This window comes from Pseudoramibacter alactolyticus ATCC 23263, assembly GCF_000185505.1.
GTDB lineage: Bacteria > Bacillota > Clostridia > Eubacteriales > Eubacteriaceae > Pseudoramibacter > Pseudoramibacter alactolyticus.
Window position 1 is genome coordinate 2,019,221 of sequence record NZ_GL622359.1, and the last position, 56,190, is coordinate 2,075,410.

A 56,190-nucleotide genomic window follows, 5' to 3' on the forward strand; every position below is an offset into this window, starting at 1 on the left:
CACCACTTCGCGCGGGAGCGGTGAGGGGTTAATTTTCGTTAAGGATCTGCTGGTAATAGCGCATCACCTTTTGGGCGTATCGGTGATCGCCGTAGTTGTTCCAGTTCAGGCGGGCTTTCATCCGCGCGCTGAAGGCTTCGGCGTTGCTTTGGGAATAGCCGCCGTCCCGGGTGAGGGCCCATCGGATATAGCCGTTGCCGAAATTGTACCCCTGAATGGCTAACATCAGGCGGTTGGTCTGGCCCGGGCGGCTGCAGCCGGCGATCCTGAGACACTCGGCAAAATATTTCGTCCCCACTTGAATCGAATAGTCCGGATCCTGGATGCTGTTGGGGGATTTTTGATAAATCACATTGTGGGGCGATTCGCTGGCCTGCATCGGGTCGCGGCCCAGTCCCTTGGATTCCTGCATCATCATGGCCTGAATCACCGGGGTGAAGGCGGGGATTTGATATTCGGCGGTGTAGCGGTCGATGGTTTCCCGGTAGTCGCGCACCTGCCTGGTCAGATGGCCGCGGTTGAACCAATCGTTGTTCAGAATATGGCTGAGCAGTCCGGTGCGGGCGGCGACGGCGCCGACGGTTACGAGGATGAGCGCGATGAGCATGAGGATCAGACAGCCGTTGCCCCGACGGCGATTTTTTTTTGTTCTTTTTTGGCGGTGCAAAAACGACGCTCCTTTATCAGATTTTTGATTCACAGCGTGGATGGTGAAGTCTTTATTGTAAAGCAGAAAACTTAAAGGCATGCCAAGACCGAAAAAAAACAGAGCGTCGGCTCTGTTTAAAGCATCTCGTACTTGAAGTGCATCAGCACGTCGTCGAGAAGACGTTCCAGGGTTTCGCTGTCGTGGATGGCGGCGTCGGGGAGCTTTTGGTTAATGGCCTTGATGATGGCGTCCAGGGTGTTGTAGTAAGTGTCGCTGTGGGCGTGATCGCGGTCAGGCATGGGTGCCTCCCTCGGATTCGCCGGCGAGCGCCTCGGGATGGCGTTCCAGCCAGGTTTGGGCATAGGAGCAGGTAGCGGCGACGCGGTTGCCGTTTTTGTGGATGGTATCGATGGCGGCCCGCACCAGCTCGCCGGCGATACCCTGGCCGCGCAGGCTGTCGTCGGTGAGGGTGTGCACGATGGTCTGCACGCCGGCATCAGTAATCGGGAAATCAATTTCGGCTAAAAGTGCGCCGGTGTCGGCATCGCGGTAGTCGATGCGGTCGGCAGTGAAATGTTTTTGAATGGTCATAAAAAATCCTCGTGGATGATGAATCCATTGAATGCGCGCGGCTCAGCGCGTTAAGGGACAGAAAGGGGCACCGACAAATTCGGCGAGGGTCCGGGGGTCGAGCCCGACCTGGGCACCGATGCGGCCGCCGGAGACATAAATGCGCGTTTGCGCTTCGGCCGCTTTGTCAATGAAGGTGGGATAGGCCTTTTTCATCCCGATGGGCGAGCAGCCGCCGTGGACATAGCCCGTGTTGGGCAAAAGCTCTTTTTGAGGAATCATGGCGACGGATTTTTCGCCTGCGGCGCGGGCCGCTTTTTTCAGGTCGAGCTCGGCGGCGACGGGAATCACAAAGACCTTGAAGCCGCCGGAGTGGCCGCGGCACACCAGGGTTTTAAAGACTTCGTTCGGATCTTCGCCGATTTTGTTCGCGACGGAAATCCCGTCAAGGGCACCGTCGTCCGCCTCGTAAAACTGGGATTCGTAATCCAGATGGGCCTGGTCCAGGATGCGCATGACGTTGGTTTTGTGGGCGTCGTTTTTTTGTTTTTATTTTTTTTCAACATGATTGCCTCGCAGAAGGGGCGGCCGATGGCCGCCGATGAATTTTGAGGGCATTATAACACAAAGACGCTCAAAATTCAGAAGGATTCATGCGTGCTGCGCGAATTTTAAATTTTTTGCTGCGGGGCAGGGGCGCGGGCTTTTGACGAATCGGCAATCCCATCGAAAATTTGCTTGTGATGCCCGCCGCCTTTTGATATGATAATAAATAAATTAAAACTTCTTTAAATAAAAAGCAAGAAGAAATCAAGAAATGAAAGGCGATGGTCGATGAAGGACGCGGCAAAAACTTTAATCAATATCATGAATCGACTGCCGAAGACCAGCATTTGGCACAATATGGAAACCGGGCAATATATGCGGGTGATTCTGCGCATGCTCGACATGAAACATTTGGAGAAAAGCTTGATGTGGGAGGGGCTGTCCCCCTTTGATTTTCACGATATCGGCAAAGTGCTCCTGCCGGTGGAGCTCAACGATTACCGGGCGCTTTATTCCGACGAGCAGCGCCTTCGGGCGATGGCCCATGTGGATTACGGGCAGCATGTGTTTTCTCGGATGCGCGAGCAGGCGCCTGAGGCGGCGGATTTTTGCTTTGCCGCGGAGCAGATCGCGCTTTATCATCACGAATGCTTTGACGGTTCCGGCTATCCGGACGGGCTGGCGGGAAAGGAGATTCCTTTTTTGGCCCGGGTCTGCGCGGTGGCCAATTCCTTTACCGGTCTGCGCAGCGGCCACGGGGTGTTCACCCGGAATTCCGTGGTCAAGAGTCTGGACGCGATCGCAAAACGCTCGGGCACTTTTTTTGATCCTGACATCGTCGACGTTTTTGTTAAACACACCCGGCTTGAACTCATCGATGAATTAAGATAAGGCATTGGCTTCATTAAAAGCAGAGCGCGGCTCTGCTTTTTTAATGCGGGGATTCTGTGTATTCTGTGCTATAATGAAGCCATTCAATCAACGGAGGCAGGTTTAATGGCAAAACAACAAGCGGGTAAACTCATCGTGATCGAAGGGGTCGACGGCTCCGGCAAGCAGACGCAGTCCCAGCGGCTTTACGGCCGGCTGGCGGCGCAGGGAAAGCGGGTGCTGCGGGTGGCTTATCCCCGCTATGACGAGGATTCTTCCGCGATGGTGCGCCACTATCTGGCCGGCGATTTCGGAGAGGATCCCGATGCCGTCAGTCCCTACGTCGCGGCGACGTTTTTCGCGGCCGACCGCTATGCCTCCTATCGGCAGGAGATCGGGCCGTTTTTGGCCGGTGGCGGCCTGGTGATCGCCGACCGCTACACCACGGCCAATATGCTGCATCAGGCCGGCAAGATCGCGGATGCGGCGGCGCGGCAGGCCTTTCTCGACTGGCTGGAGGATTATGAATTTCGCCTGCTGGGGCTGCCCCGGCCGGACGCGGTGATTTATCTGGACATGCCCCCGGAGGCCAGCGGAACGCTCATGGCCGGCCGCGCCAATAAAATGACGGGGAAGGCGGCTAAGGACATTCACGAAAGCCACCCGGCCTATCTTGAACGGGCCTATCGCGCCGGGCGGGCATTGGTTGCCCGTTACGGCTGGACGCGCATTGACTGCCTGAAGGACGGTGTTTTGCAAAGCGTGGATGCCATCGGTGGCGCCGTCGAGGCGGCGCTGCGGGATCAGGGGATATTGGCGTGAAGACGCCGCTGAACGGCGCCCTGCGCAGCTTTGCGGATCAGGACCGGGTGCGCCTGCACATGCCGGGGCATAAGGGCCGGGGCTTTGCCGGGGCGCGTCTCGACGTGACGGAGCTTTCGGGAACGGATAATCTGCATCACCCGACGGGGGCCATCGCCGAAAGTCAGCGGGAGCTGGCCCGGGTTTACGGCTCCAAGGCGGCGCATATTTTGGTGGGCGGCACCACAAGCGGACTCGTTGCGGCGATATTGGCCGGCGCCGGCGAAGGGGACGCGGTGATTGTTCCGAGCAATTCTCACCGATCGGTTTTGACCGCGCTGACTCTGGGGCGGATCCGCGGCGTGTTTATTGACCCGGTGCCGGACGCGACCCTGGGCTTTCCCAGGGCGGTGACATCGGAACAGGTGGCACAGGCGCTTTCGGCCCATCCGGATTGCCGGGGCATGGTGCTGACCACGCCGACGTATTACGGGACAGTGTCGGACACCCGGGCGATTGCCGAGCGGCTGCATCGGGCTGGGAAGTGGCTGATCGTCGACGAGGCCCACGGAGCGCATTTGGCGTTTGACAAGGAATACCCGACGGACGCGGTGGCGGCCGGAGCCGATGTGGTGGTGCAGAGCACCCACAAAATGCTGGGGGCCCTGACCCAGGGGTCGCTGCTGCATCGCTGCAGTGACCGCATCGATGGCGCACGGCTTTCGGTGTGGCTTGCGATGCTGCAGTCGTCGAGTCCGAATTACGGTTTGATGCGCTCGGTGGAACGCGCCGTCGCTGAGGCGGCCGATCGCGGCGCTGCCGTGTTCGGCGCCATTGCCCGGGCCCACCGGGCAGCGGCCCGGGCCTCGCGGGCGACCGATAATTTGTTTTTATATGCGCCGGCCGGAAGCTACGATGCGAGCAAGTGGCTCTACGGGGTTCGGGACGGCAGCGGCATGGCCGTCGGCCGCCGCCTGCGCGAACAGGGGATTTACTGTGAGCTGGAGACCCCCCGTTGGCTGTTGGCCTTGACCGGGATCGGCACCACCGCCGAGGATCTCGGGCAACTCATCCGGGCGGTGGCAGAAAGCAACCGCCGCGTCGGCCAGCCGGCGGAAAAAAGTGATGCAAAACCGGTACTGCCGGCGGGGCGCTTTAATCAGGCCTGGCCGCTGTGGCGGGCCTTTGGCGCGGCCAAGCGCCGTGTGCCGTTGGCCCGGGCCGGGGGGATGATCAGCGGGGAAATGCTCGTTCCCTATCCGCCGGGCGTGCCCGTCGTGCTGCCGGGAGACCGCCTGACAGCGCCGCTCATCGCCTATGTGCAGGCGCAATTGGCGGCAGGCATCACCGTGATGGGCGTCGATGCCCGGGACGGCGTGACGGTTGTCGACGCCGAAGCGCAATAACGCACGAGGGAAGCATAAAATCAGCATTAAACGGGAATGAATCGGAAAGGAGCCGCGCATGGACGTCATGTTTGAAGGGATCATCGGTCAGGAACGCATTAAAAATTTGCTGACGCGGGCCGTTCAGCAGGATCAAATCAGTCACGCGTATTTGCTGACGGGGCCGCAGGGCATCGGCAAGACCACGCTGGCCCGGGCTTTTGCCAAGGCGATTTTGTGCACGGCGCCGCCGGCGCAGCGGCCCTGCGGCGAATGCGCTTCCTGCCGGCACGTGACCGCGGAAACCCATCCGGATTTTTTGAAGGTGGCTCCGCAGGAAGGGGCGAAAAATATCAAGATCGCCCAGGTCCGGCAATTATTGACGGCCATTGCCGCCCGCACCTTTGACGGGGGCAATCGCGTCTGCCTGATCGCCCAAGGCGAAACGATGACGCCCGAGGCGCAAAATGCCCTGCTCAAATCGCTGGAAGAGCCGGAACCGGGCAACGTGTTTATCATTCTGGCGGAAAACGGCGAAAAGATTTTACCCACCATTCGTTCACGGTGCCAGCGATTGGCACTCGATCCGCTAAGCGACGGGCAGATGCGCGCCGTGCTTGAAGCCGCCGGCTGTGAAGCGGCGCAGATGGACGCGCTGGTGCAGGGTGCCCAGGGATGCCCCGGGCGGGCATTGGCCCGGTGGCAGGGCGAAGCGGCCGAAGTTTTAAACCATGCGGCGTTTGAGGTGATTTGTGATATACTGAAAGGGCAGCTACAGACGCTGTTTCCCTTTGCGGAAAAAATCGGCAAGGATGTCGGCGCTCAGGCGGTAATCGCCGCGTTGATCCGCGGGCTGAGCGAAGCGCAGGCGGCGGTCTTGACGGGCCGCGGGACATCGGCGCTTTCGGCAGACGCCGGACAATTGATGGCCTTGGCGGGCCCGACGCAAATCGACGGGATTCGGGAGATTTTGTTTGAACTCGGCCGTCGGCTGACGACCAACGCCAACCCGCGCATCCAGTGGGAAGCCGCGTTATTAAAAATATTAGAATTACAGGAGAATCAATCATGAAGATAAAAATCGTCGGCGTGCGATTCAAGCCGGGCGGGAAGGTGTATTATTTTGACACTACTGGCCTCGAGATCCATCGCGGCGATCCGCTGGTCGTTCAAACCGCCCAGGGGATCGAATACGGAGAGGCGGCGCTGGCGCCAAAAACCATCGACGAGGCCAGTCTGCAGACGCCGGCTAAGCCGGTGCTGCGGGTGGCGACGGAGGAGGATCGGCAGGATTATCAGGTCCTGAAAGAAAAAGAAAAGGAAGCCCGCAGAGTGTTTGACGAGCGGGCCAGGGCCAATGAGCTGGATATGAAGCTCATCAACGTATCCTTCACCTTTGACCGCAAGAAGGCCATCTTTTATTTCACGGCGGACGGACGGCTCGATTTCAGAAAGTTGGTTCGGGAATTGGCTTCGATCTTTCATCTGCGCATTGAACTGCGGCAGATCGGCGTTCGGGATGAGGTCAAGATGTTCCACACTCTGGGCATCTGCGGCCGGGAAACCTGCTGCTCGAAGTGGCTGGACAATTTCCGTCCGGTATCCATTAAAATGGCGAAGGAGCAGGGGTTGTCGCTCAATTCGTCTAAGATTTCCGGCGTGTGCGGCCGCTTGCTCTGCTGCCTGACCTATGAGGACGAATTTTATCACGATGTGACCAAGCGCATGCCAAAGATCGGCAACTGGGTCACCACGCCGGAGGGCGAAGGCCAGGTGTACCGCCTGAACGTGCTGGAAGAAAAAGTGCTCGTAAAAATGCAGACGGACAGCGACGAACTGGAAATCAAAACCTTCGGCATGGATGAAGTGGTGAAATCCGGGAACAAGCACGTCCAGGCGAATAACCGACGGCAGCAGCAAAAACGCCAGGAGGACCATGACGACAATGGCGACGGCGATGTCAAAAATGCCCATCGCGGGAAGGGGAAAAATCATCGGGATTATCGAGACGACGATCGCTATGAAGGCAAAGACGAACACCGCAGGCTCCGGCATCGGCATCATCCATCCGGTCGAAAAGAGGCGCGCTATGAGAATGGCAGTCCGCATCAGCGACAGACAGTTAGAGGCGCGAAACGTTCGCCGAAGCTAACGGAAAAAAACGCTGAAACCGGCAAAAAACCAAGGGATTAAACGAAATCATTTGAAAAAAGTGCTCGTTTCATCTTGATTTAATTCGGCCTTTGGGTATAATGATTAATATATTAAAGAGCTGAAAGGAGTATGATTATGGCCTATACAATTTCTGACGAATGTATCTCTTGCGGTGCTTGTGCGGATCAGTGCCCGACCGAAGCAATTTCTGAAGGTTCTCCGTACGTGATCGACGCGGATGCCTGCATCGACTGCGGTTCCTGCGCAGATCAGTGCCCGATGGGCGCGATTGCACCGGCCGAATAAGTTCGGACCTACAAATTTGATGATAAAAACCACCGAATGCCGCTTTGCACGAGCGGCACCGGTGGTTTTTTATTGCTTTTTAATGCCCTGCGCTTTGAAACGGCGGCAGGCGAAAAAGAAGCCAACAAAAAACCACCGGTCGTGCCAGCAACCGGTGGAAGGTGAGAAAGTATCGACAATTGGCAAGCGCCAATGGAGATCAGGTTTTGGTAATATCACAAATGGTGAACCCAAGGGTTCGCTTTAGGTAATTTAAAATTGCTTTAACCGCAGAAGAAACATCAGAAATACGGCCGGTGAAAATCAGTGTGCCGCTGAAACGGTCGATAAAGCCGATATCGATATGTGCGGTTTTGCAGGCCATGTCGCCGGCAATTACGGCGATCTCCGGTGGGGTCATGCTTAAGATGCCAATGGCGGCCTGGGAGTAGTCGATGGCGGGATTCAGCCCCAATTTCTGATAAACGATGGCTTCCGGGCCCGCGATGATGTGGGCGAGGGTCACCTGTTTGCCAGGAACAGTTTCCTGAATGATCCGCATTTTGCCCTCGTTGGATTTGAGAGCATCTCTTTCATTTAGAATTTGCTCCATCGGTAAATCTGCCATGTTACTTCCTCGATTCATTCGTCATCATTAGAATACATTTTTAATATAGCACGAGCGGCGACTGAAATAAAGGCAATAATTAGCGGAACAACCAAAAAAAATGGCGAGAACGCAGGGAAGCAAAGAAAAAAATGGATGTGGCGGAAATCGGGCCAATCTAAAAAATAAACGGGCCGCGGCATAGAATTGGGCATGGGCGGCAAACTATGCTAAAATCAAAGCAAAATCATAGCGCGACGCTATCATCAGGAAGGAAACAAGTGAATGAAAAAGGGGGACATTACCACCGTTAAAATCGAACGCACCCGCTATCCGGGCAAGGGCATCGGCCCGATTCAAGACGGCGGCACCGCCATCCCCTGCGCGGTGAAGGGCGCGGTTCCCGGGCAGATCCTTAAGGTGCGCATTTCGAAGAAGCGCAAGGGCAAGGCCGAAGGCAAGCTGCTTGAGGTGCTGGCGCCGGCGCCGGACGCCGTGACGCCGGTTTGCCCGATGTTCGGCCGCTGCGGCGGCTGCACCTATCAATCGACGGCTTATCCGCCACAGCTGGCGATGAAGGACGGTTGGGTGATGACGCTGCTGGCGGAGGCCGGCATCACGGGGTTTGAACACCTGCCGGCGCTGCCCAGCCCGGAAATCTACGGCTATCGCAACAAGATGGAGTTTTCCTTTGGGGACGATTGCCCCGGCGGGCCGCTGATGCTCGGCCTGCACGAAAAGGGCCATTTTTACAACATCGTTTCGGCTCAGGACTGCGCACTGGCGCATCCGGATTTTGGCGCGATTGTCACCGCGGTGCTGGACTATTTCAGATCCCGGGGGGCTCAGGCTTTTCACAAACGGGCGCACACCGGGTTTCTGCGCTATCTGGTGGTGCGCCGGGGGGCGGCCACCGGCGAAATCATGGTTAATCTGGTGACGACCAGCCAGGGCACATTGGACGATGCGGCCTTTGTGCAGGCGCTTGAGCATTTGCCCCTCGCCGGCAAGCTCGCCACGGTGATCCACTCGGTTTATGACGGGGTGGCGGACGTGGCCCGGGCCGACACGAGCCGGATGCTTTTGGGCGAGGGCATCATCCATGACACGATTTTGGGCATTGATTTTGCCGTGTCGCCCTTTTCTTTTTTGCAGACCAATACCCGCGGCGCCGAGACGCTTTACACCGCGGTGCGCCGGGCGGTGACCGCCGGCACCGAGCGCCGGGGCAGCGGCAAAAAGCCGGCCGTTTTTGATTTGTACTGCGGGGTGGGGACCATCGCTCAGGTGCTCGCCCCGATTGCGGAGCATGTGACGGGCATCGAGCTTGTTCCGGAGGCGGTGAATGCGGCCAGGGCCAACGCGGCGGCCAACGGTCTGACCAACTGTACCTTTATCGCCGGCGATGTGAAGGCGGAAGTGGGGAAGCTCGCCGAGGCGCCGGAGGTGATCGTGCTCGATCCCCCGCGGGAGGGCATTCATCCCAGGGCCCTGCCGGATATTTTGGCTTTTGCGCCGGCCTGCTTTGTTTATGTCTCCTGCAAGGCCAGCTCCCTTGCCCGGGATTTGCCGGCTTTTGTCGCTGCGGGCTACCGCGTCGAGACGGTGCAGTGCGTGGATATGTTTCCCCAGACGGTGCATGTGGAGTGCATAGCGTTGATACAAAGAGTGAAATCGTGAAAATCCTGCATTTTAAGCAGTTTTACAAGCATTTTGTATTAAATGAAGATGATGAAGGAGAAAAGAAAAACTCCTAAAAATTATATTGATGCTTATATTTGTATTAATACGGTGTGTGGAGATACAAAGAATTATTTAGGAGGGGAGAAATAAGGAATGACTAAATTCAAAGGGAAAAATTTTGAAATAGGTGGTAAGTTATATAAATTTATTGAACGCATAAGGGATGGGGGAAATTCAAGAGTCTGGTCTGCAGAAAGTGGTAATGAAAAATTTGCCATAAAAATTTTAAATGAGGGTAAGAAAAAAGAACGCTTTAAAAAAGAAATAGAGTTTTGCGAAAATAACAAACATGATAATCTGATTCCAATATATGATCATGGGGAAATTGACAATGCACTCTGCTACGTAATGCCGCTTTATGAAAATAATTTAGCAGATTTAGTAAAAAATGGAATTAGTATTGAAGATGGATTTGACTACATATTTCAGATTTGTAGTGCTCTTGAGTTTCTTCACTGTAAAGATGTGATTCATAGAGATTTAAAGCCTGAAAATATTTTAGCAAAGAAAGGTAGATTGGTTTTAGCAGACTTGGGTATTGCTCATTTTGAAAATTCGTCTTTAACGAATAAAAATGATTTGTTGGCAAATAGAGGATATGCAGCTCCAGAACAAAAGATAAAAGGCTTATCAAAAGAAATTACTAGTGCTGTTGATATATTTTCTTTAGGAATGATTATAAATGAAATTTTCACTGGAAAAAAACCCGGAGGATCTAATTTTACTTTAATATCTGATATATATCCATGGTTAATGGATATTGACAAGTTAGTAGAAAATTGCATGAAACAAAATCCTAATGAACGACCAACAATTAAGGAGATATCACTTGAAATAAAACTTCAATTCAATGGATTGAAAGAAGAAAAAAAGTCAATTGAAGAGAATTTAGAATATGATTTTAAAGAATTAGGGATAGCTAATATTTGTAATAATGAGATAAAAGACAAAATTATAGAACAAGCTATGAATGATATATTGACAGCAAAACATTTTTTTAAGAATAAAATTGCACAAGATTTAGAAAAATATAATCACAATTACCATTGTAATATACATTATAAACTTGATACAAGGCTGAGAAGTACGTATATGGAATATTTATTAAAGGAGCAATGCAAAAGAAAATTTTTGCACGAGAGCAATGTGTATGGGAAAGGTGATACGTATGAACCATTAAATTTAAATGATAATGCTGAAGATAAAGAACTCTATGAAAAACTTTCATCTTTTTTATATCAAAATTCTATTCATAATGGAGAAATACTAAAATTATTTAGTTCCTGTTGTAATTATCATTGTAATGAAATCATTAGAGATCTTGATAAGATTCAAAAAGAAGTTGCAGATTTAGATGATGCTCCAATATTGTATATTGTTAAGAAAATTATGAATATTAAAGATGATAATGATGATATACATTTGGAGAATGGAATTTCAGCAAACTGGGAGGAGAGCATATCCTGTTATGACAGTAAAAATACTTATATGGAGCTATATAGTGAAGATTATCAAAAAGATGAAGTAGAGACAATATTGAGAAAATTCAATGAGGAGTATAATCCGATTGTTACTAGGAAAGATAAAGTATTTGTGGTTAGATTTGCAGATGAAAAATCATATAATGTTTTTAAAAACTATGCATTGGAACTATCAAAACCATATTATATATTTGAAGGCGATGTACTTGATTTAATTAGAATAGAAAAAGAATACGAAGGGATTATTGAACTAAAGCCGTGGGGGCTATTTGATGTCAAAAATGTTTTGGCTAAAATTTTAGGATTTCGAAAGGACTACTAAATTTTTGGCATTTTGATATATTTTTATGGATGAGTCACGCCGAGACGGTTGTATGGAGGGCAAGAAGGTAGACTTGTCTGATGTCAAGAGTGCGCATATTGATCTAAAGAGAATGTTCGTTTCAGAAGGAATCGACATATTACGATTTTGGAAGAATGTTGGTTTTATGTCTCTTAAGTCGTTGAACTTTAAAAATGTTGGAAAGAAAGTTGATGATTTATTATGGATGGTTCTAACTTTGCAATCAAAAAACAAAACGATTTGCTTGGACGCGCATCATTTGCTAATGAAGGGAATATAATGAATTCTACAGAGAATGAGTGCAATGCAATACTTGGTCTGGATATCACAGAAGACCGATTCAGTTTTACCTCTTCGATTGAATCTGCCATAATAAAGGCAAAGGGGGAGCTGGCTGATTTGCAGGAGACAATTGCTTCTGTTCAGAAAATGAAGTCGGATTGTGATAAACGTGACTATGCTCTTGCGGCAAGCTCTGGAGCGTTATGCGGAATAATCAATATATTTTTGGTGGGCGAACCTGGGGAATCCCCATTTGGAGGTATTACTGACAAATGGTTCGCTAATCGTACAATAGATTTTGCAAAATTCTGTGGCTGGGACGGAAAAGACAATGGTGCGTTGTCTTCCGCAATAAACTTTCTCGAAAAGAAATTTAAAATTCCATATGACCAGCGAGGGGCAGGAGATGTGGGGAGCATCGTCTTCGACTTAAATTCGGTCAATCATCATTTTAAGTCTTTGGGACATAATTCAACTTTACTGGGGTTGTTTTTCTCAATACTTGATCAGTTTGCAACCCCGAATCAAGCACATTTTATTTCCGGCGGAGAACTGATAGCACTCCAGAATGCTGACGGAAGTTTTGAACTAAAGGGAGACAGCACTCCTGGCAAATTGTTCTGTGGTTTTGTAAATTGGTTCGGACATTTGATTTCTGACGTGTCTGGCTCTTCAGGCAGCAAAGGCCGAGGCATGGGGATTCCGTCTCCGTTTTGGGCATGGACAAATGACATTATTACGATCAAACGTACTTTGAAAATAGAACCATCTGAATTTGATAGGAACCTGAATGAACTTGCATTAAGCATATACAAGCAAGGTTATGATATTAGATTCCAAGCAGCACAAGCTATTCCTGTATTGATTAACGAAGTTTTGGTCCGGTTGATATATGCAGTAAGACGGATGATACAGTATTTCAAGATAACAGAGCGAAGCGAACGCTCAGAAACTATACTGTGGCAAAAATATGAACCGTTTTCGAATCTCTCCGTAAAAAGAATGTTGATGGTCGCGCATGGTGTCTTTTGTATGATGGATATCGGAGATGCAACAATACGCGAATTGGCCATGGGCGGTGGGACTTTTAATGTCACGGAATTTGCTCTTCGGTTTAATATTGCAGGTATAGGACGCTTTGCAATCTCGCTGTATGGTGAGGCCAAGCGGGTGGTTGGGATACGCAGGGCTGAAAGCAATGCGGCATTCGCGGAGAGAGAAAAATATATCGTTGAAAGTTATTTGGATGCGCTATTGCTATTATCTGAAAAATATGCAGATCAGGATCTTGTTAATTTTGTGGATGATTTTAAGAATAGCGATATGTATGTCAAGGCATTCGGGAAATCCGGGAAGCTTGCTGAACTTAGAGGTGTTCCTGAAGAAAAAATACTGAGAATTAAATCAGACATAGATATGTATTTTGGAGGTAGAAAACAATGAGCAAGCAAAAGTCAAAGTTTGAACTCGCACGGGAAGAGGCAGAGGCATCAATCAGCAAAACGAATGAGAAGATTGCAGACCTTGGCGAGCACACGAATAAGCTTTATGAGGAACTGACCGCCATTCAGAAGAAATTTGACGCCATCAGGAAGATTCCGAGTGGTAAGCATCTGGAATACGAAGAGCTGAAGAAAATCAGATTGAATTGGAAACAGAAGATCGAGAAGATTGAATCTGATTATCGGGATGCCAAGGTGAAACATGCAGGTGCCGGCGCTGCAGGTGTTGGAGCAGGAGCCGCTGTCGCAGCACTTGGCCCGACAGCGGCGATGGGAGTTGCGACCACATTCGGCGTTGCGTCTACAGGGACGGCAATATCGATTTTAAGCGGAGCTGCAGCTACTAACGCTGCACTTGCATGGATTGGAGGCGGCGCGCTTGCCGCTGGCGGCGGCATGGCTGCCGGGAATGCTTTGCTGGCGCTTGCCGGTCCTGTAGGATGGGCAATCGCAGGAGTAGCGTTTATCGGATCCGGTTTCCTTTTTTGGAAAAACAAGCGCGACAAGGATCGCCTTGAGGATATTTTTACGCAGATCGGCAAGTGAGATGTGAAATCACACGATTTGGCTATTAGGGAGTTAAACGAACGGATCAGAAGAATTGACGATGCGACGTTAAAACTTAATGAAGTGATTGAGAAAATCAGTACATTCGGGCTGGACTATGAAAAGATGACGGAAGCACAGCAATATGAGTTGGGTGCGTATGTCAATCTTATGAATGCATCCACGCAGTTGCTTGTCAACCCGATTATGGGACTGAGGCCGAAATATAACGAAGAAGATTTTAAAAAGTATAAGATAGCCAAGAACAAGTATGAACTTAGTGAAAAAGAGCGCGCATTGATTATTTATCTGGCCAATCTTTTATGTGAAATCGAAATAAAGGATACGGATAAAAAGCCGTTATGGAAGTATTTCAAAAATGATGAGAAGTTTCTGACAGCAATGAAACTGTCAAAAAAGGATTTTTTTGATATTATTGAAATGGCGGAGACTATAAAGACTGGTTAGAGATGGTGAGCGTATAAATGCCGCCAGATAAAATTAATTGGCATGATGTCTGAAGAATTTGATCTTAACAAAATGGAAGTGGAATTGTTTTGCAGATGAAAGATAGAGCAATAGCCGGTAAGCAGTAGATTACGTTTCGATCAATGATGAAGAGAGGTCTTCGGATAAATGGGCGGAATTCTTTGTTAAAAAGCTGATGCAAAGCATAGAGTCGGACAGGAATTCCGAGTTTTGGCCGTTAAAAGACAGTTGAGGGGATGGATATTTTTGAGAACGGATGACGAAAATGTGAGAGGGTTGGGTTGCCAAGTTAGATGCCGGGGGCGGGTGCGCAAGATAGATGTCAGGGGCTTATTGAGTGTTCGGGATAGATGTTAGAGCTGGAAAGGCGCAAAATAAAGCAGAAGGTCACGGGATGTTAATTCGCGTTGCTTGAGGCAACGGAGCAGAATGAGGTAAGGTATTTGCGAAAGGGGGTTTTGATCATGCTTAGTGAAAACATTAAAACGATCAGAAAATCAAAAGGACTTTCGCAGGACGAACTTGCAGTTAAGCTGAACGTAGTACGACAGACCGTATCCAAATGGGAAAGGGGATTATCAGTTCCCGATTCTGAGATGCTGATTTCCATATCGGAAGTGCTTGAAACGCCGGTAAGCACGCTGCTTGGAGAAAGTATTAATGAGTCGGAGGCAAGCGAACTAAAGGCGATTTCTGAAAAACTTGAAGTCATTAATCTTCAGCTGGCGCAGCGAAAAGAACGAAGCAGACGATTGCTGCATGGATTATTTATCATCTTGTGTGCCATCACGGTTCTTATCTTTGCGGTCATTGGCATAGCTGGCAGCCCTTATCTTGGGTGGGATTATAGCGATCCGGAAATTGCGGTTGCCGGTACGTTATTTCATGCGTTTGAGTTTGTCTTTGTAAGAATGGCACCGATTATTTTCATCGCCGGCATTATTGGAAGTGTTCTGACAAGAAGAAAAGTATAAAAATAGTTGCTGACAAAAAAGAGCAAGCTGCCCTATAGGTAAATCCCAAGGGCAGCTTGCTCTGTCTCTGTCTAAGTTTCAACTTGTCAAAAAATCAAAAATTTGGAGTCGCTCTTATATTTTGTAATGTCAATGTTGACGCCGGATTTGAATTCGACGGTAAATGTCTCTGCATAGACGGTAATCTTCTGGATGAGTTTCCGGACGTCTGCCTTATCAAATTTGCGGATGCCCGTTTTCTGCCCGGCGATGAAGTCCTGCAGCTCCTTGATTCGGTTTATGGCTTCTTCCCGGCTGTGGCTGTTGATGGTGGCTCTTTCCTTTTGCTTGCGGAGCCGGAAGGTCTCGTCTGCGATGGCATTGTAGTCCTGCTTCAAGCCTCGTAGCAATCTTGTCCATGCTGGAGCCCTCCAGGTACTCGCGATAGATTCGTTTTACGACCTTTCCCTGCTGGTATCGATATAAAGTCCAATTTTCACGTTCTGGCTGAGGATTGGCTCTTTCTGCTGGGCAAGGCTGGCCATGATCGTGATCAGCACCTCGCTTTTGGCATCCATTGTGTTGATGGACTCTTTTTCAAAATAGACCGAGATGTTCTTGTCCTTGAGTTGTCGGATGTACTGCAGACAGTCGAGGGTGTTGCAGGCAAAACGGGAAATCGATTTGGTGATGATCATGTTGATGTTCTCAGCCATGCACTCGTCGATCATGCGGTTGAATTCGTCTCGCTTTTTGGTGTTGGTGCCGGAGATGCCGTCATCCGAGAAAATGTCCGCCAGCTCCCACTGTGGATTTTGCTGAATGTATTCTGTGTAGTGACTGACCTGCACATCGTAGCTGGTTTCCTGCTTATCGGAATCGGTACTGACTCTGCAGTAGGCAGCAACACGGAGTTTAGGCGCATTGTCCTTGCTGACGCTGTTTCCGACCTTAGGTCTAGCCGGGATAAAGGTTACGTTTGCCATCTTATATCACCGACCTTTCAATCAGGCTGTAAAGGTACTCGGCCTGAAGTGCGGGATCGTCATAGCTCTTTTCAGGCTTTTCAAAATGGAAATGTACAGGTGCTGTCTGAGCAGGTTTATCTTTCTTTCTGTTAAGCCTTCCGAGTGCTTCTGCCCGACGCTGCTTTTCCGACTCAGCTTTATCGAAGGTTTCCTTGAAAATCCAAATACCGATTGTCCGGTTGGCGGGCATATTTACCTGATTCTGGATGATAAACTTGAGCGCGTGCAGAGTGCAATGGAAAAGAAAATGGCAGCGATAACCGTGGCGGATGTAATAGGGGATACTGAAAAGTACGCAGGTCAAAAAGAATTAGGTTAATATAGAAAATATGATCATAATTTCCGAGGCTTTCGGATAAAATTCGAAGGCCTCAAATTTTTTGATGTATCTATTGACATTACAACGAGATCGTGATATTCTTTGCCTGTAATCAAGAGAGTTATAACATAAAAGCTTTTAGGGAGGCAATCAACATGAGAATTGCAGTAGTAGCAGCAAATGGACGAGTAGCAAACAAGGTTATCGAGGAAGCAGTAAACAGAGGATTTGAGGTTACGGCTTTCGGACGCAAGGAGAACAATACCAAAGCACAGACCTACGTTCAGAAGGATTTGTTTGATCTGACAGTAGAGGATCTGAAGGGCTTTGATGCAGTCGTGGATGCATTCGGAGCATGGACGGAGGACACGCTTCCTCAGCACAGCACATCGCTCAATCATCTGTGTGATATTCTGTCCGGGACAGATACTCGCCTTCTGGTTGTCGGCGGTGCAGGTTCCCTCTATGTTAATCCGGAACATACTACATGTGTCTCTGACGGCACGGATTTCCCCGATGCCTTCAAGCCTCTCGCTGCGGCAATGGCCAAGGCACTCGGCGAGCTTCGTGAGCGCAAGGATGTGAAGTGGACGTATATCAGCCCGGCGGGCGATTTTCAGGCTGACGGCTCAAGGGACGGGGCATATATCCTCGGCGGTGAAGAGCTGGTTCTCAACGATAGAGGCGAGAGCATCATCAGCTATGCGGATTATGCCATTGCTATGGTTGATGAGATTGAAAGCGGCAACCACATTCAGCAGAGAATTAGTGTGGTTAGAAAGTAATTGCCGATGACTCAGTTACCAGTAATTTCTGCCCTGTGGAGTAATTTTTATCTGCAGGGCAGAATTGCAGGAGAAGTTAAATGGATACACGGGAATATTTGAGAATTCTTGTGGAGGAAATCCACTCTGCCATCGTCGCTACAATCGATAAGGACGGTCATCCGGTTACCAGAGCAATCGATATGATGCTGTGGGATGACAACGGTGTGTATTTTCTGCCGGCAAAAGGAAAAGAGTTTTATAGACAGCTGCAGGAGCAGCAATATATATCATTGTCTGCAGTCAGGGATAAGAAAGCGATTTCTCTTCGCGGTTGTGTTGAGAACATCGGCAGTGAGAAGCTGGATGTTATTTTCGAGAAGAATGAATATATGCAGAAAATCTATCCCGGTGATACCAGAAACGCACTTGAAGTTTTCCGTCTGTATGATGCGCAGGGCGAATTCTTTGATATAAGTGATCCGTCTCATGTGACGAGAGGAGCGATTAATATTGGTATAAAACCGGAACTGATATCCGGCTTTTTTGTAGGGGAAGGCTGCATAGGATGCAGAAACTGCTCGGTTGTTTGTCCGCAGAGTTGTATTGATAGCAGCAGTATTCCTGCCGTCATCGATCAGAACCGATGTCTCCATTGCGGGCGATGTGCGGAAGCGTGCCCGGTTGGCGTGATTGAAAGAAGGCGATGGTATGACGCAGGAAGAAAGAAGGACGTATCTGATAAGGCGGCTCCTGTCGGAGAATATTGAATATAAGGGATGTGAGGTTTCACAAGAAGAAGCTGGTCAGCGGCAGCTTTTAAGAGGACTCATGAATGTAAGAATGCCTGCTGATGCAGATGATGAATTTGTCCGTGTTCAGGATGAGTATCTCCAGAAAGAACAGAAAGCCAAGGGTGTTGTGGATGTGAATACCCTTAAAGAAGTTGAGCCGGGAATCTGTCTCTGGAAGGGCGACATTACCAGACTGAATGTGGAAGCCATCGTAAATGCCGCGAATAGCGGAATGACTGGCTGTTACAGGCCGAATCATAACTGCATTGATAATTGCATCCACACTTTTTCCGGGATTCAGCTGCGAAAAGAATGCTCAGATATCATGGTTGCACAGGGATTTGAAGAACCGACCGGTCAGGCAAAAATCACACCGGGTTATAACCTTCCGGCAAAATACGTGATCCATACTGTCGGGCCGATTGTATCCGGACGTTTGACGAAAACGCATGAAGCGCAGCTGGCGTCATGCTACAACTCCTGCCTTAAAACAGCGGCAGAAAATGATTTGTCGAGTATTGCATTCTGCTGTATTTCAACAGGAGTATTCATGTTTCCAAATTATAGAGCAGCGGAAATTGCCGTGCAGACGGTAAGAGAATTTCTGAAAAAATCTACATCAGTAAAGAAGGTGATCTTCAATGTTTTCAAAGAATACGATCTCGAAATCTACCGGGAACTGCTCGGATAAAATAAAAAAATTCAAAGCAGTGTTGGATGCCGCTGATGCTGTCGTTATCGGTGCAGGCTCAGGCTTGTCCACGGCTGCCGGATTTAACTATTTCGGAGAGCGGTTTCACAAATATTTTCAGGACTTCATAGATAAATATGGCATCCGTGATATGTATTCCGGAGGCTTCTATCCGTTTCCTTCTGCTGAAATTCAATGGGCATGGTGGAGCCGTCATATATGGCTGAATAGATACGTGAAAGCGCCGAAACCGGTTTATTCAGAATTGCTGGATCGGGTGAAGGATATGGATTACTTTGTGCTGACAACAAACGTTGACCACCAGTTCCAGCAGGCAGGTTTTAACAAGAAACGACTTTTTTATACACAGGGTGATTATGGTTTGTTCCAGTGCAGCAAGCCATGTCATAATGAGACTTATGATAATAAAGAGATTGTACGAGACATGATTGAAGCGCAGGGATTTGTTATAGAAGGTGATGACTCGCTTACCATTCCGGTGGGTGCAGAGATTGCAATGGAAGTGCCAGAGAAACTTGTCCCTCGTTGTCCTGTTTGCAAAGAGGAAATGACAGTGAATCTGCGGTGTGACGATTCATTTGTTGAGGATGAAGGCTGGCACAGGGCAGCAGATTGTTATTCAGAGTTTATCAGACGGCATAAAAACTCAAATATTGTCTACCTTGAACTTGGAGTGGGAATGAATACGCCGGTTATTATCAAGTATCCGTTTTGGCAGTATACAGCACAGAATCTTAAGGCATATTATGTATGCCTGAATTTGAATGAGGCTTATGTGCCAGACGAAATAGCTGACAGGTCAATTTCTATTGATGGAGATATTTTAGACGTTATAAAAAAATTATGAATTAAAGAGCAAGCTGCCCTATAGGTAAATCCCAAGGGCAGCTTGCTCTGTTTCTGTCTAAGTTTCAACTTGTCAAAAAATCAAAAATTTGGAGTCGCTCTTATATTCTGTAATGTCAATAATGAAATATTGTGGTATAAGCATTGACTTCATCTTTAAGAACGGCATGCTGAATTGCGTCCCGGCAGCCTGGACATTCAGACTTTCAAAGCTTTTGTCCCCATTGATTTCTATTCCTTTCATCTGCGCATGGCAACCTGGTTTGACCGGATACCATTCTTATGGGATGCAGCTTCTCAATTTTTATTTCTGCTGCGTTTGTTTTGCTCTTTCTTGTTTATCCAGCGCTTTTCCCTCTTTTTCTATATCTTTAAGGTTGCCCCCCGTACTGCTAAACCCCGTCCAGTATTTGCTTTGCGGATCCAATCGACTGGTGGAAGGAATATAATAAACGAACTCTCCCTTTCGCGCCTTTATCGATTCAATGTATTCTTTCGATTCTTTTTCTCGCTTTGTGTTCTCAACTTCCAGGATTTTACTTATCTTCTTATATCTTTTCTCTGCAAGTTTTTTCAGCTTTTGCGCCACGACGCCATTTTTTTGATATAGTCCTGCGTATTCACCACTATCGTTGGAAGATGTCCCGCCATACATAATTAAAGTATTTAATGCATTTTTTTCGACGATTGGGCCTCTTTCCGAGCGGATTCTATTGTGCGTCAGGCCGGCTTCCTGACGTCCTGAAACTCTCATGATCATGTTATCATCAAGGAGCTCCCATTTATAATTGGTGTAAGAAAGTTCATGGATTCTCTGCAGTTCTGAAGTTAACTTGTCCGCGTCTCTTGCAGAAGAATAATAACCGCCTCCGGCTTTTGCAATTTCTTTAAGTACACTATCTTGAGTTGCATCGACATTAAAGCCGACAATACCGAGAACAATGTCGGTTTTTCCATTTTTAAGTCTTTTTGCAACTGTTGCAGGATTTTCTCCGCAGGTTTCGATGCCGTCTGTTACAATATAAAGAATATTAAGGTTCTTTTTCCCCCTTAAATTTACTTAAATCTTTTGTCCCCTCTTCAATAGATTTTGAAATTGAAGTCCAGCCCGTAGGCTTCAAAGACGCAAGATCCGACTCAATTCCCTGAACGTCCAGCTTTTTAATGGGATGAATTAGTTCATTGGCATTGCAGGATTCTTCCTTTTTCGTATTTGAATTGTCTCCTTTATGGCCAAAGACACGGACCCCCACATTTGCGTTTGCCGGCATCTCTGACAAAACTTTACCGATCGATGATTTTGCAATATTCATCATCGACTCACCGTTAATCCGTTTGGCCATAGAACCTGAACAATCCAACACAATTTCCACGTTCACATTGGCATTTTCTCTTATTTTTCTGTGAGTAAACTGGTCTTTGCCATCATTTTTAAAAATCACATAACTGAAACGTTCGATAGGTTCAACTGGCTCATAATCATAAGCGCCAATGTATAATAACTGTTTGAAAAGGCGCGCGATCTCTTTATCAGAAGCATCTTCATCCAATTTATGGCTAATTTTTTTCAGTTCTTTTTGAGCGTTCTTCCACCATTGATTCATATTGTCCGAATAGTTGTCTTTATAAACGCTGGGTTGGGGACAAATACCTCCCGGGGCATCGGCAATCGCTTCATAGTTATATTTTATATCAGGGAGTTTTCCGTTTACCCCCTTACCACTCTGAAGCTCATTTTCGCTGGAAGCCTTTTTTTCTATTCCTTTTTTATTTCCGCATCCGGTCAGAGCCGTACTGCTTATCAGCATTATAGCAAGCATCATGCAAAGTATTTTTTTCATAATCTCTCCTTATTTCACCATATTATGTGTTTTTATTGTTTAGACGATCGTATCTCACGCATCTCATTGATGTTAGAAATATGGAAAAATATCGAAACAATAATCGTCACAAGAAACGCGATGGTAAAAAAACGTTCGCTCTTCATTAAGTTCAAACCGACACTACGAAATTTGAAATACCAATATGTATATATTCCGAGGTCTGTAAAAATATATAACCGGAGAATAAAATTCATTTTTGAATTTACAAAGTCTTTTCTCCAAAATAAAAATTGAAAAATTAGTGACGAGAACAACAAAACCAATGGTGCTGAATAAATCTTCCAGGTGATTCTCCAGAAAGAAGAAACACGCATTAATGTCATAATACCTTTATATGCATCATTTTTCTCCTTATTATTCGTGATTTCCCTTCCAAAAGAATCAATAATCTTGCCGTTTTCTACATAAATTAGCACGGGCACCCTGCTGATCTTATATTTATTACAGACCGGGAGAATCTCATATTCTGGCAATTTCTTTTTTGTCCTAAAATAGTCTGTATTGAAATACCATATTTGTTTATTCTCCCGCTGTGAAGCCAACTGCAATATCGGATAGAATATTTGGCAGGAAGGACAGGATGGTCGCCCGAAATAGATATATCCGCTTTTTATGTTCTCAACTTCTCCAAGACGCGTCATCTGTCTAATGTTTTCATGGCTATTTAGCTGGGCTGTCATCCCTATGCTGAAAATGAATGGAATAATGAAAAGAAATAATATTAACCCCTGTTTGCCGGATGTATTTTTCACTTATCTATCCTTAAAAATACGATCGATTCGAATACATTAAAATTTTTTGGCGATTTTTTATCGCCATCACACGGACACGGTCATCAATGGCACTGCCATGAAATAAGTTCAACAACCTGTTGCCTGCCTTTCTGGAATACTTTTTTCGAAAACAAAATACGCAATAATCCGTAAAATTAAGCCCGCCGATAGAAAAATTCCAAATTATTTTAAGGGATTGGCCAACGTCTTCAACGAAAACCGGCCGCTCATTAAGGTATTTTTGATTGTCAGCTGCCTTTTTTGTTTGCAACGCTTTTATTCATTTTAGAGATTAAATATGCAATTTTTATCTTATAATATCATTGTTATGGACTGTTTGTAAAATTTGTTTATCTATATTTGATGAACAGATGAATTCCGATTGATCTGCCCCATTTCTTTTTCCGCCGGCTTTTTCTGGCATGTTCAACCATACCGAACAGCTGTGGGATGGGGATCCGGGTGTGTTCTTTAGCGCAGAGGCGCAGGATACCGTTAAGGCATCGATTCATGTCCGTGGACGGGACTTTCATTTCCTTTCGTAAACGGAGGTTTTCCCGTTGACAGTCTCTGTGATAAGTGTTATCCACACAGATGTTACAATCTCTTCATTGCTGCGCCTTGTGATTGTTTAAATGGCAAGGGCCGTTAAAGATAAAAGGTGAGGCATTCGAGGCAGATTGGGAAGTCGGTGTTTTTTATGAAAAAACACGGCCGAAGCCGCGCTTAAAAAATATTAAAATAAAAGATAGAGTTTATCCGGCGATTAAGAAGAAGCCGAGAACAATGATTTCCAGCACGATGCGGTACCAACCGAAAGCTTTGAAGCCGTGCTGCTTGATGGATTGCATCAGGAAGCGGATGGCGAAAATCGAAACGGCAAAGGCCACGATCATGCCAACGGGCAGGATGCCCAGTTCGCCGCCGGCAAAGCGATGGAACTTGAGCAGTTTGATCAGCGAGCCGCCGAATATCGCCGGAATGGCCAGAAAGAATGTGAACTCTGCGGCGGCGCAGCGGCCAGCGCTTTTGCGCGATGCAGGAGGGTTTTTAGCATCGCTTGCCGCGATGGCTGACCCTTGGGTCTTTGGAAGAAAGCGTGAAAATCACAGATAATGCAGCAAGGATATCAGTGACGGCGGCTGCCAGGGTAAGCGGGGAATCAGAAAGGATCCCCTGCTTTTTTTATGTTCAAAAAATGTCCAAAGCGGAACTTATGTTTTCGCATAACAATCGCAGATATAAAAGTGCCGGCAGCAAAGGACAGAATCTGTTGAACTTTATTCTCCTGCTCCGGGCCGGTACGCCTCCCTTTTTCGGTATTCTGAAGCGAAGGGGAACTTTTTGGCATATTATGGCTGCCGCTTTTGTTACCCTGTTGATTCTCTGACCGCCAAAGAGGCGGAAAGAAGGAGTTGCTGCGGATCGACGGCATGGTCGGCATCGGCCTCGATGGCGCGGATTGTGATATCGGCGGCCTGACGGCCGATTTCAATGCCCGGCAGTTCCATGGAGGTTAGAGTGGTTTCCAACATGGGACCGACGCGGTAACCCGTCATGCTTAAAACCCGGATATCGTCCGGTGCTTTCAGGTCATTCTCTTTTAAGGCCCGCAAGGCGCCCATCCCCTGGGAATCGGTTGCCACCAAAACGGCATCCAATGCTTCTCCTCGGTCGATCAAAAGGTTGGTGCAGTCATAGCCATAATGCATCCCCCGCAGGACTGCCGTCTTTTCAACCGTGATGGGATTAAGGCCATATTGGTGGATGGCCTTTAAATAGCCTTTATAGCGATCCTGATAGGGAGGGATTTGCATGGAGCCGTTCACCAGGGCGATCTTTTGGCAGCCTTTCTCGACGAGATAGGAGACAGCCTTGTAGCCGATTTCCACATAATCCACAACGACGCTGCTCATTCTGGCGTCGTGCTGGCGGATAATCTGAGTGACGGGAAGACCGCTGACCCTGATATCCCGCAGCAGACGGGTGTTGGTGCCGGTGGCGGCGATGATGATGCCGTCGACGAAGCCGTTTCGCAGCCGGTTCAGGCATTGTTTTTCAGTGTTTGGATCGTCCAATGTGTTGCATAAGAGGGTATAGTAGCCCCGTCTTCGGGCCTCTTCCTCGATACCGAAGGTCACTTCGGCGAAGATGGAAAAAGTCAATTTCGGGACGACGACGCCGATGGTATTTCGTTTGCCATGGCGCAGCTCCCGCACCAATACATTGGGCTGGTAGGAGAGTTCTTTGACGGCGGCCAAAATCCGCGCTTTGGTGTCCGGGTGTACATAGGACGTATTGTTGAGCGCCCGGGAAACGGTGCTGACATCGACATGGGCAAGTTTGGCGACATCTTTTAAAGTGGTCATGATAGGATCCTCCGATTTTGCGTTTTTAAGAGGAGAAGCGTGTTGCAATTATATTTTTAATTCAAGTATAACGATTGGCAGCTTTATATGCAACGTTTGTATTTTTTCGAATGGGCGGCGATCGTCGGAATAAAAAAAAGAAGACCGCAAAAATGCACAAAAGCCAAACGCGTTTCTGCAAGGAGACAACAAAATATGCAAGAAATTGTAAACCGCATGCAAGAAATTGCAGGGGCCGGCAAATGGCTTATCAGCCTCTGCGGATCGTGCTATAAATGTAATCGAGAAGTGCAATCGATTGTACAAAGCAACAGGTTGTCGCGAAGCCTGGAGCAAATTGGTGATTTGAAATGATAAGGAGATTATGATGGCTAAAACAGTGACTTTTAAAACGATTTTCCCGGCAGTTTCCGTTCCTCTGAATGACGATTATTCCATTAATGAAGAAGAATTCAGGGTGTATCTTCGATGGATCAAAAGTTTCTACGATAAGGGCATTCAAGGGCTGGTTTGCAACGGCCATACGGGTGAGATCACGGGACTGACCAGAGCAGAAAGGAAGAGAGTGACCGAAATCTGCGCTGAGGAATGCGGCGACATCATGACGATCATCTCCGGTGTTAATTGTGAGAACACGGCCGAATCCATCGAGATGGCAAAAGAGGCCAAGGAAGCCGGCGCGGACGGCATCCTCCTGATGCCTCCGCATATGTGGCTTCGCTTCGGCATGAATCCGGATGCGCCCTTCGAATATGTGAAGGATGTGGCGGAAGGCGCGGACATCGATATCATCATTCATCTGTATCCGGCGACGACAAAAGCTACCTATCCGGTGGAAACGCTGATCAAGATGTGCAGGGAAATCGATCACGTGAAGTGCATTAAAATGGGCACCCGCGTGACCCCGATTTATGAGCACGATGTGCGGCTGCTCCGTCAGGAATGCCCGGATATTTCCCTCATCACCTGCCACGACGAAACCCTCTGCGTCAGCTGGTTCCCGGGGATGGACGGCGCACTGATCGGCTTTGCCGGCTGCGTTCCAGAATTGATCACGGCGGCATGGGATGTTTTTAGGCATCCGGATCAGCATACCTTAAAGGAAGCGCAGGAAGCCTCGAACCGCATCTATCCCATCAGTCAGGCCATTTACGGCGGCGGTCAGCCTTCCGGCGAAGCCCATGCCAGACTGAAGGAAGCCCTCCGGCAGAGGGGGGTCTTCCAATCCGCGCTGATGCGAAAGCCGGTGCTTCCCCTGGATCAGGGACAGAAGGATTGGGTGGCCAACGGCCTTAAGCTCAGTCGGCTTCCCCAGGTCGATATGAATCAATACAAATAAGCAGGGATGAGAACGCGGGTGTTTGCCTGATGAAATAAACCTGGTGAGCACCCGCCCTTTTTATAAACGAAATGAATCGCTGGGCCGCGCGGGGGACGCAGCGAGCGGTGTGCCGATTTGCTTCCGATGGGCGAATGCGCCGTTTGTACACATCCCGATGATTTTCGGATGGAGAAGGCGGCGCGCGTCTCGGCTTCATCGGGGCAGCTAAAGGAGGAAAAGCTCATGGCTTATGAAAATACAAAGGTAGGGGGAACGGTCGAGGAGCGTCTCGGATTTGATCCGACACAGGTAGAAAAACTTTCGGTTAAAGCGCTGCTGAAAAAGGTCGGGCCGGGCATCATCTTGACCGGTATTGTGATTGGCCCGGGCAACATTACGACATCGGCCATGATGGGATCCGATTATGGCTATTCGATGATGTGGATTTTGATTCCCATCATCATTATGGGCATTACCTTTACGATGACGTCCTATCGGATCGCGATTATGACCGGCATGCCCATTTTGCATGCCATCCGGCACTATTATGGCGGCGCGGCCTCCGCCTTTTGCGGGATTGCGCTTTTTTTGTCCTGCTTCTTTTTTACGCTGGGCAATATTTCAGGGACCGGGGCCGGCATGAATCTGATGTTTGGCATCAACTGGAAACTGGGAGCCCTGATCATGTTGGCTGTCCTGGCCTTTTGTTATCTGACAAAAGGGGTTTACAGTAAAGTGGAGAAAGGCATTCTGATCTGCATTATCGGCATGATCGTGGCCTTTTACGCGACCCTGGTGGCAACAGGCGGCCCCAATTGGGGACAGTTTGGCCGCGGCCTAACCCATTGGTCTTTTGCGAAAGGCTCCTTCACAACCGCCCTGGCCTATGTGAGCACCAATGCGGCCGTCACGGCGGGCATTTACGGCACCTATCTGGGGCTGGAGAAAAAATGGCGCAAGCAGGATCTGTTTAACGGCGCAATGCGGGCGGATGCCATCACCCATGTTATCTCTGTGGTTTTGATCTCCGGCGCTATCGTTTTGGTCGGCGCCATCGTGCTGCATCCCCATCACATTGCGATTAAAGCACCGGCTCAGCTGGGGGATCTGCTGCGCCCGTTCTTGGGCAATGCGGCCCCCATTGTCATGGGTATTGCCATTGTCGGCGCAGGGTTTTCCTCTTTGCTGGGCAATACACAAAGAGGGGTCGTTCTCTTTCAGGCGGGGATGGACAAGGATATCGGTCTGGAATCAAAGGCGGTTCGGATTGGCTGCCTTCTTTGCCTGGCGATTGCCACGGCGATCTGCTTTGCCTACGGCGGCTCTCCAACCCAGCTGATCTTTATTGCCAATGTCGCGACCTCCGTTGCGACGCCGGTCGCCGGCCTTTTCATGGTTTTAATCGTCTGGAAGGGAGAGCTTTATACCGGCTACAAGGTGCCGAGAGCGCTGCAGGTGTCTATGACCATTTGTTATATCTTTGCAGTCTACATGACCTTCATCGCTTTGCAGAAAAATTTCGCTGCTTTGATTCAGATTTTCTGAAAAGTTACCGGCGGCGGGAATCATAAGGACGGCATGTGCCCGAAGGCCGCACGATTCGAGACGGTTTCTGGCACCGCGTGCGGTAATGGCCGGCCTTGAAGCCTCAGAAGAAAACGTGGAAGCGACAGATAATGCGGCAAAGGTATAAGCGACGATCGATAGTGCGAGCAGGGAATCAGAAGGGGTTCCCTGTTTTTTTGTATTAAAATCCCCGACGCCGCCTCCTGTGATCGGGACCATGGATAAAGACAAGCCGACTTGGACGCTGGCGGCGCACGTCGGGATCATCGGGCACGATCGGCCGCTGCTTTCGGCGGTGCCGGCATGGGCGTCCGGCAGCCGCGAACAAGAAGATCAAACAAGGCCCGCGATGGAACAAACGGAATAAAACCGTAACGATCAGTGACAAATTGCGAGCGGCTGCGGGAAAATTTGAATGGATAACCGGGGGAACAAAAATGAATGACAGCATTGGAAACATGAAGATGAGAAGAAGCATTCGGCAATACAAGCCGGATAGGGTGTCTCCGGATGGGATCGCCCAAATTATTGGGGACAGACTGTTCGCCGCTAATGGCATGGGTAAGCAGTCGCCGACGATCGCGGTTTTTTAGCATTGTCAATTTGCGCCGTGATACCCGCGAGGTCAATGCCCCGGCATGCGCCGTCAGCCGGAGAAAACTGGCTTTGAATACTGCGGCATCATTCGCGTTGCCGATGACGGCCTCCGAGTGGCCTATCAAAAGCCCGTGTTTTGGTGGCATTCATCCGGGCCGGCATTGCAAAAGCGCGGAATAATAGCGGCGTTGGGATCGAAAACCGGCGCTTTTTTGTGTGCGGTTGTGAAGTGGTCGTGCCGCAATAGGAAAATTTCTGCGAAAAGAACACTTTGTGATATAATTATTTTATTACGTTTTAAATTTTTGAAGGACTTTCGGCGCGGACCTGTTGGGTCCGTTATAAAAATGAAAACAGAAGCCTGAAGGAGGAACCCAATGTTCAAATCTGCCGCCGGGACTGCCCCGATGCAGCCGTTCAAAGCCCGTAAGCCGCGTAAAAAATGGCCGCTGTCCATTAAGATTTTCATCGCACTGGTCTTCGGCATTCTTGTCGGTCTGTGTTTTATGAAAAATCCGGGTTTTGCCACTCGGTACATTCAGCCTTTTGGGACTATTTTTCTCAATTTGATTAAATTTGTGGTGGTGCCCATCGTCTTCTTCTCGATTATCAGCGGGGTGATCTCCCTCAGCGATATTCGGGAGGTGGCGGAAATCGGCGTGCGGACCATTATTTTTTACATCTGCACGACGGCTTTTGCAGTGACCATCGGCCTTTTGATCTCCAACGTGTTCAAGCGGTTTTATCCGGTGCTGTCGGTGTCCGGCCTGCATTACAAAGCGACGAAGGCGCCGAGCGTTATGGAAACCATCGTCAACATGTTTCCGTCGAATATCGTGGCGCCCTTTGCCAACGCGGCCATGCTCCAGGTGATTGTGGCGGCGCTGCTCTTTGGTTTCGGTATCATTTTGGCCGGAGAGAAGGGGAAAAACTTTGGGCAGTTTTGCAACAGCGCCAGCGAGGTCGGCCTTAAAATCATGGAAATGATTCTGGTTCTTTCGCCCGTCGGGGTTTTTTGCCTGATGGTGCCCGTGGTGGCGGAAAACGGCCCGGCCGTGTTGGGAAGCTTGGCCATGGTGTTGCTTTGCGCCTATATCGGCTATGTGATTCACGCGGTGCTGGTTTATTCAAGCAGTGTGCGCCTGATGGGAGGGCTGAGCCCGCTGACCTTTTTTAAAGGGGAAATGCCGGCCATTCTTTTTGCCTTTTCGAGCGCCTCTTCCGTCGGAACCCTGCCCCTTAATCTCGAGTGCACCGAGAAGCTGGGCGCCCGCCGGGAAGTGGCGAGCTTCACCTTGCCCCTCGGTGCGACGATTAATATGGACGGCACGGCGATTTATCAAGGGGTGTGCGCGATTTTTATCGCCAGCTGTTTTGGCATTCACCTGGGCCTGTCCCAGCAGATTATGATTATTTTAACGGCGACCCTGGCGTCCATCGGGACGGCCGGCGTGCCGGGCTCCGGAATGATCATGCTCGCCATGGTGCTTCAAAGCGTGGGGCTGCCCGTGGCGGGGATTGCGCTGGTGGCCGGAGTGGACCGGATCTTCGATATGGGGCGCACCACGGTGAACATCACCGGAGACGCGGCCTGCACCATTGTGGTCTCTAAGATGATCGATCGTCTGGAAGCCAAGCGGGCAAGACGGTCGCCGCGGGTGCCCGTCGGCGATGCGGCCGGCCAGGAAGATGATGGCCCCGAGGCATAAGCTTGCAAAGGCGCCAATTGAGGGAGGATGCGGCCTTCCATGAAAAAAGTACGCGATGTGCGTGCTTTTTTCATGCCCGGATGCGGGACATTATTGTTTGTTTTTGGTCAGCGCTATGCAGGATAGAACCGCCCATGAAAACGCACCTTCGGGCGCGTTCTTCGTGAGGGACTTGCGGGAAAAGAGAAGGGGATGATGCGCCGGATCAATCGGCGATTCGCGGGAAAGTCATTCATAAAAAATGGAAAGGGAATATTTTTTAGCGAAAATAAAAAACGCGGCCGAAGCTGCGCTTAAAAAATGTTAAAATAAAAGACAGAGCTTATCCGGCGATTAAGAAGAAGCCGAGGACAATGATTCCCAGCACGATGCGGTACCAGCCAAAAGCTTTGAAGTCGTGCTGCTTGATGTATTGCATCAGGAAGCGGATGGCGAAAATTGAAACGGCAAAGGCCACGATCATGCCAACGAGCAGGATGCCCAGTTCGCCGCTGGCAAAGTGATGGAACTTGAGCAGTTTGATCAGCGAGCCGCCGAACATCGCCGGAATGGCCAGAAAGAACGTGAACTCTGCGGCGGCGGTGCGGGAGATGCCGATGAGCAAGGCACCGACGATGGTCGCGCCGGAGCGGGACGTTCCGGGGAAGACGGCGGCGATGAGCTGGAAGAGCCCGATGATGATGGCGTCGCGATAGGTGAACTGGGCAATATCGGTTTTGGCTGGTCTTGCGCCGCGGTTGCGGTTTTCGATGAGGATGAACGCGATCCCGAAGAGGATCAGCATGGCGGCGACGGTCCAGTAATTATAAAAAAGGGATTCGAAGAAATCGTCGAAGGGCACGCCGATCACCGCGGCGGGAATGGTCGCGACGATGATCTTCAGCCACATGGCGATGGTTTCCCGATCGACGATCAGCTGGCCCTCCGGGTCTTTTGTGGTGCGCCGGCGGCGCAGCGGCCAGAGCTTTCGCCAGTAAAGGACGACCACGGCGAGAATGGCGCCCAGCTGAATCACCACCAGATACATGGCGAGGAAGGATTGGCGGACATTGAGCTTGCAGATGGCGTTGAGCAAAATCATGTGGCCGGTGCTGGAGATGGGCAGCCATTCCGTGACGCCCTCTACGATACCGAAGATAATGGATTTAACGATGTTGAGCATAAAAAGATCCTTTCAAAAAATGAATGCCTTTATTATAGCATAAAAGCGGTGCGGCCTCGGATGCATTCAGTTAAAAGTAAGAAAGCCGGATGATGGGAGAAGACAGACAATGAGCAAAGCAATACCGGAAGGACAATGGATTCGCCATTATTGGCAGACGGATGTGATGGCAGTGGCCGCTGTTGCCGGGATGGTGGCCGCGGCAGAGGCCCTTCGCCAGCCGGAGGTGATCTTTCCGGAGATCGCCGCGCTGACCATCGGCGGCTGGGTGGCGGCGAGCCAGCCCTGGATCGTCGGACGCAAAAAGCAATGCGCTCTAATGACGGCGGTGAGCATCCTGGGGATTCTTCTGGCGCGGTTTTCGCCGCTGCCGATGCTGGCGAACGTCGCTTTGGCCTTCGGGGTGATCGCCGGGCTGCTGCTCGTCCTGCACGTTACCTTTTATCCGGCGTTTTCGGCGGGGATCTTGCCGATATTGCTGGGCGTGCGCACCTGGGTGTATCCGATTGCAGTGACGGCGCTGGTCCTACTGGTGGCGCTGGGACAATGGGGTCTTGAAAAAGCGAAGATGCGCAGACCGCTGATGCAAAGACCGTGGCATTATGACGCGCGGCGCCAATGGCTGCGCTTCGGGGGAATTTTGACGGCCGTGATTATTCTGGGCATTATCGGCCGCCGGCTGCACGTGCCGATGCTCATCGCGCCACCGCTTATCGTGGGCGCGGTCGAAATCGCCGATCCAAAGAGCCCGGCAGGTGCGCGGATAGCCGTGTGTTGGGCGGTCGTGGTGATTTGCGCTGTGCTGGGCGCCGGCTGCCGGGCGGTCTTGATGGCTGCCAGCGGTCTGCCGGGATGGGCGGCTGCCGGAGCGGCACTGTTTTTAGTGCTTATGGTTGCCCGCCGGGCGCGGCTTTATTTTCCTCCGGCGGGGGCCGTGGCGTTGCTGCCGTTTTTGCTTCCCGTGTCTGTTCTGCCGCTTTATCCGCTTTCGGTGGCGGCGGGGTTTGCTCTTCTCGGCGGAGCGGCAATGGGGATTCGGCGGCTTCAGAGCGCCTCCTAAGCCGATGATTTAATGGGAAGCGCACAAAAAAGCCGGACATCATGTCCGGCTTTTTTATGCGGAGAAACGGAAGGCTATACCTTGGCGAAGACGACGCCGTCATCGCTGAAGTGATCGATTTTCGCCAGGGCATAAACGTCGTACCCGAGGGCGCGAAAACGGTCGCCGCCGCCCTGGAAAGCTTTTTCGATGGCAATGCCGATGCCGGCCACCGAGGCGCCGGCCTGAGCGCACAAATCCAGCATGCCGGAAAGGGCCTGGCCCACCGCGAGAAAATCGTCGATGATGAGCACGCGGTCATCGGCGTTTAAAAAACGGCGGTCAACGCGGATATCATAGGCTTTTTGCTTCGTGAAAGAAAAAATCCGGCTGATATAAGCATCGCCGGTCAAGGTGACGGAAGTTGTCTTCTTGGCAAAGACCATCGGAACGCCGAGGGCCTGGGCCGTAGAGAGCGCCGTCACGATGCCGGAGACTTCAAGGGTGAGCACCCGGGTAACGCCCCGATCCCGGAAGTGATCGGCAAAAGCCTGCCCGATGGCAGTGATCAGCCCGGGATCCACCTGGTGATTCAGGAAGCAGTCCACCTTCAGAATGTTTCCCGGCAGGACGCGGCCGTCTTTTCGGATGCGGTCTTCCAATAATTTCATAGGTGTGCTCCTCTCTGCGGTTAACGAAAACAATGTTCATAATGAAAGGGATCGAGCTCGGGGCGTGTCGGCGGGGGCAATGGCCGTGGGGGCTCGAAATCGGCGATGCCAAAGGCAGCCGATGGAACCGGTTTTTGTTTGGTTTGGGCGTCTGATAGATTTTTAGGCATTGACGCCGGCGCGCGTCTGCGTTTTTAAAGGCGAAAGCAACGAGACGCTACTGCAGGCTTTCCCAGCCGAACAGGGCCGCGCCCAGCGCACCGATGATTTCCGGTTCGTCGGCGATGAAAAGCGGCTCGCCGAGTTTTTCCTCCAGCACAGCCACCATGCCGGGGTTCTTGGCGACGCCGCCGGTCATCATGATGGTCGGCTCGACGCCGACTTTCTTCATCAGGCCCAGAGCCTTGCCGGCGATGGCCGCGTGCACCCCGTGGGCGATGTCGGCCTTCTCCTTGTTTTGGGCGATCAGCGAGATCACCTCCGATTCGGCAAAGACCGAGCACATGGATGCGATGCGGATATCTTCGCGCCAGTGCCGGGAGATGGCGCCGAGCTCTTCCAGGCTGACCTCCAGGGTGCGGGCCATCATTTCGAGAAAGCGCCCGGTGCCGGCGGCGCATTTGTCGTTCATCACGAAATCGGTCACCTCGCCGGCGGCGTTTAAGTGAATGGCCTTGCTGTCCTGGCCGCCGATGTCAAGGATGGTGCGAACGGCCGGATTCACATGGTGGGCGCCCTTGCCGTGGCAGCTGATCTCGGTGACGTTTTGATCGGCAAAGGGAATGCTGACCCGGCCGTAGCCGGTGGCGACGATCAGCGCAGGGTCTTCCCGGGTGAGTTTCGCCTTGGCGAGCACATTGTCGAGGGAACGTTCGGCGGAGGCGATGGATTTGGCGCCGGTGCGCACCACATCAAAGGCGATGCACTGTTTGTTTTGGTTGAGGACGACGGCGTTGGTGGAGGTGGAGCCGCTGTCGATGCCGACGATCATCATGGGGGTGTCCTTTCTGAGTGCGGGGCGTTGATGCGCTGCGCGCATCAGCCCCTTTTTGGCGGAAAGCTCTTCGATAAAAGCTTCGATGCGGGTTTTGATCTGGCCGAAGCTTTGACGGGTCAGATCCGTTTCGACCCGCAGCACCGGCAGATCGCCCCGGGCCTTGAGTTCGGCAAATTCGTAGGCATATTGGTCGCAGAACTGCACGGTGTGATAGACCAGGCCGTCGAGCCGGTCCGAGAAACCGTCGAGATAGTCAAAGCGATTGGTGGCGCTGACCATGCGCATGCAGGGAAACTGGCAAAGGATCTGCTCGAGATAGCCGCGCAGATCCGCCGGAACGAAATGGCGGTCGAGACCGTTGCAGGTCACGTTAAACAGCACCTCGACACCGCCCGCCTTGAGGAGTTCTGCGATGGCGTCATTGGCCCGGGCCCCGATGAGGCCGATGCGGATGCGATTCGGATCAGCATTGGGGGGAGGGGCGGCTGCCGGCGCCTCGGGCTGAGCCTCGAGATAGATGTGCAGGGCCGCCTCGGTTTCGGCCTTGTCGAAGGGGCGGCCGGCAAAGACGGCGTAGGCATGCATCAGGTCGAGCACGTGCTCTTCGTAAAGGCCGACGGCAAAATCGTTGACCTTGCGGGGCACATCGAGCAGATAAAAAAATTTGTCTGGGTATTGGGCGCGCAGGGTGTCGGCCAGACGCCGGACAGAGTCGCAGCAGGCGGTGAGCACCAGGCCTTCGAGTTCGGGGTTGACCATTACCGCGTCGGCAAAGGTTTCGAGCACGCCCTTCACATAGGAGCAGACATTGGGGTGCATCAGACTGTCGGCTCGGTTGAAGCGGTCCACCTGGGGATCGACGCGCTGCATGGACACGCCGAGGGCGGTGAAGAGTTCCACCGGGGTGTATTTGCAAAGATAACCTAACATGGTTGCCTCGATTCTGAATGGCGATCGCATTGCGATCGCGGTCTACAGCATTTCAAAAAAGGCTTCGAGCCGGGTCTTGATCTGACCGTCGTGGCTGTTGCGCCGATCGATGCCGTCGCCGTCGATCACCAGGGTGAGGATGCCTTCGGCTTTAAGCGCTTCCTTCATCAGCCCCGCGCCGCCGGCCATTTGCTTGCAGCCCCAGTGGCAGAATTCGATCACGCCGTCGGCGCCGGTTTTGGCGATGAGTGCCTTTTCCGCCGCGATGCGCCGCTCGATGGGCCCGACGAAAATATTGCCGAGCATTTTTTTTGCCAGAGATTCCAGAGGATGCGCCGGATCCAGCGGACGGTTATAATCCAGATTCATGTCGCAGGCCTGGATCTGGTAATCGCGGCTGAGGTTGAAATAGCCTTTGAGGGTTTCCTGATAAAAGGGGAGCAGGTGGATCCAGAAGATGGTTTTGCCGTTAAAGGCCGGCCGGTTGACCACATCCCGTTCAAGCGCCTCGTAAAAGTGCAGGATCTCGGGGGTGCCGATGGCCAGATGGCTCGCGAAGAGATTAAACATCTGGATCGTTAACGTCGAGGGATAATAGCGGCCGCGCTGGGCAGCGAGAAAGCGGTCATAGGCCGCGAAGGAGCGGTTTTCCCGGTCGAGGGCCGCCTGCAGCGCCGCTCTGTCAAAGGGGCGGTGGCAAAGATCTTCCAATTCGGCGATGAAATGCCGCAGCTGCTTGACCACATAGGCAATGGCCATCGGCGAGATCTCGTTGGGAATGTCGAGAATCGTCAGGGGGACGCGGCAGGCAGCCGCAGCCCGGCGAAAGGTTTGCACGTTGCCGTCGCAGACGGTAGAGGTGGTTACCGCTGCAGCGGCCGGCGGCATCAGGCCGCTGTCCACCGCGCCGACAAAGCATTTGTGATAGGAGCACAGCGTCGGCGCCATGCCGTCGGCTTCGCTTTGGTTGATGAACCAGTCCTCGATGCCGAAACCTCCGAGAAAAGAGGCCATCATTTCGATGGACAGGCAGTTGATGCCGAAATTCTGCAGGATTTCCACCGGGGTGAAAAGATTCACCCAGGCGGTGTTCTCCGGATGCTCCAGCGCGGCGAGCATGCTCTTCAGCGCGAGCACGTTGAGGTCGGCATAGGGGCGGGGAAGCGCTTTGTCGGCAAAATGCCTTTTCATAAAAGTTTCGTAGTGCAGGCCGATATCGATCAGGCGGCGGCCGGCGGCCGGGCTGTCGGCCATCTTTTTTTTGATGAGATCGCCGTAGCGTTTGATGATGTCCATGGAGTTCCTGGTTTCTAAAATTAAAATGCACTGACCATCATATAAAACAAAATTAAAACGGTGAATATTATACCCGACGCCCATTCAAACCGCAAGCAAGCTTAAAAAGATGCGCGAAAATTTGTGAAATGATTGACACGAAAAGATAAACCGTTGAAAAACGAATACGCTGGTTTCATTTGATAAAAAATGCGCAAAAGGGTGCCACTTAAAGAACCTTGATATTATCGGCTGATTGAGAGCGTATGTTTTTCAAAAAGAACAAGATATAGTATTAACAATCCGACACCTAACGATATCTTGACAAATTGCAAACTATGATTGCCAATCTTTTAAACGGCGGTATACAATATTGATGAGAAAGTTTTCCGACAAATGGGAGGAGAAAAAATGAACAAACCGACATTACAAGAAACGTATCGGCTTTATATTGGCGGGAAGTGGCAGGACGCCTCCGACGGGGCGACCTTCACGACCAGCTGTCCGGCGACCGGTGCGGCGCTTGCGACCTGCGCCCAGGCGACCAAGGAAGACGTGGACGAGGCGGTGAAAGCGGCGTGGCAGGCCTTTGGCACCTGGAAAAATACCACGGCGGCCGAACGTGCGGCGATCCTCAATCAGGTGGCGGATATCATCGACGAAAACAAAGCATTTCTGGCCGCCGTTGAATCGGTGGATAACGGCAAGCCGATCCGAGAATGCCTGGCCATCGATATTCCAATGAGCGCTCAGCACTTTCGTTATTTCGCCGGCTGCATCCAGGCTGAAGAAGGCAGCGCCAATATGCTCGACGGCAACACGATGAGCCTGATCCTGCGCGAGCCTATCGGCGTGGTCGGCCAGATTGTGCCGTGGAATTTCCCGTTTTTAATGGCGGCCTGGAAGCTTGCGCCGGTTTTGGCGGCGGGCGACTGCACCGTTTTTAAATCCTCGAGTTCCACGCCGCTGAGCGTGCTTGAACTGGCCCGACTGACCCAGGACGTGATCCCGGCCGGGGTCTTCAACGTGATCACCGGCTCCGGCTCGAAATCCGGACAGTATATTCTGGATCATCCGGACATCCGCAAACTGGCCTTCACCGGCTCGACGGAGGTCGGCCGCGATGTGGCCCGCGCCGCCGCGGAGAAGCTGATTCCGGCCACCTTGGAACTGGGCGGTAAATCCGCGAATATCTTCTTTGATGACTGCGATTGGGAAATGGCCATGGACGGCGTTCAGCTGGGCATCCTCTTCAACCAGGGGCAAGTGTGCTGCGCCGGGTCCCGGGTTTTCGTGCAGGAAGGGATTTACGACCGCTTTGTCGAAGAGACCGCGAAGCGTTTTAACGCGGTGAAAGTCGGGATGCCGCTGGACGAAAGCACCCAGATGGGTGCCCAGATTAACGAGAAGCAGGTTCAGAAGATCTTAAGCTATATCGAAATCGGCAGGCAGGAGGGCGCAACGGTGGTCTGCGGCGGCGAACGCGCCACGGAAGGCGACCTGGCCAATGGCTGTTTTGTGAAGCCGACGCTGCTCACCGGCGTGACCAACGACATGCGCGTGGCCCGGGAAGAAATCTTTGGGCCAGTAGCGGTGGTGATCCCGTTTGTGGACGAGGCGGATGCGATCCGCATGGCCAATGATTCGGTTTACGGTCTCGGCGGCGCCGTCTGGACCCGGGATATCAACCGAGCGATTCGCGTGGCCAGAGCCATCGAAACCGGCCGGATGTGGGTCAATACCTACAATGCGATTCCGGAAGGGGCGCCCTTCGGCGGTTACAAGGAATCCGGGATCGGCCGCGAAACCCACAAGGTCATGCTTCAGCACTACACGCAAACGAAAAACATCATGATCAATCTTTCGGAAACCCCCTCGGGTTTCTATCCGAAACAGGCATAGCATTTCCGGCATTAACACCAACAGCAAACGGCCGGCGCGCATAACCCGCGTGCCGGCCGTTTTTAATGCGCACAAAAAGGACGCCCGGGGCGTCCAGTTGCTGATTTACTTAATTTCCGACGTTTCAATGACAAAGTGCACCGAGCCGCCCATGGCGTCCGTCTTGCCGGCAAAATTGTTGTAGTCCTTGCCGGCCCGCCTGATGGTTTTGAGTTTGCGGAGGACGCCTTTGAAGTCGTGGTTGTAATAGCCGGCCAGTTTGTCGATGCCTGTGGTTTTAAACTGGCTCATGCCCGAATAAAGGGAGCCGAGGCCGCTTGTCAGCGTGGCGGAGCCGGCGGTGAGTTGGAAAGCGCCGCTGCTCAGTTTGGCGTTGTTGGCCTTGAGGGTTGCGAGTCCATCGGAGAGGGTTTTGCTGCCCTTTGCCAGGGTTTTGCTGCCGCGGGCCAGCTGGCCGACGCCGGCGGACAGGCTGCCGGTATTGCCGTTAAGCTCTTTGAGGCCGTCGTTGAGCTGGCTGGTGCCGGCGGATAGCGCTTCAATACCCTTTTGAAGTTTGGCAGACCCTTGTGCAAGCGAGGCGGTGCCATTGGAGAGTGTGGTCAATTGTCCTTGAATTGTTGAGATTTCTTCATCGGATGGCAGAGAAGCAGTCACTTGATTGAGAGTGCTCCAGCTGCCAGCCAATTGATGGAGTTGATCCAAATTTGTATTGATTGTTTGCAGTTTACCTTTTTGCGTAGCAATTTGTGTTTCGTTGTTTGTTTTAGCAGCGGCGATAAGAGTATCAGCTGTGGCGCTACGCTGTGTTTGAAGCATGCTGATTTGCTGATTGACTTTTTCCAAAGAACCATAATTTTTTGAAAGAGTTGCTTGCTTTTCTCTGAGTGTCGCGGTGCTGGTTTGGATGGTCTTGAGTTTCGCATTTAAGCCGTCGTTGCCATTTGGGCCATTCAAACTGTTTTTCAGTTGTGAGTTCATCTTTATGGCGCCTTTTGTGAGATCTTGGGATCCTTTTATTGCATTGGGATAATTGCTGACAAGCTGCTGGCTGCCTTTGTAAAGTCCGGCGATGCCCTTGGTTAACGCTGGTGTTTTGCCGTTTAGGGTCGCCAGGCCGCCGGCCAGGGTATTGGCGCCGGCGGTCAGGCTCGCGCTGCCGCCAGACGCCGTGGCCACGCCGCCGGTATAGATCGAAAGCCCGGAGGCTAAGGTGCCGGCGCCGGCGGTGAGTTTGACGGAGCCGTTTTTTGCGGAAAGAGATCCGGCGACCAGCTGGGCCGAGGCGTTTTGCAGCCGGTTCACAGCGCTGTCGAGATCGGAGAAGCTGTCGATTTTGTCGAGGCCGGCCTTTTCGAGGACATCAGTGGAAGCGGAGGTGATGGTCGGGCCCATGGCGAAATTTTTCACCGAGGCGGTGATGGTCACCGATTCGGGAATCTGGATGCGGGTCTGTCCCGCCAGACCCAGATTTTCCGCAAGCCTGGGGAAGGCGAGCCCCACGGTGACATTGTTGGTGCCGTCGGCGACGACGGTGCCGTGGTCGATCTGCACGTCGGTGAACGTTTTAGCCGGCAGGTTCAGCGCCGTGGCCACGGCAAAGGGCGTATGGATACCGTCGGTGGTGCTCGTGTTGTCGTAATCAATGGTCATTTCCAGACGGCCGCTCTTGCCGGCGATGTCTTTGGCGGTGATGGGTTTGCCGTCGAGCTTATAGCTGATATGAACCGAGAGCGGCAGGGACTTGTCGGTTTGGCCCTGATAATAAATATCCTTATTTTTGGTCTGCCAGGTCAGGGCGCTGCCGCTCTGGTCAAATTTTTCGCTGCCTTTGAGGTTGGTGATGCCGGTGAGATCGGAGCGGTCGGCGAGACGGCCGGAGCCGTTCACGTTTTTCAGCCAGTCCGACACGGTGACGGAAGGGCTGCCCCCGGCGGCATCGGTCTTGACGTAGACCGTTTCTTTTTTGGTGATGCCGGAGCCGGACACGGTGCCGGAGCCGGACACTTTTTCCGCCTGACGGGTCAGGGATTGTTTGGAGACGGCAGCGGCGTTCGCCGGCTGCGGCGTCAGCGCCGCGGCCACGGTGCCGCCGGTCAGCGTGAGGGCGAGGGCGGCGGCCGTCAGCGTTTTGGCGGTCCGGGATGTTCGCAATGTTCGAAATGAAGGAAAATGCTGTTTCATGGGATTGTCCTTTCTGAAGTTTTACTCAGTCAAGGGCCGCGTCGGCGTTTAAAAGCGCGCGGTCGGGATCGACGAAGCCCCTGGAGGTCTTGAGAATCAAATGGTCGAAGAGCATCAAAAGCGACGGCAGCACAAAAACGACAGCCGCCATCGAGACCAATGCCCCGCGGGCCATCAGCATGCACAGGGAGCTGATGATGTCCACGTTGGAGTAAATGCCGACGCCGAAGGTCGCGGCGAAGAAGCCTGCGGCTGAAACGATGATCGACGGGATGGCAAAGGCCAGAGCGTTTTCCACCGCCTGGCCCTTGGCCTTGCCCGTAAAGCGCTCCCGCTTGTAGCGTGTTGTCATCAGGATGGCGTAGTCCACCGTGGCGCCGAGCTGGATGGTCGAGATGCAGATCGGTGCGATAAACACCAGCGAGGTGCCGGTATAAAATGGGATGCCCAGATTGATGAAAATCGCAAATTCGATGACGGCCACCAGGATAAAGGGCAGGGAGAAGGATTGCAGCACCAGCGCGATGATGACGAAGATCATCGCTATGGACACGATGTTGACGACGCTGAAGTCGTGGTCGGCAATGGTGACCAGATCCTTGGTGGCTGGCGCCTCGCCGATGAGCATGCCCTTGTGGTCGTAGCGGTGCATCACGCGGTTGATGCGCGTCACCTGGGCATTAACCGCGTCGGTGCCGGTGGTGTATCGGCTGGTGACGATCAGGAGTTTGTAGCGCTTGCTTTCCATGATGTCCCGGATTTTATCGGGGATCATGCTTTCGGGAACGGTGGGCCCGAGGAGACTGTCCGTGCCAAGCACGGCCTTTACCCCCTTGACGCCTTTCACGGCGCGGGTCATCTGATAGGTCTTTTTGGCGGAGAGGTTTTTGTCCGCGAGGATCATATGGGTCGAGCCGGTATCAAAATCATTTTCGAGCTTGTGCCGGGCGATGGTGTAGCCGAGGTTCTTTGGCAGCTTGGCGCCCATATCGTAATACGACTGGGTGTGGGTGTAGCCGATGGCCGCTGGGATCCAGATGATTAAAAAGAGGGCGAGCACCAGGCGGCGCCTGCCGACGATGCCGCGGGCCAGCCGCTTCATATCCGGCAGGACGGAGCGGTGGCGGGTGCGTTCGATCAGGCGGTCGAAGGTGAGGATCAGCGCCGGGAGCACGGTCACACAGCTGATGACGCCGAGGATCACGCCCTTGGCCATCACGATGCCCAGGTTCATGCCGAGCTTAAACGTCATAAAGCACAGGGCGATGAAGCCGGCCACCGTGGTGACGGAGGAGCCGGTGACCGAGACAATGGTCGCGTTGATGGCGCGGGCCATGGCGGTCTCGCGGTTGCCGTTGTTCAAATTGAGCTGCTCCTCGTAGCTGTGCCAGAGAAAGATGGAATAGTCCATCGTCACGGCCAGCTGCAGCACGGCGGCCAGGGCTTTGGTGATATAGGAGATATCGCCGAGAAAAATATTCGAGCCCAGATTCCAGAGGATGGCGATGCCGATGCTTGCCAGGAAAATAAAGGGCACGATATAAGAATCCATGAAGATCATCATCACCAGGCAGGACAGCGCCACCGCGATGGCGATATATACCGGCTCTTCCTGTTCGCTCAGATTTTTCAAGTCGGTGACCATGGCCGACATGCCGGAGACAAAGCATTGTTTGCCGGCGATGCGGCGCATCTGGGTGATGGCCTGCATGGTTTCGTCCGCCGAGGTCGAGGTGTCGAAGAACACGGCCATCATCGTCTCGTCGCCTTTGTTGAAGGCCTTATAAACATCCGAAGGGATCATTTTTTTCGGGATGGTCAGGTCGGCGACACTGTCATACCAGATTACCGAATTCACGTGATCGATTTTTTTGAACTTTTTCTCGACGGCGGCCACCTGCTTATCGCTCATGCCCTTAAAGATCACCAGCGAGAAGCCACCCTTGCCGAAATCCTTCATTAGGATGTCCTGGCCTTTGATGGTGTCGATGGAATCGGGTAGATAGGTCAGGATGTCGTAATTGATGCGCGTGTTGAAATAGCCGAATGCCGAGGGAATTAGAAGCAGCAGCCCGACGATCAGAATGGGGATTCGAAGGCGGACAATGTTTTTGCCGAATGCAGCCATAGCGTCATTCCTTTCTCAAAAGATATAAGTAAGATAAAAATAAAGCCGCGGTTAAAACGATCATTCGATCAGTTTTCAACAAGAGATAAAAAATAAACAGTTGTTGAATTTCTAACCATGGTTTATTATACTGGTAATGGGATGAAAATCAATAATCAGATGTTCATCAATTGTTCTTTATTCAACAAAAAAATAAAAAATGTTTAGAAATATCAAAAAGAATGTACGCATGCGTTTGACGCTCGAGACGTTAAAGAGATATACCAAGCAGAAAGCGATACGGGCGGGGAAGCGTTTGGCGCATTGCAAAAGAAGGGGGCATGAAAAGTGATGGAGAAGGAAAAGAAAGGGCGCAGGGAAGACCGTCGGGTGCGTAAGACCAAGGCGGCGCTGCGGAAAGCGCTGACCGATTTTTTGCGGGAGAAGCCAATCCAGGAAATTCGCGTGCGGGAGATTGCCGACAAGATTGACATTAACCGCGGGACCTTCTATCAATATTATCGGGATGTGTACGATATGCTGGCCCAGCTGGAGGCGGAGCTCTTCGAGCAGTTTAACGTCATTTTCAAAGCGCATCGTGATCCGGTGATGACCAACGAAGATATCAAGGCGGTGTTTGTGCAGATTTTTACCCTGCTGGCGGTCAATGCAGATTTGGCGATCGTGCTGATGGGGCCCAACGGCGATCCGGTGTTTGTGGATAAAATCCGGCAGATGGTGCGCCGCCGCTGCATCGACGATTTTTTTCGGAATTATCAAAAGAATCCGGACGAGACTTTTGAATATTTTTATGCCTATGCGGTGTCCGGCTGCATCGGTCTTTTTCAGCGTTGGCTGAGCGGCGGCGCCAGGGAAACGCCGGAGCAGATGGCAGATATTGTGGAGGAGATTCTGCTCAAGGGCATCCAGGTTCTGGAGGGCTGAAAAATGATGGCCCTTTGGCCAGGAATCGTAAAATGAGCGCTTGACAACGCAGCGAATTATGGTATCATAATAAACGATGATCCCTTAGCTCAGCTGGAAGAGCGCTACCTTCACACGGTAGAGGTCGCTGGTTCAAGCCCAGTAGGGATCACCATCCTTGTAAAAGAATACTGTGTTTCACAAATAACGGACCCGATTGCGCGGGTCCGTTATTTGTTTGCGGGCTCCGCCGATGCGCGGGGCTTTTTTTATACGGTGCATGGCTGAAAACAACGAGAGGGACAGGTCGGGCCAAAAAGATATAATGCATATGAAATAAATAGGATTGACAGTCGGCGAATAATCACCTATAATTCTGATATGTATAATTAATCGGTAGAACAGTATTTATCAGCGACATGAGAAAAGGAAGAGGAACATGATCGAAAAAATCCACAGCCATCGCAACTTAATCGGCTTTGATGAAAATGGCATCCCCACAGTGACCCATCCGGCGACGGACCATCATCACGAGCAGGTGCATCCGCACGGTGACAGCTCCGACGACGCGTTTATCCGCGATTATATGGCAGCGGTCGGCGCGTACAAGCAGACTTTCCCGACCCGGGACGAACAGATTGAGCAGACGCCGGACCCGGCGGTGCGGGAGATGCTGATCCGGCAGAAGCAGCTGGGAATCGACACGACCTTCGATCGTTTCGACAAGCAAAAGCCCCAGTGTAATTTCGGCCTGGCCGGGGTGTGCTGCAAAAATTGCAACATGGGTCCCTGTCGTATCACGGCGAAAGCCAAGCGCGGCATCTGCGGGGCCGATGCGGATCTGATCGTCGCGCGCAATCTGCTGCGTTCGGCGGCGGCCGGCGCGGCCCAGCACGGCATGCACGGCCGGGAGCTGATGCTCGAGCTCAAGTGGGCGGCGGAGAGCAAGCTCGATGTGCCGCTGCTCGGCGAGCAGAAGATCAAGGATACGGCAGCGGCCTTCGGCATCCCGACGGCGCACCGGAAGCTTAAGTCTGTCGCCGCCGATCTGGCGGGCGCTCTGCTTGCTGATCTGTCGAATCCGGATCCGGCAAAGCCCTACAAAACCATCGAAGCCTGCGCCCCTCCGGAGCGGGTGGCGGTATGGAAGGATTTGGACCTCGTGCCCATCAGCGCTTATCACGAAGTGTTCGAGGCCTACCACAAGACCGGCGTCGGCACCGACGGCGACTGGAAAAGCATTTTGCAGCAGATGCTGCGCTGCGGCCTGGCATTCACTTTCTCCGGGGTGGTGGGCACGTCCATTGCGACGGACGGGCTTTTCGGCGTCGGCGACCGGGTGACCTCGAAGGTGAATATCGGCGCGCTGAAAAAGGGCTATGTGAACATCGCGGTGCACGGGCATCTGCCGCTTTTGGTGAAGGCCATCGTGAAGGCCGGCCAAAGCGAAAAATTCGTCGATCTGGCAAGACGCCAGGGGGCGAAGGGCATCCGCTTTTACGGGATCTGCTGCTCCGGTCTTTCGGCGATGTACCGCTACGCCGGGGTGATCCCACTGTCCAACGCGGTATCGGCGGAGCTGGTGCTCGGCACCGGCGCCCTCGATTTGTGGGTGGCGGACGTACAGGATGTGTTCCCGGCGATCATGGACGTGGCGCACTGCACCCAAACCGCCGTGGTCACCACCAGCGCCTCGGCCAGGCTGCCCGGAGCGGAACGCTTTGAATACGACCGTCACCACAGCAACATCGGCGAGACCAAAACGCTGGCGGAAAAAATCGTGATGCGCGGCATTCAAAGCTTCGCCGACCGCCGGGGCGTGCCGGTTTATATCCCGCCATACGAGGTCGAGGCGGAGGTGGGCTTTTCGGTGGAATATGTGCACAAGCGCTTTGGCAGCATGACGCCGGTGGCCGAGGCCATTCGCGACGGGCGCATCCTCGGCATCGTGAACATGGTGGGCTGCAACAATCCGAAGGTACCCTACGAACGCTGCATCGCCGATGTGACAGAGGTGTTGGTGAAAAACAACGTGCTGGTGCTTTCCAACGGCTGCGCCTCTTACCCGCTGATGAAGCTGGGCTATTGCAGTAAGGCCGGCCGGGAAAAGGCCGGCGAGGCACTGCGGAAATTCCTCGCGCCGGACTTGCCGCCGGTGTGGCATGTGGGCGAGTGCATCGACAACACCCGATCCTCCGGAATTATGGCGGGCATTGCGGCGACGCTCGGGGTTGACCTGCCGGCGATGCCCTATGCTTTTTCTTCGCCGGAATGGAGCAACGAAAAGGGACTTGATGCGGCCATGGGCTTCAGGCTTTTGGGCGTGAGCTCCTATCATTGCGTGGAGGCGCCAATTTTCGGCTCGAAAAACGTCATTGAATTTATGAAAGAAGGCACGCGGGAAACGCTGGGCTCGGTGATGCACGTCAATGTGGATCCGAAGGCGCTCGGCGAAAAAATCGTCGCCGACATGAAGGCCAAACGTGCAGCCCTTGGCTGGGACTGAGATCGGAGGTGTGCCGATGAAGAAAAAACGATGGCTCAGCGGTTTGCTCGCGGCGGCGATGATATTCTGCGCCGGCTGCAGCCCAAAAGCGGCGGGCACGAAGGCAACCGGCCCAAAATCGGGCAGCCGGACAGCGATCATCGGTTATCTGCCGATCACCCACGCGCTGCCGGTATTCGAGATGAAAAAGCAGCTTGAACATCGCCACAGCGGGGTGAGGGTGCGGCTTCAGAAATTCAGCTCCTGGACCGATCTGATGGACGCGCTGGGCGCCGGGCGCATCGACGGAGCCTCGGTGCTCGTCGAGCTGGCCATGAGCGCGAAAAACAAGGGCATCGATCTGCGGGCGGTGGCGCTGGGCCACCGGGACGGCAACGTGCTGGTGGCGGCCAACGGCATTAAAAATGCGCGGCAGCTGAAGGGCAAGACCATCGCCATTCCCTCGACCCAGTCCTCCCATTACATCCTCGTGCGGGAGGCGCTGCGGCGGGCGGGGCTTAAGATGACGGATGTGAAGCTCACCCAGCTTTCTCCGGCGGAGATGCCCTCCGCGCTGGCCGGCGGCGCCATCGACGCCTATTGTGTGGCGGAGCCCTACGGCGCTGTGGTCGTGGCGAAGCACTTCGGCCATGTGCTGGCTGCTTCGGACGCGCTTTGGCCGGATGCCATCTGCTGCGCTTTTGTGCTGCGGGGCGATTTTATCGATGCGCATTCCAGGGCGGCGCAGCGCATCGCAGCAACCTACCGGAGGACCGGTGCAGCGTTAAACGCCCGCGAGGCGGCCGCGCTTTCGGATCAATATCTGAATCAGGAACGCAGCGTGCTCAAACAGTCGTTGAAGTGGATTGACTATTCGGATCTCACACTGACGCGCAAAGATTACGCGGTGCTTTCGTGGAAGATGACCGCCGCCGGTATCGCCAGGCGGACGCCGGCCTACGATGATTTTGTATATGCCCCAAAGGAGGGAAATAATTCATGCAGCGATTGACAAAACTGAAAGCCGGAGCGGTCGCCTTTGCGGTGCTGATCGCGGTTTGGGCGGCGGCCGTGCGTTTGTTTAACGTGAATCCGGCGCTCTTTCCGCCGCCGACGCAGGTGGCCCGGGCTTTCGGGGAGTTGTGGACCACCGGGCTGGCCGGCGGCTCTTCGGCGCTGCCCCTGCCGGTGCACATCGGCGTGAGCCTCGGGCGCTTTGCGGCGGGCTATGCGCTGGCGGCCGTCTGCGGCATCGGCCTGGGGCTGCTGTTTGGCCTTTTCCCCAGAGTCTTTGACTATGCCAATCCGGTGGTGCAGCTGCTGCGGCCCATCGCGCCGGTGGCCTGGATGCCTTTTATCGTGCTGTGGTTCGGCATCGGCGATGCGCCGGCCGTCGCGATCATTTTTATCGCGGGCCTTTTTCCGGTGCTCCTCGCCACGGCCCGGGCCGTGGGGCAGATCGCGCCGATTTACTGGCAGGTGGCGGATAATTTTGGCATGAGCGGCTGGCAGAAGATTGCGAAGATCGTCTGCCCGGCGGCCTTCCCCCAGATCATGGCGAGCCTGCAGGCGGCCATCGGCACCGCGTGGATCTTTCTGGTATCCGGGGAGATGGTCGGCGCCCAGTCGGGGCTGGGTTTTCTCATCATGGACTGCAAAAACGCTATCCGATCCGACGCACTGCTCGCGGTGATGACGGTCATCGGGATCATCGGGCTGATTTTAAACAAGGCGGTGGCGGCGATTGAAAAACGGGTGCAGGCGCACTGGGGCATGGTGAACGGGGGCACAGAATGATCGAAATTGAGAAAGTTTCAAAGAGTTTTGCGGAGCAAAAACGAGCCGCGCGCTTTACGGCGCTCGACCGGGTATCGTTATCCGTGGCGCCGGGCGAGCTGCTCTGTCTGCTCGGGCCTTCGGGCTGCGGCAAGAGCACACTGCTGGGCATCCTGGCCGGCTTTATCGTGCCGGATGCCGGCGAAGTGCGCATCGACGGGGAGCCGGTCGCCGGGCCGTCGCCATCCCGGGTGATGATCTTCCAGCACTACGGCCTTTTGCCCTGGCGCACCGTGGCGGCCAACGTGGCCCTCGGTCTCGAGACCCGGGGCGTGCCGCGGGCGGCGCGCGACGCGAAGGTGGCGCATTATCTCGAATTGGTGGGCCTTGGCGGAGCCAAAGATAAACATCCGGCGCAGCTTTCCGGTGGCATGCAGCAGCGGGTGGCCATTGCCCGGGCGCTGGCCGTCGAGCCGGAGGTTCTCTTTATGGACGAGCCCTTCGGCGCGCTGGACGCCATCACCCGCATGCAGCTGCAGGAGGATGTGAAGCGGCTGAGCCAGGAAACGGGCACCACCATCGTCTTTGTGACCCACGATATCGAGGAAGCGGTGTATCTGGCGGACCGCATCGCGATCATGGCGGCGAACCCCGGCCGGATTCACGCGGTGCTGCCGGTGCAGATGCCCCGGGTGCGGGAGCGCACTTCCGACGATTTTATTTTGATGCGCGACCGCGTCTTTGCGGCCATGCACATGAAGCCGGAGCATCCCCTGGAATATTATTTATAAGCAAAAAAGCCCTTTCGGGCTTTTTTTGTTTGGATTTAAAAATTGTCATGATTTTCGCAGATAGGTATAATAATCGTAACTTGGATCGCCGGAAATATGGGCGTCAAGGGTTTTGGTGAAAAGCGCCGGATCAAAGGCGGGAAAATAGGTATCGCCGACATAAGCCGCGTCGATTTCGGTGAGATAGAGCACATCGGCCAGGGGCAGCGCTTTGGAATAAACCGCTGCGCCGCCGGCGATAAAGAGTTGGTCGGAGAAGGCAGCCCCCAGGCGAAGAGCCTCGGCCAGGCTGGCGGCGATTCGACAGCCGGGAGCCCGAAAGGTTTGGTTTCGCGACAGAACGATGGTTTGGCGACGGGGGAGCGGCCGGCCGATTTCGGCATAGGTTTGGCGCCCCATGATCACCACGTGGCCGGTGGTCAGTTTTTGAAACCGTGCCTGTTCGCCGGGGATCCGCCAGGGGATGCGGCCATGGTCGCCAATGAGGCGATGGCGGTCGCAGGCGGCGATCAGGGCGATCATAGCGTCACCACCTCGGCGGTCGCCGTGCGCACCAGGTAACGCATGGCCTCGGCGGGATAGTTGCCGGCGGCGGTTTCCCCGGTGAGCATCAGGGCGGCAGCGCCGTCGCAAACGGCGTTGTAAACATCGCAGACCTCGGCGCGGGTCGGCACGGGATGGCGGCGCATGCTGTCGAGCATCTGCGTGACCACCATAAACGGGCAATTTTGGGCGCGGCAGCGGGCGGCGACGGCCTTTTGCACGGCGGGCAGCCGCCAGAGCGGCAGGGCGCTGCCGAGGTCGCCCCGGGCAATCACCAGCCAATCCGTTTCGCGGATGATGCCGTCCAGATGGTCGAGGCCGACGCGGTTTTCGATTTTGGCAAAAATCGTAAGTTCCTCGAGCCGGGATTCGGCGAGGATCTCACGCAGCTTTCGGATATCGCCGCCGCTTTGCACGAAGGGCATCATGACCTGGGTGACGCCGCAGGTCCGGGCCAGGGTCAGATTGTGCCGGTCCGATTCGGTGAGCAGGGGCAGATCCAGGGATATGCCGGGAAGGGCGAGGCTTTTGCGGCTTTCCAAACGGCCGCCGCGGATCACCCGGCAGCAAACGCTGTCGGCGATGCATGTGACGGCGCGCAGTTCGATTTGACCGTCGTCCAGCAGCAGCGGCTGATCGGGCGTGAGGGCATCCAGCACGGCGGCGGGCACCGGGATGGCATCGGGAGCGGGTGCGGCGGCCAGACGTACGCGCCCACCGCGGGACAGCGCGAGGGGCTTTGGCAGCGTGCCGATGCGCAGCTCCGGCCCGTGGAGATCGATCATCAGATCGGCTGTGACGCCGCAACACGTTTGGGCTGCGCGGAAGGCCGCAAGCCAATCGGCACAGCGGTCGAGATCACCGTGGGAAAGATTGAGGCGCATTCCCGTCATGCCGGCCTCGAGCAGCGTGCAGAACGTTTTTTCGTCGCGGCAGCTCGGCCCGAAGGTGCCGTAAAATCGGAGGGGCGCCGGCCGGCGGGCCGGCGGCTCAAAAGAAGGTGACAAGTTTAAAGGTTTCATGGCATCATTATAGCATAGCAGGCACGGCGTGCGGTTTTAAAAATAAAGGAAGGACGCGGGAAGATGCAAAAAGTTTTTGGGATTGATATTGGTGGCACCAGCGTTAAAATGGGATGCTTCACAGCAGGCGGCGAGCGCCTGGACGAATGGGCGATCCCGACGCGAACGGCGGCCGGCGGCAGCGGGATCCTGCCGGATATCGTGGCGAGTGTTGAGGCCTATTGCCGGCAGCACGGGCTCGCGCAATCGGCGATGGTCGGTGCGGGCATCGGCGTGCCGGGGCCGGTGAATGCCGAGGGGATCGTCGACGGTGCTGTGAATCTTGGCTGGGGGCGCTGCGATCCCGGCGCGGTCTTTACCGAGGCGACGGGCATGCCGGCAGCGGTGGGCAACGACGCCAATGTGGCCGCACTGGGCGAATGCTGGCAGGGGGCCGGCAAGGGCCGCAAAAGTCTGGTGATGCTCACCCTGGGAACAGGCATCGGCGGCGGTGTGGTGGTGAACGGGCAGCTGGTGGCCGGCTGTCACGGAGCTGCCGGGGAGATCGGTCATTTCCCGGTGAATCCGGATGAGCCGGAAACCTGCGGCTGCGGCAAGCACGGATGCCTGGAGCAATACGCTTCCGCCACGGGGATTGTGCGGCTGGCCGGGCGGGCACTGACCGCCGATCCCCATCGGCCGACGCGGCTGCGGGAGGGCGCACTTTCTGCAAAGGCCATTTTTGAGGCGGCCAAGGCGGACGATGCCCTGGCCCTGGCATTGGTGGATCGCGTTGCCGCGCTGCTCGGCCAGGGACTCGCAACCATCGCCGGGGTGTTGGATCCCGAGATGTTTGTGATCGGCGGAGGTATGGCCAATGCCGGTGAATTTTTGCGCGGGCGCATCGAGCGCGCGTATCGGCGGCTGGCCTTTGCGGCCTCTCGTGATACGCCCATTCAATTGGCACAGCTGGGCAATGACGCCGGTATCATCGGTGCGGCGAAGCTGGCATTCGGGGCAAGGGCGCGTTAAAAAAGATTAATGACGGCATTTATCCCCGGTATTCACAGGTTATGCACAGTTTCAGCCATGGATTTTTCGATATTTGCGGATGATCCACAGGATTGTGGATCATTTGGAAGGGAAATGTGCACAAGGCAGGGTGGGTTGCCCACAGAATTATCCACAAAAGGAGGCTGACGCTCATAAGGTAAAATATAAAGTGATTCCATTCATTTGGTGATACAAATCCCAGTTTATAAAAAGATTTAATTAAGGCGTATGCAGGTGCGGCGGGATAGTTCTGTTATCCCGCCGCCTTTCTTTGTCGTTTCATGTCTTGCCTGTGTGCAGCCGGTTCCCCGCGTTTTTCTTCCCAGCATATTATTGTAAATATGCTTTCAGCATTCAGTACATACTTATTCAGAACTTTCAGCCGCCGGTCGATGGGGTTCAGCTTTTGGATGTGCTGCGCTGCTTGCATATGCATCCGTTACCTTTTCTTTCAGACCGGATAATCCGTGATCTGATTCCGTTGCAGGAAATACAGCATTTCTGCCGCGTTCTTCACGTTATAGGGAATGGCTGGACTTTCCTGGCCTTGCTTTCCTTTCCAAAACGCCCCGAATCACCTCGGCAAGGGTAGGTGGCGTGGTATTTGCCTATTCCTCTGTCGGCCGGCTTTGCAGTTTCAATATGCGCGCTTTCAGCTGCCACAAACGCCGATTTATCATCTTGATTTCTCGATTGCGGTTTCCTCGTTCTGTGGGTATGCCGCGCTTCTCCATTTTGTCGGGCGCAGCCGTCTTTGCAAAACGGGCACCTGAATGCGCTGGAAGCGATGCGCGTTTAGTTTTAAAATGAACAAGCGATACAGAGCGGTCGGCATGACGCCGGTTGTTTTTTCATGCCTTTAGCCGAGAGGCGGCCTGCGCGTCTGTTCCGGGCGTATCGCCGCCTTGGGGATAATTGTCATTTCCCAAGAAATTTGATAAAATAAAGCGGAAATACGATGGTAATGATAAAGGAGATACCATGATCAAAGGGGTTATTTTTGATATGGACGGGCTGATGTTCGACACGGAAAGTCTGACTGTGGCGGCTTTTCAGCGAGGCATGCTTAAGGAAGGATTGGATCCGCTGCCGGATCATGCCTTTGCCCATTTGTTCGGTCGAAAATTATCGGAGGTCGTCGCCTTTTTTGAGACCGCAACCCATGATCATGCCGCGGCAGAGCGCATTACAGCCGAACGGGAACGCTATATCGAGCAGGCGCTGGCCGGCGGTTTTTTCAATCAAAAGCCCGGATTGGTTGCCTTGCTTGATTATTTGAGGGCGGAAGGCCTGCCGCACATTGTGGCCTCCTCGTCGCCGCGCTGGCAGATCGAGCGGAATCTGAAGGCCACGCATATTGACGATTATTTCGAACAGATTTTCAGCTCGGAACAGGTGGCGCGGGCCAAACCTGCACCGGATGTGTTTTTGGGGGCGGCGGCTGCGATGGGGGTGTCGCCGGGCAATTGCCTGGTGCTTGAAGATTCCATCAACGGTATTCAGGCGGCGGCAGCCGGCGGCATGATCCCGGTGATGATACCGGATTTGCGTCAGCCGGATGCCGAGACCCGGGGGATGGCGGCGGCCGTGTTCAACAATCTTGAGCAGGTGATCCCATGGATTGCCCTGCAAAATAAAGCGAAGTATCAGCAGGAGGAGTTGGATGGAGCGCAATAAGAAAATTTTAATCGGTGCGGTGGTAATCGCGTTGATTCTGATTTTAGCGGTTGGTTTTGCCCTGGCTTATGCCGGCCGGGATAAAACCCAGATTAAAGATCGAACATTGCATTTGTCGGTGAATGGCTGCGGGATGGAAGTGCCGCTCAAGAAAGACGGCATCACGGTGGATGTGCCCAGTCTGATGATCGGCAGCAACAACGCCTTCAAGCTGCTGGGGTACATTAACGGCAAAATAACGGTTGACGGCAAGACTTTAAAAGTTGGAAAATCGGTGAAGGTTGCGGTGACGGCGCTCACGCCGGAAAACAAGCTCAAAGTGGTGATCGCCAACGACAAAGACACGAGAACGGTATATCTGCGGACCTATTCCTCGCAGTTGCCGTCGCTGCGGGTGACCGGGGAATCGGCCGCCAATGGAGAATATTTGATTACCGAAAAGGACAAGCCGGTGATTTACGCGCTGAATACCAACGGCGACCTGATTTGGTATCAGGCGCTGGACGCCGATAAGGCGAAGGTGCGTTTTACGGATTTTAGGCGGCATGTGGCCACCAACGGCGATATTTATTATTCCTATCATCGAACGGATCCCGACGCCGATAATGGGGGCATTGCAGATTACCAGCCGGGGATGCGGATCGTGATGGATGAAAATTTTAATGTCATCACCGAAGATGTCGGTCTGGGCTATTACAATCCCGAAAAGACGGTGAATAAAGAAGAAGCCGGGCGATCGGTGGACGGGCACGGCTTTGAGCTGCTGAACAAAAACGACACCCTTACCTTGTCCTATCAAACGGAACGGGTCAGCAACATCCCGGCGAATCTGAATCCGTCAAAAAACGCGACGGTGGTGGCGGCCGTGCTGCAGGAGGTGCACGGCAACAAGGTTGTTTGGGAATGGCGGAGCACCACTTTTGACAAGCTTTATGCCTTGTCTCGCCGCGGCAACGCCTATGGTTCGGATACCCCGCAGGATTATTTGCATGTGAATGCGATGATTTTGGATCCGGCGGATAACAATCCGATTCTTTCCCTGGGGAACGCCGATGCCGTTATTAAAGTCGATCGGGAAACGGGGAAAATTCTTTGGGTGCTCGGCGGCAAGGCCGATGCCTTTGGCCTGAAGGCGCATCAGCAATTTGCGAACGTGACGGATATAGCGCTTGCGACCGATCGGACGCTGGTGGTAACTCAGGCGAATAAAGTGACAACCTTCAGAATTAACGAAGCGGGCAAAAAAGTGACCTATCTTGCCAGCTACACAACAGCCGACGCGGTGAGCGCTGCGAAACTGAGCCGGAAGCAGAATAATCTGATGATTGCCGGCAACGGCACGAACAAAATAATTGAAACTTTTTATGATACTCGGAGCAACGGTCTGATCGTCCGGATGTCCGGCCACCAAACGTTATCGAGCGTTCGCTATTATGCTTCCGACAAAGCGGATGATGATTAAAATCGAATGGCAAACGGTTCGAAGGGGTTCAGGGGGGAATTCTCCTTGAGCTTTTTTGATGTCGGCTTTTCGGCGGCGGTAACTGCATTGGATTTAGAACAAAAAACGATCCATTCATCGCTTGCGTGCCCATTAAGCTTATGCTAAGCTTTAGGGGCACTGTTAAAAATTTCCTAAAGATTGACAGGCTCTGGAGAGTCCCTTAAATGGGCGCCGAAGGTGTAAGCGCGACGCGGGTTGAAGCGATCGCGTGATCTCTCAGGCAAACGGACAGAGTGAATCCTTTTTTACTTCGTCCCGACTCTCACATCATGGTGAGGAGGAACAAATGTTTCATCAATTCAACGCTTTTCTTTTATGGTTTGACGGGGTCGTCTGGGGCCTGCCGTTGATTATTTTCATTTTGGCGGTCGGTATTTTACTCACCTTTCGACTCGGTTTTCTTCAAGTCAAACACCTGCCGAAAGCCCTGCGCTTCATGTTTAAAAACGAAGCGGACGGTGAGGGGGAAGTCACCAGTTTCGGCGCGCTCTGCACCGCTCTTTCCGCCACCATCGGCACGGGGAATATCGTCGGGGTGGCAACCGCCATTGTGGCCGGCGGTCCGGGCGCGCTTTTCTGGATGGAAATTGCCGCGTTTTTGGGCATGGCGACCAAATACGCGGAAGGGCTTTTAGCCATTCGCTTCCGCACCATCGACGATCGCGGACACGTGCTCGGCGGCCCTTTTTATTACATTGAGAACGGCATGGGCAAGAAATGGACCTGGCTTGCGAAAATCTTCGCCTTCTTCGGCATGGGCGTCGGGCTGTTCGGCATCGGGACATTCACCCAGGTCAATGGGATCACTTCGGCGATCAACACCTTTTTCGATCCGAGGAATCTGCACACGGTACATTTGTTCGGCGCCAATTATTCCTGGTCGATTGTGATCGGCGGAATCATTCTGACCATTGCGGTCGGGCTGGTGGTGATCGGCGGGCTCAGGCGCATCGCCCAGGTGTCGGAAGTGGTGGTGCCTTTTATGGCGGTGGCTTATGTGGCCTGCACCGTTATCATTTTGCTCACCCATCTGACGCACATTCCGGCGGCCGTGGTAACGGTGGTGCAAAGTGCCTTTGGCCTGCGGGCAATGGCCGGCGGCGCGCTGGGCGCGATGATCGTGGCGATGCAAAAGGGGATCGCCCGGGGGATTTTCTCCAATGAATCGGGACTGGGCTCGGCGCCGATCGCGGCCGCGGCGGCTCAGACCAAATCCTGTGTGCGCCAGGGGCTTGTTTCGATGACGGGCACCTTTATCGATACCATCGTGATCTGCACGATGACAGGCCTTTCTATCGTTCTCACCGGCTCCTGGAACAAGGGCCTCGAAGGGGTGGACGTGACGATCCGCGCCTTCCAGCATGGGCTGCCCTTCCCGGCGCAGGTGGCGAGCTTTCTGCTGATGATCTGTCTGGTGTTCTTCGCCTTTACGACCATTCTCGGCTGGAATTATTACGGCGAACGCTGCCTGGAATACCTGTCGAACCGCAACTACAAGGCGGTGATGACCTATCGCGTGCTGTATGTGCTGGCGATTTTTATCGGGCCGTTCATGACGGTGGAGGCGGTGTGGACCATCGCGGATATCTTTAATGCGCTGATGGCCTTCCCGAACCTGATCGCCCTGGTGGCGCTGTCCGGCGTGGTGGCGGCTGAAACCCGCGCCTTCTTGAAACACGAGGAGGATCCCCGGATTTTGAGTTCAAAATAATTTTGACACATAAACAAAGAAAGCCTGAGATTTTGTCTCAGGCTTTCTTTGTGTGCATTCTATTTGACGCCTGCGTCCGATTCCGGCAGGCGCCCGATATAAACCGTCTCGATTCGGCCGTCATCATAATAAGCAAATTGGCTGACCGAGCCGTTGGGCAGAAAATCGAAGGCGATGCGGTCGGCGGGCAGGCCCTTGGCATAGGCCAGCCAGGTTTGAATGGCGGTGCCGTGGGAGACGACGACGATGGTGCGCCCGGGGTTGGCCCTCAGCAGGGCGAGGATTTCCGCGGTGAAGCGGACATAAACTTCCGGAATGCTTTCGCCGCCCGGCGGGGCAAAAGCCGAAGGCTCATCGCGGAAGGTATTGAGAATGTTGTCAAATCGGGCGTTGCACTCGGCAAAGGTCAAGCCCTGGAGCGCGCCGCCTTCAATTTCGTGCAGGTCATCCCGCAGGATGGGCGCGATATCCGGGTGATACTTTAAAACGCCGGTCAGGGTATCGCGCGCCCGGCTCAGCGGACTGGTATAGGCGGCATCGAAGGCAATCCGCTTAAAATAGTCACCAAGGG

54 protein-coding genes, 1 tRNA gene, 2 pseudogenes and 1 riboswitch (1 of these 58 running past the window's edge) are annotated in these 56,190 nt (G+C 53.0%); of the genes and pseudogenes, 36 read left to right on the forward strand and 21 right to left on the reverse strand.

Features of this window, described 5'->3' with window-relative positions; all coding sequences use genetic code 11:
* Positions 1-28: 28 nt before the first annotated feature.
* The 4 genes from HMPREF0721_RS09635 to ybaK all read right to left on the reverse strand — a co-directional run bounded on the left by HMPREF0721_RS09635 (position 29) and on the right by ybaK (position 1,735).
* Complete coding sequence (locus tag HMPREF0721_RS09635) at positions 29-667, reverse strand: lysozyme family protein (protein WP_207635246.1); 639 nt, start codon at positions 665-667, stop codon at positions 29-31.
* A gap of 116 nt (positions 668-783) precedes the next feature.
* Positions 784-948, reverse strand: a complete 165-nt coding sequence (locus tag HMPREF0721_RS11915) for a hypothetical protein (RefSeq protein WP_006599558.1) — start codon at positions 946-948, stop codon at positions 784-786.
* Positions 941-1,240, reverse strand: a complete 300-nt coding sequence (locus HMPREF0721_RS09640) for a GNAT family N-acetyltransferase (RefSeq protein WP_006599559.1) — start codon at positions 1,238-1,240, stop codon at positions 941-943. Before HMPREF0721_RS09640 ends, HMPREF0721_RS11915 begins: the two co-directional genes overlap by 8 nt.
* A gap of 42 nt (positions 1,241-1,282) precedes the next feature.
* The gene (ybaK, locus tag HMPREF0721_RS09645) at positions 1,283-1,735 is read right to left on the reverse strand and encodes a Cys-tRNA(Pro) deacylase (RefSeq protein WP_006599560.1); all 453 of its coding nucleotides are present in this window, start codon (positions 1,733-1,735) and stop codon (positions 1,283-1,285) included.
* A 318-nt stretch (positions 1,736-2,053) separates the two neighbouring features.
* On the opposite strand from ybaK, the gene HMPREF0721_RS09655 reads away from it, so the two are divergent.
* From HMPREF0721_RS09655 to HMPREF0721_RS09680, 6 genes are all read left to right on the forward strand, one after another.
* Positions 2,054-2,656, forward strand: coding sequence for an HD-GYP domain-containing protein (locus HMPREF0721_RS09655; protein ID WP_006599563.1), 603 nt, complete (start codon positions 2,054-2,056; stop codon positions 2,654-2,656).
* A gap of 105 nt (positions 2,657-2,761) precedes the next feature.
* Positions 2,762-3,457 carry a dTMP kinase gene (locus tag HMPREF0721_RS09660; RefSeq protein ID WP_006599564.1) on the forward strand — a complete coding sequence of 232 codons (696 nt, stop codon included), beginning with the start codon at positions 2,762-2,764 and terminating at the stop codon, positions 3,455-3,457.
* Entirely contained in the window at positions 3,454-4,842 is a 1,389-nt protein-coding gene (locus HMPREF0721_RS09665) for an aminotransferase class I/II-fold pyridoxal phosphate-dependent enzyme (RefSeq protein ID WP_006599565.1), read from the forward strand. Before HMPREF0721_RS09660 ends, HMPREF0721_RS09665 begins: the two co-directional genes overlap by 4 nt.
* Before the next feature lie 58 nt (positions 4,843-4,900).
* Positions 4,901-5,893 carry a DNA polymerase III subunit delta' gene (holB, locus tag HMPREF0721_RS09670; protein ID WP_006599566.1) on the forward strand — a complete coding sequence of 331 codons (993 nt, stop codon included), beginning with the start codon at positions 4,901-4,903 and terminating at the stop codon, positions 5,891-5,893.
* A complete protein-coding gene (locus HMPREF0721_RS09675) occupies positions 5,890-7,014 on the forward strand; it encodes a PSP1 domain-containing protein (RefSeq protein ID WP_006599567.1) in 1,125 nt (374 codons plus the stop codon). Before holB ends, HMPREF0721_RS09675 begins: the two co-directional genes overlap by 4 nt.
* Before the next feature lie 96 nt (positions 7,015-7,110).
* Entirely contained in the window at positions 7,111-7,281 is a 171-nt protein-coding gene (locus HMPREF0721_RS09680; protein WP_006599568.1) for a DUF362 domain-containing protein, read from the forward strand.
* Positions 7,282-7,480: 199 nt separating this feature from the next.
* On the opposite strand, the gene HMPREF0721_RS09685 is transcribed toward HMPREF0721_RS09680, so the two are convergent.
* A complete protein-coding gene (locus HMPREF0721_RS09685; RefSeq protein ID WP_006599570.1) occupies positions 7,481-7,888 on the reverse strand; it encodes a BMC domain-containing protein in 408 nt (135 codons plus the stop codon).
* A gap of 264 nt (positions 7,889-8,152) precedes the next feature.
* Between HMPREF0721_RS09685 and rlmD the strand changes: the two genes are divergently transcribed.
* From rlmD to HMPREF0721_RS09715, 6 genes are all read left to right on the forward strand, one after another.
* Entirely contained in the window at positions 8,153-9,547 is a 1,395-nt protein-coding gene (gene rlmD / locus HMPREF0721_RS09690; RefSeq protein ID WP_006599571.1) for a 23S rRNA (uracil(1939)-C(5))-methyltransferase RlmD, read from the forward strand.
* Positions 9,548-9,703: 156 nt separating this feature from the next.
* Positions 9,704-11,413 carry a serine/threonine-protein kinase gene (locus HMPREF0721_RS09695; protein WP_006599572.1) on the forward strand — a complete coding sequence of 570 codons (1,710 nt, stop codon included), beginning with the start codon at positions 9,704-9,706 and terminating at the stop codon, positions 11,411-11,413.
* A gap of 222 nt (positions 11,414-11,635) precedes the next feature.
* Entirely contained in the window at positions 11,636-13,159 is a 1,524-nt protein-coding gene (locus tag HMPREF0721_RS09705; RefSeq protein WP_242821870.1) for a hypothetical protein, read from the forward strand.
* Positions 13,156-13,764 carry a hypothetical protein gene (locus HMPREF0721_RS12305; RefSeq protein WP_006599575.1) on the forward strand — a complete coding sequence of 203 codons (609 nt, stop codon included), beginning with the start codon at positions 13,156-13,158 and terminating at the stop codon, positions 13,762-13,764. Before HMPREF0721_RS09705 ends, HMPREF0721_RS12305 begins: the two co-directional genes overlap by 4 nt.
* A 3-nt stretch (positions 13,765-13,767) precedes the next feature.
* A complete protein-coding gene (locus HMPREF0721_RS12310; RefSeq protein WP_006599576.1) occupies positions 13,768-14,232 on the forward strand; it encodes a hypothetical protein in 465 nt (154 codons plus the stop codon).
* A 485-nt stretch (positions 14,233-14,717) separates the two neighbouring features.
* Positions 14,718-15,227, forward strand: a complete 510-nt coding sequence (locus HMPREF0721_RS09715) for a helix-turn-helix domain-containing protein (protein WP_040640481.1) — start codon at positions 14,718-14,720, stop codon at positions 15,225-15,227.
* 86 nt (positions 15,228-15,313) lie between these two features.
* Here HMPREF0721_RS09715 and HMPREF0721_RS12485 read toward each other — a convergent pair whose 3' ends face one another.
* Entirely contained in the window at positions 15,314-15,604 is a 291-nt protein-coding gene (locus HMPREF0721_RS12485; RefSeq protein WP_006599578.1) for a hypothetical protein, read from the reverse strand.
* Positions 15,597-16,192, reverse strand: a pseudogene (locus HMPREF0721_RS09725) (recombinase family protein); the annotation flags it as partial. The pseudogene HMPREF0721_RS09725 and the gene HMPREF0721_RS12485, both read right to left, overlap by 8 nt.
* Before the next feature lie 85 nt (positions 16,193-16,277).
* Between HMPREF0721_RS09725 and HMPREF0721_RS11920 the strand changes: the two are divergent.
* From HMPREF0721_RS11920 to HMPREF0721_RS09750, 5 genes are all read left to right on the forward strand, one after another.
* On the forward strand, positions 16,278-16,553 hold the full coding sequence (locus tag HMPREF0721_RS11920) for a helix-turn-helix domain-containing protein (RefSeq protein WP_156788735.1): 276 nt from the start codon (positions 16,278-16,280) through the stop codon (positions 16,551-16,553).
* Between the two features lie 155 nt (positions 16,554-16,708).
* Positions 16,709-17,338: an NAD(P)-dependent oxidoreductase gene (locus tag HMPREF0721_RS09735; RefSeq protein WP_040640044.1), complete on the forward strand. Its 630-nt coding sequence runs from the start codon at positions 16,709-16,711 to the stop codon at positions 17,336-17,338.
* A gap of 80 nt (positions 17,339-17,418) precedes the next feature.
* Positions 17,419-18,087: a 4Fe-4S binding protein gene (locus HMPREF0721_RS09740; protein ID WP_006599582.1), complete on the forward strand. Its 669-nt coding sequence runs from the start codon at positions 17,419-17,421 to the stop codon at positions 18,085-18,087.
* Positions 18,029-18,802, forward strand: coding sequence for a protein-ADP-ribose hydrolase (locus HMPREF0721_RS09745; protein ID WP_006599583.1), 774 nt, complete (start codon positions 18,029-18,031; stop codon positions 18,800-18,802). Before HMPREF0721_RS09740 ends, HMPREF0721_RS09745 begins: the two co-directional genes overlap by 59 nt.
* Positions 18,753-19,670 (forward strand): SIR2 family NAD-dependent protein deacylase, encoded by a 918-nt coding sequence (locus HMPREF0721_RS09750; protein ID WP_040640045.1) that lies wholly within the window; start codon positions 18,753-18,755, stop codon positions 19,668-19,670. Before HMPREF0721_RS09745 ends, HMPREF0721_RS09750 begins: the two co-directional genes overlap by 50 nt.
* A gap of 303 nt (positions 19,671-19,973) precedes the next feature.
* On the opposite strand, the gene HMPREF0721_RS12490 is transcribed toward HMPREF0721_RS09750, so the two are convergent.
* The 4 genes and pseudogenes from HMPREF0721_RS12490 to HMPREF0721_RS11595 form a co-directional block, all read right to left on the reverse strand.
* Complete coding sequence (locus tag HMPREF0721_RS12490) at positions 19,974-20,429, reverse strand: hypothetical protein (protein ID WP_006599586.1); 456 nt, start codon at positions 20,427-20,429, stop codon at positions 19,974-19,976.
* Between the two features lie 271 nt (positions 20,430-20,700).
* The gene (locus HMPREF0721_RS12495; protein WP_006599588.1) at positions 20,701-21,510 is read right to left on the reverse strand and encodes a vWA domain-containing protein; all 810 of its coding nucleotides are present in this window, start codon (positions 21,508-21,510) and stop codon (positions 20,701-20,703) included.
* 32 nt (positions 21,511-21,542) lie between these two features.
* Positions 21,543-22,304, reverse strand: coding sequence for a thioredoxin family protein (locus HMPREF0721_RS09760; RefSeq protein ID WP_006599589.1), 762 nt, complete (start codon positions 22,302-22,304; stop codon positions 21,543-21,545).
* A gap of 776 nt (positions 22,305-23,080) precedes the next feature.
* Positions 23,081-23,344: pseudogene (locus HMPREF0721_RS11595) on the reverse strand (undecaprenyl-diphosphate phosphatase); the annotation flags it as partial.
* Between the two features lie 80 nt (positions 23,345-23,424).
* On the opposite strand from HMPREF0721_RS11595, the gene HMPREF0721_RS09775 reads away from it, so the two are divergent.
* Positions 23,425-23,715, forward strand: coding sequence for a hypothetical protein (locus HMPREF0721_RS09775; protein ID WP_156788736.1), 291 nt, complete (start codon positions 23,425-23,427; stop codon positions 23,713-23,715).
* On the opposite strand, the gene HMPREF0721_RS09780 is transcribed toward HMPREF0721_RS09775, so the two are convergent.
* The gene (locus HMPREF0721_RS09780) at positions 23,696-24,694 is read right to left on the reverse strand and encodes a LacI family DNA-binding transcriptional regulator (RefSeq protein WP_006599594.1); all 999 of its coding nucleotides are present in this window, start codon (positions 24,692-24,694) and stop codon (positions 23,696-23,698) included. The genes HMPREF0721_RS09775 and HMPREF0721_RS09780 overlap by 20 nt on opposite strands.
* A gap of 87 nt (positions 24,695-24,781) precedes the next feature.
* On the opposite strand from HMPREF0721_RS09780, the gene HMPREF0721_RS11925 reads away from it, so the two are divergent.
* From HMPREF0721_RS11925 to HMPREF0721_RS09795, 6 genes are all read left to right on the forward strand, one after another.
* Positions 24,782-25,048, forward strand: coding sequence for a hypothetical protein (locus tag HMPREF0721_RS11925; RefSeq protein WP_006599595.1), 267 nt, complete (start codon positions 24,782-24,784; stop codon positions 25,046-25,048).
* A 13-nt stretch (positions 25,049-25,061) separates the two neighbouring features.
* Positions 25,062-26,033 carry a dihydrodipicolinate synthase family protein gene (locus HMPREF0721_RS09785; RefSeq protein WP_040640048.1) on the forward strand — a complete coding sequence of 324 codons (972 nt, stop codon included), beginning with the start codon at positions 25,062-25,064 and terminating at the stop codon, positions 26,031-26,033.
* A 225-nt stretch (positions 26,034-26,258) separates the two neighbouring features.
* The gene (locus HMPREF0721_RS09790) at positions 26,259-27,560 is read left to right on the forward strand and encodes an Nramp family divalent metal transporter (RefSeq protein WP_050786992.1); all 1,302 of its coding nucleotides are present in this window, start codon (positions 26,259-26,261) and stop codon (positions 27,558-27,560) included.
* Between the two features lie 238 nt (positions 27,561-27,798).
* A complete protein-coding gene (locus HMPREF0721_RS11930) occupies positions 27,799-27,948 on the forward strand; it encodes a hypothetical protein (RefSeq protein ID WP_006599599.1) in 150 nt (49 codons plus the stop codon).
* A 70-nt stretch (positions 27,949-28,018) separates the two neighbouring features.
* Entirely contained in the window at positions 28,019-28,174 is a 156-nt protein-coding gene (locus tag HMPREF0721_RS12315; RefSeq protein WP_006599600.1) for a nitroreductase family protein, read from the forward strand.
* Between the two features lie 381 nt (positions 28,175-28,555).
* Entirely contained in the window at positions 28,556-29,887 is a 1,332-nt protein-coding gene (locus HMPREF0721_RS09795) for a dicarboxylate/amino acid:cation symporter (protein WP_006599602.1), read from the forward strand.
* 322 nt (positions 29,888-30,209) lie between these two features.
* Here HMPREF0721_RS09795 and HMPREF0721_RS09800 read toward each other — a convergent pair whose 3' ends face one another.
* On the reverse strand, positions 30,210-31,049 hold the full coding sequence (locus HMPREF0721_RS09800) for an undecaprenyl-diphosphate phosphatase (protein ID WP_006599603.1): 840 nt from the start codon (positions 31,047-31,049) through the stop codon (positions 30,210-30,212).
* A gap of 109 nt (positions 31,050-31,158) precedes the next feature.
* Here HMPREF0721_RS09800 and HMPREF0721_RS09805 point away from each other — a divergent pair, with 109 nt between their 5' ends.
* Positions 31,159-32,109, forward strand: a complete 951-nt coding sequence (locus HMPREF0721_RS09805) for a hypothetical protein (RefSeq protein ID WP_006599604.1) — start codon at positions 31,159-31,161, stop codon at positions 32,107-32,109.
* 74 nt (positions 32,110-32,183) lie between these two features.
* Here HMPREF0721_RS09805 and HMPREF0721_RS09810 read toward each other — a convergent pair whose 3' ends face one another.
* From HMPREF0721_RS09810 to HMPREF0721_RS09820, 3 genes are all read right to left on the reverse strand, one after another.
* Entirely contained in the window at positions 32,184-32,759 is a 576-nt protein-coding gene (locus tag HMPREF0721_RS09810; protein ID WP_006599605.1) for a xanthine phosphoribosyltransferase, read from the reverse strand.
* 217 nt (positions 32,760-32,976) lie between these two features.
* A complete protein-coding gene (locus HMPREF0721_RS09815; RefSeq protein WP_006599606.1) occupies positions 32,977-34,686 on the reverse strand; it encodes an acyl-CoA dehydratase activase in 1,710 nt (569 codons plus the stop codon).
* Positions 34,687-34,728: 42 nt separating this feature from the next.
* On the reverse strand, positions 34,729-35,982 hold the full coding sequence (locus HMPREF0721_RS09820) for a 2-hydroxyacyl-CoA dehydratase subunit D (RefSeq protein ID WP_040640486.1): 1,254 nt from the start codon (positions 35,980-35,982) through the stop codon (positions 34,729-34,731).
* 390 nt (positions 35,983-36,372) lie between these two features.
* On the opposite strand from HMPREF0721_RS09820, the gene HMPREF0721_RS09825 reads away from it, so the two are divergent.
* Positions 36,373-37,863 (forward strand): aldehyde dehydrogenase family protein, encoded by a 1,491-nt coding sequence (locus tag HMPREF0721_RS09825; protein WP_040640049.1) that lies wholly within the window; start codon positions 36,373-36,375, stop codon positions 37,861-37,863.
* 105 nt (positions 37,864-37,968) lie between these two features.
* Here the strand turns inward: HMPREF0721_RS09825 and HMPREF0721_RS09830 are convergent, their stop codons facing one another.
* Both HMPREF0721_RS09830 and HMPREF0721_RS09835 read right to left on the reverse strand, forming a co-directional pair.
* On the reverse strand, positions 37,969-40,047 hold the full coding sequence (locus HMPREF0721_RS09830) for a hypothetical protein (protein ID WP_006599609.1): 2,079 nt from the start codon (positions 40,045-40,047) through the stop codon (positions 37,969-37,971).
* Between the two features lie 25 nt (positions 40,048-40,072).
* A complete protein-coding gene (locus HMPREF0721_RS09835; RefSeq protein WP_006599610.1) occupies positions 40,073-42,175 on the reverse strand; it encodes an efflux RND transporter permease subunit in 2,103 nt (700 codons plus the stop codon).
* A 330-nt stretch (positions 42,176-42,505) separates the two neighbouring features.
* Between HMPREF0721_RS09835 and HMPREF0721_RS09840 the strand changes: the two genes are divergently transcribed.
* From HMPREF0721_RS09840 to HMPREF0721_RS09865, 6 genes are all read left to right on the forward strand, one after another.
* The gene (locus HMPREF0721_RS09840; RefSeq protein WP_006599612.1) at positions 42,506-43,099 is read left to right on the forward strand and encodes a TetR/AcrR family transcriptional regulator; all 594 of its coding nucleotides are present in this window, start codon (positions 42,506-42,508) and stop codon (positions 43,097-43,099) included.
* A 78-nt stretch (positions 43,100-43,177) separates the two neighbouring features.
* Positions 43,178-43,253 (forward strand) — tRNA-Val (locus HMPREF0721_RS09845).
* A 264-nt stretch (positions 43,254-43,517) separates the two neighbouring features.
* Positions 43,518-45,584, forward strand: coding sequence for an anaerobic carbon-monoxide dehydrogenase catalytic subunit (locus tag HMPREF0721_RS09850; RefSeq protein ID WP_006599613.1), 2,067 nt, complete (start codon positions 43,518-43,520; stop codon positions 45,582-45,584).
* A 16-nt stretch (positions 45,585-45,600) separates the two neighbouring features.
* Positions 45,601-46,575, forward strand: coding sequence for an ABC transporter substrate-binding protein (locus HMPREF0721_RS09855; RefSeq protein ID WP_040640050.1), 975 nt, complete (start codon positions 45,601-45,603; stop codon positions 46,573-46,575).
* Entirely contained in the window at positions 46,563-47,360 is a 798-nt protein-coding gene (locus HMPREF0721_RS09860) for an ABC transporter permease (protein WP_006599615.1), read from the forward strand. The genes HMPREF0721_RS09855 and HMPREF0721_RS09860 overlap by 13 nt, the downstream gene beginning before the upstream one ends.
* Positions 47,357-48,130 (forward strand): ABC transporter ATP-binding protein, encoded by a 774-nt coding sequence (locus HMPREF0721_RS09865; protein WP_006599616.1) that lies wholly within the window; start codon positions 47,357-47,359, stop codon positions 48,128-48,130. Before HMPREF0721_RS09860 ends, HMPREF0721_RS09865 begins: the two co-directional genes overlap by 4 nt.
* 45 nt (positions 48,131-48,175) lie before the next feature.
* On the opposite strand, the gene HMPREF0721_RS09870 is transcribed toward HMPREF0721_RS09865, so the two are convergent.
* Both HMPREF0721_RS09870 and pyk read right to left on the reverse strand, forming a co-directional pair.
* Positions 48,176-48,652, reverse strand: coding sequence for a dihydrofolate reductase (locus HMPREF0721_RS09870; protein WP_006599617.1), 477 nt, complete (start codon positions 48,650-48,652; stop codon positions 48,176-48,178).
* Positions 48,649-49,695 (reverse strand): pyruvate kinase, encoded by a 1,047-nt coding sequence (gene pyk, locus HMPREF0721_RS09875; RefSeq protein WP_006599618.1) that lies wholly within the window; start codon positions 49,693-49,695, stop codon positions 48,649-48,651. Before pyk ends, HMPREF0721_RS09870 begins: the two co-directional genes overlap by 4 nt.
* Before the next feature lie 63 nt (positions 49,696-49,758).
* Here pyk and HMPREF0721_RS09880 point away from each other — a divergent pair, with 63 nt between their 5' ends.
* The 4 genes from HMPREF0721_RS09880 (at position 49,759) to HMPREF0721_RS09900 (ending at position 55,619) form a co-directional block, all read left to right on the forward strand.
* Positions 49,759-50,706: an ROK family glucokinase gene (locus tag HMPREF0721_RS09880; protein ID WP_006599619.1), complete on the forward strand. Its 948-nt coding sequence runs from the start codon at positions 49,759-49,761 to the stop codon at positions 50,704-50,706.
* A gap of 1,002 nt (positions 50,707-51,708) precedes the next feature.
* On the forward strand, positions 51,709-52,404 hold the full coding sequence (locus HMPREF0721_RS09890) for an HAD family hydrolase (protein ID WP_050786994.1): 696 nt from the start codon (positions 51,709-51,711) through the stop codon (positions 52,402-52,404).
* On the forward strand, positions 52,391-53,866 hold the full coding sequence (locus HMPREF0721_RS09895; protein WP_006599623.1) for an aryl-sulfate sulfotransferase: 1,476 nt from the start codon (positions 52,391-52,393) through the stop codon (positions 53,864-53,866). Before HMPREF0721_RS09890 ends, HMPREF0721_RS09895 begins: the two co-directional genes overlap by 14 nt.
* Positions 53,867-54,046: 180 nt before the next feature.
* Positions 54,047-54,150: riboswitch (glycine riboswitch) on the forward strand.
* 44 nt (positions 54,151-54,194) lie between these two features.
* The gene (locus tag HMPREF0721_RS09900; protein WP_006599624.1) at positions 54,195-55,619 is read left to right on the forward strand and encodes an alanine/glycine:cation symporter family protein; all 1,425 of its coding nucleotides are present in this window, start codon (positions 54,195-54,197) and stop codon (positions 55,617-55,619) included.
* 59 nt (positions 55,620-55,678) lie between these two features.
* On the opposite strand, the gene HMPREF0721_RS09905 is transcribed toward HMPREF0721_RS09900, so the two are convergent.
* Positions 55,679-56,190, reverse strand: the 3' portion of a protein-coding gene (locus tag HMPREF0721_RS09905) for a histidine phosphatase family protein (protein ID WP_006599625.1). It continues 115 nt past the right edge of the window; the window shows 512 of its 627 coding nt (coding positions 116-627); its start codon lies off the right edge, out of view; its stop codon occupies positions 55,679-55,681.

What these genes read in the sequence shown, in the direction of transcription:
- HMPREF0721_RS09655 (WP_006599563.1), top strand. Translation starts at nt 2,054, where the DNA reads ATGAAGGACGCGGCAAAAACTTTAATCAATATCATGAATCGACTGCCG.
- HMPREF0721_RS09840 (WP_006599612.1), top strand. Translation starts at nt 42,506, where the DNA reads ATGGAGAAGGAAAAGAAAGGGCGCAGGGAAGACCGTCGGGTGCGTAAG.
- HMPREF0721_RS11915 (WP_006599558.1), bottom strand. Translation starts at nt 948, where the DNA reads ATGCCTGACCGCGATCACGCCCACAGCGACACTTACTACAACACCCTG.
- HMPREF0721_RS09735 (WP_040640044.1), top strand. Translation starts at nt 16,709, where the DNA reads ATGAGAATTGCAGTAGTAGCAGCAAATGGACGAGTAGCAAACAAGGTT.
- HMPREF0721_RS11925 (WP_006599595.1), top strand. Translation starts at nt 24,782, where the DNA reads ATGCAACGTTTGTATTTTTTCGAATGGGCGGCGATCGTCGGAATAAAA.
- HMPREF0721_RS09800 (WP_006599603.1), bottom strand. Translation starts at nt 31,049, where the DNA reads ATGCTCAACATCGTTAAATCCATTATCTTCGGTATCGTAGAGGGCGTC.
- HMPREF0721_RS09640 (WP_006599559.1), bottom strand. Translation starts at nt 1,240, where the DNA reads ATGACCATTCAAAAACATTTCACTGCCGACCGCATCGACTACCGCGAT.
- HMPREF0721_RS09750 (WP_040640045.1), top strand. Translation starts at nt 18,753, where the DNA reads ATGTTTTCAAAGAATACGATCTCGAAATCTACCGGGAACTGCTCGGAT.
- HMPREF0721_RS09815 (WP_006599606.1), bottom strand. Translation starts at nt 34,686, where the DNA reads ATGTTAGGTTATCTTTGCAAATACACCCCGGTGGAACTCTTCACCGCC.
- HMPREF0721_RS09895 (WP_006599623.1), top strand. Translation starts at nt 52,391, where the DNA reads ATGGAGCGCAATAAGAAAATTTTAATCGGTGCGGTGGTAATCGCGTTG.
- HMPREF0721_RS09740 (WP_006599582.1), top strand. Translation starts at nt 17,419, where the DNA reads ATGGATACACGGGAATATTTGAGAATTCTTGTGGAGGAAATCCACTCT.
- HMPREF0721_RS09900 (WP_006599624.1), top strand. Translation starts at nt 54,195, where the DNA reads ATGTTTCATCAATTCAACGCTTTTCTTTTATGGTTTGACGGGGTCGTC.
- HMPREF0721_RS11930 (WP_006599599.1), top strand. Translation starts at nt 27,799, where the DNA reads ATGGATAAAGACAAGCCGACTTGGACGCTGGCGGCGCACGTCGGGATC.
- HMPREF0721_RS09790 (WP_050786992.1), top strand. Translation starts at nt 26,259, where the DNA reads ATGGCTTATGAAAATACAAAGGTAGGGGGAACGGTCGAGGAGCGTCTC.
- HMPREF0721_RS11920 (WP_156788735.1), top strand. Translation starts at nt 16,278, where the DNA reads ATGGAAATGTACAGGTGCTGTCTGAGCAGGTTTATCTTTCTTTCTGTT.
- HMPREF0721_RS09825 (WP_040640049.1), top strand. Translation starts at nt 36,373, where the DNA reads ATGAACAAACCGACATTACAAGAAACGTATCGGCTTTATATTGGCGGG.
- HMPREF0721_RS12315 (WP_006599600.1), top strand. Translation starts at nt 28,019, where the DNA reads ATGAATGACAGCATTGGAAACATGAAGATGAGAAGAAGCATTCGGCAA.
- HMPREF0721_RS09780 (WP_006599594.1), bottom strand. Translation starts at nt 24,694, where the DNA reads ATGACCACTTTAAAAGATGTCGCCAAACTTGCCCATGTCGATGTCAGC.
- pyk (WP_006599618.1), bottom strand. Translation starts at nt 49,695, where the DNA reads ATGAAACCTTTAAACTTGTCACCTTCTTTTGAGCCGCCGGCCCGCCGG.
- rlmD (WP_006599571.1), top strand. Translation starts at nt 8,153, where the DNA reads ATGAAAAAGGGGGACATTACCACCGTTAAAATCGAACGCACCCGCTAT.
- HMPREF0721_RS09850 (WP_006599613.1), top strand. Translation starts at nt 43,518, where the DNA reads ATGATCGAAAAAATCCACAGCCATCGCAACTTAATCGGCTTTGATGAA.
- HMPREF0721_RS09795 (WP_006599602.1), top strand. Translation starts at nt 28,556, where the DNA reads ATGTTCAAATCTGCCGCCGGGACTGCCCCGATGCAGCCGTTCAAAGCC.
- HMPREF0721_RS09880 (WP_006599619.1), top strand. Translation starts at nt 49,759, where the DNA reads ATGCAAAAAGTTTTTGGGATTGATATTGGTGGCACCAGCGTTAAAATG.
- HMPREF0721_RS09835 (WP_006599610.1), bottom strand. Translation starts at nt 42,175, where the DNA reads ATGGCTGCATTCGGCAAAAACATTGTCCGCCTTCGAATCCCCATTCTG.
- HMPREF0721_RS09695 (WP_006599572.1), top strand. Translation starts at nt 9,704, where the DNA reads ATGACTAAATTCAAAGGGAAAAATTTTGAAATAGGTGGTAAGTTATAT.
- HMPREF0721_RS09860 (WP_006599615.1), top strand. Translation starts at nt 46,563, where the DNA reads ATGCAGCGATTGACAAAACTGAAAGCCGGAGCGGTCGCCTTTGCGGTG.
- HMPREF0721_RS09745 (WP_006599583.1), top strand. Translation starts at nt 18,029, where the DNA reads ATGACGCAGGAAGAAAGAAGGACGTATCTGATAAGGCGGCTCCTGTCG.
- HMPREF0721_RS12495 (WP_006599588.1), bottom strand. Translation starts at nt 21,510, where the DNA reads ATGAAAAAAATACTTTGCATGATGCTTGCTATAATGCTGATAAGCAGT.
- HMPREF0721_RS09870 (WP_006599617.1), bottom strand. Translation starts at nt 48,652, where the DNA reads ATGATCGCCCTGATCGCCGCCTGCGACCGCCATCGCCTCATTGGCGAC.
- HMPREF0721_RS12490 (WP_006599586.1), bottom strand. Translation starts at nt 20,429, where the DNA reads ATGATCATGAGAGTTTCAGGACGTCAGGAAGCCGGCCTGACGCACAAT.
- HMPREF0721_RS09660 (WP_006599564.1), top strand. Translation starts at nt 2,762, where the DNA reads ATGGCAAAACAACAAGCGGGTAAACTCATCGTGATCGAAGGGGTCGAC.
- HMPREF0721_RS09805 (WP_006599604.1), top strand. Translation starts at nt 31,159, where the DNA reads ATGAGCAAAGCAATACCGGAAGGACAATGGATTCGCCATTATTGGCAG.
- HMPREF0721_RS09820 (WP_040640486.1), bottom strand. Translation starts at nt 35,982, where the DNA reads ATGGACATCATCAAACGCTACGGCGATCTCATCAAAAAAAAGATGGCC.
- HMPREF0721_RS09715 (WP_040640481.1), top strand. Translation starts at nt 14,718, where the DNA reads ATGCTTAGTGAAAACATTAAAACGATCAGAAAATCAAAAGGACTTTCG.
- HMPREF0721_RS09680 (WP_006599568.1), top strand. Translation starts at nt 7,111, where the DNA reads ATGGCCTATACAATTTCTGACGAATGTATCTCTTGCGGTGCTTGTGCG.
- HMPREF0721_RS09705 (WP_242821870.1), top strand. Translation starts at nt 11,636, where the DNA reads ATGGATGGTTCTAACTTTGCAATCAAAAAACAAAACGATTTGCTTGGA.
- HMPREF0721_RS09865 (WP_006599616.1), top strand. Translation starts at nt 47,357, where the DNA reads ATGATCGAAATTGAGAAAGTTTCAAAGAGTTTTGCGGAGCAAAAACGA.
- HMPREF0721_RS12305 (WP_006599575.1), top strand. Translation starts at nt 13,156, where the DNA reads ATGAGCAAGCAAAAGTCAAAGTTTGAACTCGCACGGGAAGAGGCAGAG.
- HMPREF0721_RS09685 (WP_006599570.1), bottom strand. Translation starts at nt 7,888, where the DNA reads ATGGCAGATTTACCGATGGAGCAAATTCTAAATGAAAGAGATGCTCTC.
- ybaK (WP_006599560.1), bottom strand. Translation starts at nt 1,735, where the DNA reads ATGCGCATCCTGGACCAGGCCCATCTGGATTACGAATCCCAGTTTTAC.
- HMPREF0721_RS09810 (WP_006599605.1), bottom strand. Translation starts at nt 32,759, where the DNA reads ATGAAATTATTGGAAGACCGCATCCGAAAAGACGGCCGCGTCCTGCCG.
- HMPREF0721_RS09890 (WP_050786994.1), top strand. Translation starts at nt 51,709, where the DNA reads ATGATCAAAGGGGTTATTTTTGATATGGACGGGCTGATGTTCGACACG.
- holB (WP_006599566.1), top strand. Translation starts at nt 4,901, where the DNA reads ATGGACGTCATGTTTGAAGGGATCATCGGTCAGGAACGCATTAAAAAT.
- HMPREF0721_RS09855 (WP_040640050.1), top strand. Translation starts at nt 45,601, where the DNA reads ATGAAGAAAAAACGATGGCTCAGCGGTTTGCTCGCGGCGGCGATGATA.
- HMPREF0721_RS09785 (WP_040640048.1), top strand. Translation starts at nt 25,062, where the DNA reads ATGGCTAAAACAGTGACTTTTAAAACGATTTTCCCGGCAGTTTCCGTT.
- HMPREF0721_RS09830 (WP_006599609.1), bottom strand. Translation starts at nt 40,047, where the DNA reads ATGAAACAGCATTTTCCTTCATTTCGAACATTGCGAACATCCCGGACC.
- HMPREF0721_RS09675 (WP_006599567.1), top strand. Translation starts at nt 5,890, where the DNA reads ATGAAGATAAAAATCGTCGGCGTGCGATTCAAGCCGGGCGGGAAGGTG.